This window comes from Microbacterium sp. X-17, from assembly GCF_039615055.1.
On record NZ_JBDHNI010000003.1, the window covers coordinates 927,242 to 982,000 of the forward strand.

The 54,759-nt window shown below is 72.8% G+C and carries 55 protein-coding genes (2 of these 55 only partly in view); 20 read left to right on the forward strand and 35 right to left on the reverse strand.

The genetic code is table 11. The annotated features are described in order from the left end of the window. A protein-coding gene (locus ABCS02_RS18630; protein WP_345837154.1) for a catalase crosses the window boundary here: on the forward strand, positions 1–574 show its 3' end. 920 nt of this gene lie to the left of the window's left edge; only the last 574 of its 1,494 coding nucleotides appear in the window; the start codon falls outside the window, past its left edge; the stop codon is at positions 572–574. A 226-nt stretch (positions 575–800) separates the two neighbouring features. Here ABCS02_RS18630 and ABCS02_RS18635 read toward each other — a convergent pair whose 3' ends face one another. Both ABCS02_RS18635 and ABCS02_RS18640 read right to left on the reverse strand, forming a co-directional pair. Further along, positions 801–1,673, reverse strand: a complete 873-nt coding sequence (locus ABCS02_RS18635) for a virginiamycin B lyase (protein WP_345837155.1) — start codon at positions 1,671–1,673, stop codon at positions 801–803. Further along, the gene (locus ABCS02_RS18640) at positions 1,670–2,365 is read right to left on the reverse strand and encodes a PhzF family phenazine biosynthesis protein (protein WP_345837156.1); all 696 of its coding nucleotides are present in this window, start codon (positions 2,363–2,365) and stop codon (positions 1,670–1,672) included. Before ABCS02_RS18640 ends, ABCS02_RS18635 begins: the two co-directional genes overlap by 4 nt. Positions 2,366–2,400: 35 nt before the next feature. Here ABCS02_RS18640 and ABCS02_RS18645 point away from each other — a divergent pair, with 35 nt between their 5' ends. Further along, positions 2,401–2,634, forward strand: a complete 234-nt coding sequence (locus ABCS02_RS18645) for a hypothetical protein (protein ID WP_345837157.1) — start codon at positions 2,401–2,403, stop codon at positions 2,632–2,634. A gap of 8 nt (positions 2,635–2,642) precedes the next feature. On the opposite strand, the gene ABCS02_RS18650 is transcribed toward ABCS02_RS18645, so the two are convergent. Both ABCS02_RS18650 and ABCS02_RS18655 read right to left on the reverse strand, forming a co-directional pair. Next, the gene (locus tag ABCS02_RS18650) at positions 2,643–3,104 is read right to left on the reverse strand and encodes a phage tail protein (RefSeq protein WP_345837158.1); all 462 of its coding nucleotides are present in this window, start codon (positions 3,102–3,104) and stop codon (positions 2,643–2,645) included. A gap of 44 nt (positions 3,105–3,148) precedes the next feature. After that, positions 3,149–4,057, reverse strand: coding sequence for a ZIP family metal transporter (locus ABCS02_RS18655; RefSeq protein WP_345837159.1), 909 nt, complete (start codon positions 4,055–4,057; stop codon positions 3,149–3,151). A gap of 225 nt (positions 4,058–4,282) precedes the next feature. Here ABCS02_RS18655 and ABCS02_RS18660 point away from each other — a divergent pair, with 225 nt between their 5' ends. From ABCS02_RS18660 to ABCS02_RS18675, 4 genes are all read left to right on the forward strand, one after another. Then, positions 4,283–4,552, forward strand: coding sequence for a hypothetical protein (locus ABCS02_RS18660; RefSeq protein ID WP_345837160.1), 270 nt, complete (start codon positions 4,283–4,285; stop codon positions 4,550–4,552). Then, a complete protein-coding gene (locus ABCS02_RS18665) occupies positions 4,534–4,905 on the forward strand; it encodes a hypothetical protein (RefSeq protein WP_345837161.1) in 372 nt (123 codons plus the stop codon). The genes ABCS02_RS18660 and ABCS02_RS18665 overlap by 19 nt, the downstream gene beginning before the upstream one ends. A gap of 29 nt (positions 4,906–4,934) precedes the next feature. After that, positions 4,935–6,191, forward strand: coding sequence for a hypothetical protein (locus ABCS02_RS18670; protein ID WP_345837162.1), 1,257 nt, complete (start codon positions 4,935–4,937; stop codon positions 6,189–6,191). 133 nt (positions 6,192–6,324) lie between these two features. Then, a complete protein-coding gene (locus tag ABCS02_RS18675; RefSeq protein WP_345837163.1) occupies positions 6,325–6,714 on the forward strand; it encodes a hypothetical protein in 390 nt (129 codons plus the stop codon). Positions 6,715–6,722: 8 nt separating this feature from the next. Here the strand turns inward: ABCS02_RS18675 and ABCS02_RS18680 are convergent, their stop codons facing one another. From ABCS02_RS18680 to gabT, 3 genes are all read right to left on the reverse strand, one after another. After that, positions 6,723–7,580, reverse strand: a complete 858-nt coding sequence (locus tag ABCS02_RS18680) for a universal stress protein (protein ID WP_345837164.1) — start codon at positions 7,578–7,580, stop codon at positions 6,723–6,725. Between the two features lie 93 nt (positions 7,581–7,673). Next, positions 7,674–9,161: an NAD-dependent succinate-semialdehyde dehydrogenase gene (locus tag ABCS02_RS18685; protein ID WP_345837165.1), complete on the reverse strand. Its 1,488-nt coding sequence runs from the start codon at positions 9,159–9,161 to the stop codon at positions 7,674–7,676. Then, positions 9,158–10,519, reverse strand: a complete 1,362-nt coding sequence (gene gabT, locus ABCS02_RS18690; RefSeq protein WP_345837166.1) for a 4-aminobutyrate--2-oxoglutarate transaminase — start codon at positions 10,517–10,519, stop codon at positions 9,158–9,160. The genes ABCS02_RS18685 and gabT overlap by 4 nt, the downstream gene beginning before the upstream one ends. Before the next feature lie 94 nt (positions 10,520–10,613). On the opposite strand from gabT, the gene ABCS02_RS18695 reads away from it, so the two are divergent. Then, complete coding sequence (locus tag ABCS02_RS18695) at positions 10,614–12,065, forward strand: PucR family transcriptional regulator (RefSeq protein WP_345837167.1); 1,452 nt, start codon at positions 10,614–10,616, stop codon at positions 12,063–12,065. A gap of 8 nt (positions 12,066–12,073) precedes the next feature. On the opposite strand, the gene ABCS02_RS18700 is transcribed toward ABCS02_RS18695, so the two are convergent. The 5 genes from ABCS02_RS18700 to ABCS02_RS18720 all read right to left on the reverse strand — a co-directional run bounded on the left by ABCS02_RS18700 (position 12,074) and on the right by ABCS02_RS18720 (position 17,011). Further along, positions 12,074–12,361: a hypothetical protein gene (locus ABCS02_RS18700; protein WP_345837168.1), complete on the reverse strand. Its 288-nt coding sequence runs from the start codon at positions 12,359–12,361 to the stop codon at positions 12,074–12,076. A 139-nt stretch (positions 12,362–12,500) separates the two neighbouring features. Then, on the reverse strand, positions 12,501–13,493 hold the full coding sequence (locus ABCS02_RS18705; RefSeq protein WP_345837169.1) for a D-alanine--D-alanine ligase: 993 nt from the start codon (positions 13,491–13,493) through the stop codon (positions 12,501–12,503). 34 nt (positions 13,494–13,527) lie between these two features. After that, entirely contained in the window at positions 13,528–14,370 is an 843-nt protein-coding gene (locus ABCS02_RS18710; RefSeq protein WP_345837170.1) for a transglutaminase family protein, read from the reverse strand. Continuing rightward, on the reverse strand, positions 14,367–15,293 hold the full coding sequence (locus ABCS02_RS18715) for an alpha-E domain-containing protein (RefSeq protein ID WP_345837171.1): 927 nt from the start codon (positions 15,291–15,293) through the stop codon (positions 14,367–14,369). Before ABCS02_RS18715 ends, ABCS02_RS18710 begins: the two co-directional genes overlap by 4 nt. Continuing rightward, entirely contained in the window at positions 15,293–17,011 is a 1,719-nt protein-coding gene (locus tag ABCS02_RS18720; protein WP_345837172.1) for a circularly permuted type 2 ATP-grasp protein, read from the reverse strand. Before ABCS02_RS18720 ends, ABCS02_RS18715 begins: the two co-directional genes overlap by 1 nt. A 105-nt stretch (positions 17,012–17,116) precedes the next feature. Here ABCS02_RS18720 and ABCS02_RS18725 point away from each other — a divergent pair, with 105 nt between their 5' ends. Beyond that, entirely contained in the window at positions 17,117–18,031 is a 915-nt protein-coding gene (locus tag ABCS02_RS18725) for an aldose 1-epimerase family protein (RefSeq protein WP_345837173.1), read from the forward strand. A 471-nt stretch (positions 18,032–18,502) separates the two neighbouring features. Here ABCS02_RS18725 and ABCS02_RS18730 read toward each other — a convergent pair whose 3' ends face one another. From ABCS02_RS18730 to ABCS02_RS18745, 4 genes are all read right to left on the reverse strand, one after another. Then, a complete protein-coding gene (locus tag ABCS02_RS18730) occupies positions 18,503–19,870 on the reverse strand; it encodes an NAD(P)/FAD-dependent oxidoreductase (RefSeq protein WP_345837174.1) in 1,368 nt (455 codons plus the stop codon). 84 nt (positions 19,871–19,954) lie between these two features. After that, positions 19,955–21,070 (reverse strand): hypothetical protein, encoded by a 1,116-nt coding sequence (locus tag ABCS02_RS18735; RefSeq protein WP_345837175.1) that lies wholly within the window; start codon positions 21,068–21,070, stop codon positions 19,955–19,957. A gap of 90 nt (positions 21,071–21,160) precedes the next feature. After that, positions 21,161–21,781 (reverse strand): response regulator transcription factor, encoded by a 621-nt coding sequence (locus ABCS02_RS18740; RefSeq protein WP_345837176.1) that lies wholly within the window; start codon positions 21,779–21,781, stop codon positions 21,161–21,163. Then, complete coding sequence (locus tag ABCS02_RS18745; RefSeq protein ID WP_345837177.1) at positions 21,778–22,965, reverse strand: sensor histidine kinase; 1,188 nt, start codon at positions 22,963–22,965, stop codon at positions 21,778–21,780. Before ABCS02_RS18745 ends, ABCS02_RS18740 begins: the two co-directional genes overlap by 4 nt. 152 nt (positions 22,966–23,117) lie before the next feature. Between ABCS02_RS18745 and ABCS02_RS18750 the strand changes: the two genes are divergently transcribed. The 3 genes from ABCS02_RS18750 to ABCS02_RS18760 are packed head-to-tail and all read left to right on the forward strand — an operon-like array spanning position 23,118 to position 25,396. Continuing rightward, positions 23,118–24,203, forward strand: a complete 1,086-nt coding sequence (locus ABCS02_RS18750) for an ABC transporter permease (RefSeq protein WP_345837178.1) — start codon at positions 23,118–23,120, stop codon at positions 24,201–24,203. Next, complete coding sequence (locus ABCS02_RS18755; RefSeq protein WP_345837179.1) at positions 24,200–24,892, forward strand: ABC transporter ATP-binding protein; 693 nt, start codon at positions 24,200–24,202, stop codon at positions 24,890–24,892. Before ABCS02_RS18750 ends, ABCS02_RS18755 begins: the two co-directional genes overlap by 4 nt. A 39-nt stretch (positions 24,893–24,931) precedes the next feature. Continuing rightward, positions 24,932–25,396, forward strand: a complete 465-nt coding sequence (locus ABCS02_RS18760) for a hypothetical protein (RefSeq protein ID WP_345837180.1) — start codon at positions 24,932–24,934, stop codon at positions 25,394–25,396. Here the strand turns inward: ABCS02_RS18760 and ABCS02_RS18765 are convergent. The 3 genes from ABCS02_RS18765 to ABCS02_RS18775 all read right to left on the reverse strand — a co-directional run bounded on the left by ABCS02_RS18765 (position 25,382) and on the right by ABCS02_RS18775 (position 29,101). Beyond that, positions 25,382–27,685, reverse strand: a complete 2,304-nt coding sequence (locus tag ABCS02_RS18765) for an FUSC family protein (protein WP_345837181.1) — start codon at positions 27,683–27,685, stop codon at positions 25,382–25,384. The two genes, ABCS02_RS18760 and ABCS02_RS18765, sit on opposite strands and share 15 nt — an antisense overlap. A gap of 64 nt (positions 27,686–27,749) precedes the next feature. Then, the gene (locus ABCS02_RS18770) at positions 27,750–28,535 is read right to left on the reverse strand and encodes a hypothetical protein (protein ID WP_345837182.1); all 786 of its coding nucleotides are present in this window, start codon (positions 28,533–28,535) and stop codon (positions 27,750–27,752) included. After that, positions 28,532–29,101, reverse strand: coding sequence for a sigma-70 family RNA polymerase sigma factor (locus tag ABCS02_RS18775; RefSeq protein ID WP_345837183.1), 570 nt, complete (start codon positions 29,099–29,101; stop codon positions 28,532–28,534). The genes ABCS02_RS18770 and ABCS02_RS18775 overlap by 4 nt, the downstream gene beginning before the upstream one ends. Before the next feature lie 550 nt (positions 29,102–29,651). Between ABCS02_RS18775 and ABCS02_RS18780 the strand changes: the two genes are divergently transcribed. The 5 genes from ABCS02_RS18780 to ABCS02_RS18800 all read left to right on the forward strand — a co-directional run bounded on the left by ABCS02_RS18780 (position 29,652) and on the right by ABCS02_RS18800 (position 33,539). Beyond that, positions 29,652–30,086 (forward strand): SRPBCC family protein, encoded by a 435-nt coding sequence (locus ABCS02_RS18780; RefSeq protein WP_345837184.1) that lies wholly within the window; start codon positions 29,652–29,654, stop codon positions 30,084–30,086. A 16-nt stretch (positions 30,087–30,102) separates the two neighbouring features. Next, positions 30,103–31,185 (forward strand): PrsW family glutamic-type intramembrane protease, encoded by a 1,083-nt coding sequence (locus tag ABCS02_RS18785; protein ID WP_345837185.1) that lies wholly within the window; start codon positions 30,103–30,105, stop codon positions 31,183–31,185. Between the two features lie 34 nt (positions 31,186–31,219). Then, entirely contained in the window at positions 31,220–32,158 is a 939-nt protein-coding gene (locus ABCS02_RS18790; protein WP_345837186.1) for an RNA polymerase subunit sigma-70, read from the forward strand. Positions 32,159–32,222: 64 nt separating this feature from the next. Next, positions 32,223–32,774, forward strand: a complete 552-nt coding sequence (locus ABCS02_RS18795; RefSeq protein ID WP_345837187.1) for a dihydrofolate reductase family protein — start codon at positions 32,223–32,225, stop codon at positions 32,772–32,774. 51 nt (positions 32,775–32,825) lie between these two features. Beyond that, entirely contained in the window at positions 32,826–33,539 is a 714-nt protein-coding gene (locus tag ABCS02_RS18800; RefSeq protein WP_345837188.1) for a hemerythrin domain-containing protein, read from the forward strand. Here ABCS02_RS18800 and ABCS02_RS18805 read toward each other — a convergent pair. From ABCS02_RS18805 to ABCS02_RS18835, 7 genes are all read right to left on the reverse strand, one after another. Further along, the gene (locus ABCS02_RS18805) at positions 33,491–34,321 is read right to left on the reverse strand and encodes an isocitrate lyase/phosphoenolpyruvate mutase family protein (protein WP_345837189.1); all 831 of its coding nucleotides are present in this window, start codon (positions 34,319–34,321) and stop codon (positions 33,491–33,493) included. The two genes, ABCS02_RS18800 and ABCS02_RS18805, sit on opposite strands and share 49 nt — an antisense overlap. A gap of 39 nt (positions 34,322–34,360) precedes the next feature. Further along, entirely contained in the window at positions 34,361–35,287 is a 927-nt protein-coding gene (locus tag ABCS02_RS18810) for an NAD-dependent epimerase/dehydratase family protein (protein WP_345837190.1), read from the reverse strand. Between the two features lie 59 nt (positions 35,288–35,346). After that, on the reverse strand, positions 35,347–35,895 hold the full coding sequence (locus tag ABCS02_RS18815) for a VanZ family protein (RefSeq protein ID WP_345837191.1): 549 nt from the start codon (positions 35,893–35,895) through the stop codon (positions 35,347–35,349). Positions 35,896–35,941: 46 nt separating this feature from the next. Beyond that, a complete protein-coding gene (locus ABCS02_RS18820; RefSeq protein ID WP_345837192.1) occupies positions 35,942–38,218 on the reverse strand; it encodes a hypothetical protein in 2,277 nt (758 codons plus the stop codon). A gap of 9 nt (positions 38,219–38,227) precedes the next feature. Continuing rightward, complete coding sequence (locus tag ABCS02_RS18825; protein WP_345837193.1) at positions 38,228–38,869, reverse strand: peptidoglycan-binding protein; 642 nt, start codon at positions 38,867–38,869, stop codon at positions 38,228–38,230. Positions 38,870–39,008: 139 nt separating this feature from the next. Continuing rightward, on the reverse strand, positions 39,009–39,875 hold the full coding sequence (locus ABCS02_RS18830; protein WP_345837194.1) for an SMP-30/gluconolactonase/LRE family protein: 867 nt from the start codon (positions 39,873–39,875) through the stop codon (positions 39,009–39,011). Continuing rightward, the gene (locus ABCS02_RS18835) at positions 39,872–40,636 is read right to left on the reverse strand and encodes an SDR family NAD(P)-dependent oxidoreductase (RefSeq protein ID WP_345837195.1); all 765 of its coding nucleotides are present in this window, start codon (positions 40,634–40,636) and stop codon (positions 39,872–39,874) included. Before ABCS02_RS18835 ends, ABCS02_RS18830 begins: the two co-directional genes overlap by 4 nt. Positions 40,637–40,694: 58 nt before the next feature. Here ABCS02_RS18835 and ABCS02_RS18840 point away from each other — a divergent pair, with 58 nt between their 5' ends. Next, entirely contained in the window at positions 40,695–41,426 is a 732-nt protein-coding gene (locus ABCS02_RS18840; protein ID WP_345837196.1) for an SDR family oxidoreductase, read from the forward strand. Next, a complete protein-coding gene (locus tag ABCS02_RS18845) occupies positions 41,423–42,106 on the forward strand; it encodes an FCD domain-containing protein (RefSeq protein WP_345837197.1) in 684 nt (227 codons plus the stop codon). The genes ABCS02_RS18840 and ABCS02_RS18845 overlap by 4 nt, the downstream gene beginning before the upstream one ends. A 56-nt stretch (positions 42,107–42,162) precedes the next feature. On the opposite strand, the gene ABCS02_RS18850 is transcribed toward ABCS02_RS18845, so the two are convergent. Continuing rightward, positions 42,163–43,464, reverse strand: a complete 1,302-nt coding sequence (locus tag ABCS02_RS18850; protein ID WP_345837198.1) for a S53 family peptidase — start codon at positions 43,462–43,464, stop codon at positions 42,163–42,165. 185 nt (positions 43,465–43,649) lie between these two features. Continuing rightward, positions 43,650–44,834, reverse strand: coding sequence for a metallophosphoesterase (locus tag ABCS02_RS18855; protein WP_345837199.1), 1,185 nt, complete (start codon positions 44,832–44,834; stop codon positions 43,650–43,652). Positions 44,835–45,034: 200 nt separating this feature from the next. Here ABCS02_RS18855 and ABCS02_RS18860 point away from each other — a divergent pair, with 200 nt between their 5' ends. After that, positions 45,035–47,029 carry a potassium transporter Kup gene (locus tag ABCS02_RS18860; protein ID WP_345837200.1) on the forward strand — a complete coding sequence of 665 codons (1,995 nt, stop codon included), beginning with the start codon at positions 45,035–45,037 and terminating at the stop codon, positions 47,027–47,029. Positions 47,030–47,035: 6 nt separating this feature from the next. On the opposite strand, the gene ABCS02_RS18865 is transcribed toward ABCS02_RS18860, so the two are convergent. The 4 genes from ABCS02_RS18865 to ABCS02_RS18880 all read right to left on the reverse strand — a co-directional run bounded on the left by ABCS02_RS18865 (position 47,036) and on the right by ABCS02_RS18880 (position 51,160). After that, the gene (locus ABCS02_RS18865) at positions 47,036–47,746 is read right to left on the reverse strand and encodes an alpha/beta hydrolase (protein WP_345837201.1); all 711 of its coding nucleotides are present in this window, start codon (positions 47,744–47,746) and stop codon (positions 47,036–47,038) included. An 83-nt stretch (positions 47,747–47,829) separates the two neighbouring features. Continuing rightward, a complete protein-coding gene (locus tag ABCS02_RS18870; RefSeq protein WP_345837202.1) occupies positions 47,830–48,072 on the reverse strand; it encodes a hypothetical protein in 243 nt (80 codons plus the stop codon). Between the two features lie 41 nt (positions 48,073–48,113). Beyond that, on the reverse strand, positions 48,114–49,733 hold the full coding sequence (locus ABCS02_RS18875) for an amidohydrolase (RefSeq protein ID WP_345837203.1): 1,620 nt from the start codon (positions 49,731–49,733) through the stop codon (positions 48,114–48,116). After that, a complete protein-coding gene (locus ABCS02_RS18880) occupies positions 49,730–51,160 on the reverse strand; it encodes a cytosine permease (RefSeq protein ID WP_345837204.1) in 1,431 nt (476 codons plus the stop codon). The genes ABCS02_RS18875 and ABCS02_RS18880 overlap by 4 nt, the downstream gene beginning before the upstream one ends. A gap of 84 nt (positions 51,161–51,244) precedes the next feature. Here ABCS02_RS18880 and ABCS02_RS18885 point away from each other — a divergent pair, with 84 nt between their 5' ends. After that, a complete protein-coding gene (locus ABCS02_RS18885; RefSeq protein WP_345837205.1) occupies positions 51,245–51,892 on the forward strand; it encodes a TetR/AcrR family transcriptional regulator in 648 nt (215 codons plus the stop codon). A gap of 73 nt (positions 51,893–51,965) precedes the next feature. On the opposite strand, the gene manD is transcribed toward ABCS02_RS18885, so the two are convergent. The 3 genes in view from manD to uxaC are tightly spaced (at most 2 nt apart) and all read right to left on the reverse strand, a layout consistent with a single transcriptional unit that may run on beyond the window. Beyond that, positions 51,966–53,213: a D-mannonate dehydratase ManD gene (gene manD, locus ABCS02_RS18890; protein WP_345837206.1), complete on the reverse strand. Its 1,248-nt coding sequence runs from the start codon at positions 53,211–53,213 to the stop codon at positions 51,966–51,968. Continuing rightward, entirely contained in the window at positions 53,210–54,643 is a 1,434-nt protein-coding gene (locus tag ABCS02_RS18895; protein ID WP_345837207.1) for a mannitol dehydrogenase family protein, read from the reverse strand. Before ABCS02_RS18895 ends, manD begins: the two co-directional genes overlap by 4 nt. Before the next feature lie 2 nt (positions 54,644–54,645). Further along, a protein-coding gene (uxaC, locus tag ABCS02_RS18900; protein ID WP_345837208.1) for a glucuronate isomerase crosses the window boundary here: on the reverse strand, positions 54,646–54,759 show its 3' end. It continues 1,296 nt past the right edge of the window; only the last 114 of its 1,410 coding nucleotides appear in the window; the start codon falls outside the window, past its right edge — the gene reads right to left on this strand; its stop codon occupies positions 54,646–54,648.

Genomic DNA, 54,759 nt, shown 5'->3' on the forward strand with positions numbered 1-54,759 from the left:
CGAGCAGGCGGCGTTCTCCCCGGCGAACACGGTCCCGGGCATCGACATCAGCCCGGACAAGATGCTGATGGCGCGCGTGTTCTCCTACCCGGACGCCCAGCGCTACCGGGTCGGCACCAACTACAACGAGCTGCCGGTGAACGCTCCGGTCGCGCCGGTGCACAACTACTCGCAGGACGGCGCGGGGCGCCACGGGTTCAAGGCGGCGTCGGCTCCGGTGTACGCGCCGAACTCGTTCGGCGGGCCGTCGGCCTCCGCCGCTGCCGCGGGTGAGGGCTCGTGGGAGTCGGACGGTGCGCTGACGCGCGCGGCGGCGACGCTGCATTCCGAGGACGACGACTTCGGGCAGGCGGGGACGCTGTACCGCGAGGTGTACGACGAGGCGGCGCGTGAGCGGTTCCTCGACACGATCGCGGGCGCGGTCGGCGGCGTGACGCGGGAAGACATCCGCGAGCGCGCGATCCAGTACTGGACGAACGTGGACGCGGGGCTCGGCGCGGCGCTGCGGGCGCGGCTGGAGTCCGGGGATCTGGACGCGGACCAGGCGGCGGAGTACGTGGGGGTCGCTGAGTAAACACAGCCTCCCGCGCTGACGCGAACGGAGGAGATCCGGCCGATACCGGCCCGGGTCTCCTCCGTTCGCTGCTTTTCGGCGGTTGTCGGCGGCCGATCTCCTCCGTTGGCTGCGTGGTCGGTAGCGGAGGAGATCAGGTGTTGGGAGGGGCCGGATGGCAGGTAGCGGAGGAGATCAGGGGGCGTATCGGCCGGATGTCCTCCGTTGCCGACGGTGGGGGTCGGGGTCAGGGGTGGTGGGCCAGGGCGCCGGACTCCAGGGCGGACCAGACGGTGCCGTCGGAGGCGACGGCGATGCCGTGCGGTTCGGAGGCGGGCGGGAGGGGCACGCGGGCGACCTCGCCGGCGGCGGTGACGTGGGCCAGGGCGTCGGCTCCCCAGAGGGAGGCCCACACGCCTCCCGTCGCGTCGGGCGCGACCGCGTGCGGCTTGGCGGCGGCGCCGAGCGGGTGGAGGGTGAGCGTGCCGTCGCGGCCGAGGCGGGCCAAGGCGTCCGCTCCGATCAGGGCGGCCCAGACCGCGCCGTCCTCGGCGATCGTGATCCCGACCGGGGCGGAGCCGGCCGGGAGTTCGGTGACGGCCACGGCGGCGTCGCCGCCGCGCACGTGGCCGAGGGCGTCGATCGCGTTCATGGTGAACCAGAGCGAGTCGCCGGAGGCCGCGATCATCGAGGGCATGACGTCCTCGCGGCCGACCGGGAACTCGTCCACCCGGCCGAGCACCCCGACCCGTCCGAGCGCGTCGGCGGCGAGCTCCGTGAACCAGGTGGTTCCGTCGTAGACGGCGGCGACGCCGAACGGCTGCGCGCCGGGGGTCGGCACGGCGACCTCGGCCAGGATGCGCGGGCCCGGCCCGAGCAGCAGCAGCCGCCCTCCCGTCGTGTCGGTCACCCACACGTCCGAGGCGTTCGCTGCGGCGACGACGGACGGCTGCGCGCCCGCGCCCAGGTCGAGCCGGGTGAGCGTGCCGTCCGGGTCGCGGCGGCCGACCGCGGCGCCGTGGACGAGCGTGAACCACACAGCGCCGTCGTCGGTGGCGGCGATGCCGTAGGGTCCTTCGCCCGGCTCCCCGACCGGGATCAGCTCGACCTCCGCGCTCACAGCGTCGCGTCGATGGTGCGGTCGTACACCACGGTCCCGCCCACGCGGACGAGGCCGTCGGCGAGCGGCTCGGTGGCCAGCTCGGAGCCCTCCCCCTGCAGGATGCGCAGGCCGCGGCCGAGCTTCGCGGTGAGGGCGACGGCCGCGGCGCCGGTGGCCTCGTCCTCCACGATGCCCATCGCGGGGGCGAACATGCGGGCGCGCAGCGATCCGGCCTCCTCGTCGATCCACGCATACGCGTAGTGCTGACCCTCGGTGAACGCGAACGGGTCGAGCGCCTCCACCGCCTCCGGGGAGTCCAACGGCAGCCAGGTGAAGTCGGGGGTCCAGGCGGCGCGGGCGTCGATCGCGGCCCAGTCGCCGTCGAGGTCGACGGAGACCGCGACGTCCCCGGCCTTCTCGGCGAGGGCGCCGACCGGCGTGCGCTCGTGGGCGAGCCACCAGGCGGTCCCGACGCTCGGGTGGCCGGCGAACGGGAGCTCCGACGCGGGCGTGAAGATGCGGATCGTCGCGATGCCGCCCGCGGAGTCCAGCGCGTCGACGAAGACCGTCTCGCTGAACCCGAGCGCCGCCGCGATGTCCTGCTCCCGCCCGGCCGTCGCCGGCGAGCTGGTGACGATGCCCAGCTCGTTTCCGTTCGCGCCGCGCTCGTCGGTGAAGACGCGAAGGACCACTACCTCGATTTCATCCATAGCCTCCACCCTGGCATGCGGTGCATAATCGCGCCATGAGTGACGAGGCCGCCATCCCCGCCGCCCCCAACGACGAAGAGGTCGCCATCGGCCACGCCGTCGACCGGCTCGCGGAGCGTTTCCCGAAGGTCCCCAGGGACCGCATCGTCGACCTCGTGCACCAGCACCACCTCGACTACACCGGCGCGCCCGTGCGCGACTTCATCCCGGTGCTCATCGAGCATGACGTCAAACGGGAGCTGGCGGCGGAGGTCACCCCGCTGGCGTGAGCGCTCGGCTAGTACGTGCCCTTGATGACGAAGTACGAGCCCCGGATCGTCCCGGCGAGGCGGGACTTCTGCCGCGCGAACTTGAAGTTCGCCAGCTCCTCCGGCACCTCCATGCCGTCGGACAGCTTGAATCCGACCGCGCGCTTGCCCGCGTCGTCGATCGTGTACATGACGTTGATCGACAGGCCGGACTCGTAGAAGACGTAGGCCATCCGGATGCCGTCGACCTCGAACGACGTGACATCCAGGGCGGGCGAGGCGATCACGATGCCGCGCTCGTCGGCGAGGATGCGGCTCACCCAGCCGAGGGCCTCCTGCTCCTCGGCGGCGGGGGCCGTCGCGAAGTCGAGGTCGTACTTGTTCTTGAAGTAGCGGGACTCGTTGGCGCGCAGTCCGGCGAGCGCGGGTGCGACGGGGCTCGACTCCAGTCCCTCTGTCGAGACGGTGACGAAATCCACGACCTGGCGCATGCGGCCCTCCCTGCTCGGCTCTCCCACCACCCTACTGGCGGGTGTCAGGCCCCGGCGAAGGTGACGATCGCGTCGGTCGCGAAGCCGGCGACGATCCCGGCGAAGATGCACCACGCGACCAGGGTCTTCATCCCGGTGCGGCGGGCAACGGCCAGCAGCTCGATGACGACGTAGAGGATGGAGCCGGCGGCGAGCCCCAGGAACGCGATGGAGACGATGTCGCTGCTGAACGCCTGGCCGATGACCGTGCCGAGGAAGGTCGGGCCGCCGCCGATCAGGCCGAGCAGGGCCAGGTAGCCCCAGGACGGGCGGGTGCCGCTGAGCGGGGCGACGATCCCGAAGCCCTCGGTGGCGTTGTGGAGGCCGAAGCCGACAATGAGCAGTACGGCGAACGCGAGCTCGCCCTGCGCGGCGGCGGTGCCGATCGCGAGTCCCTCGGCGAAGTTGTGCAGGCCGATGCCGATCGCGATGGTGAGCGCCAGGCGGCGGGCGCCCGCGCGGGACTCCACCTCGGTGGCGGCGACGATGGCGACGCCGGTCGCGGTGCCGACGGCCGGGCCCGTGCCTGCGCCGTGCGGGTGGTGCGAGCCGGCCTGGGGTCCGTGGCCGTCCGGGGCCGCCGGGGGCCGGATCGGCGACGCCAGCGCCAGCGCGCGCCGCTTCATGTAGCGGTCCATGTAGGTGAGGCTGAGCAGCCCGACGCCGATGCACGCGGCCATCAGGAGCCCCTGCCCGACCGCGGGCCCGAGCTGGTGCGACGAGAGCGCCTTGTCGACCGGCTCCCACGCCTGCGAGAGGACGTCCCAGAGCAGGAAGATCAGGATGCCGGTCGCGAGGGCGTTGAGCGCGGCCTTCAGGCCGACCGCGTTCGAGCGCAGACGACCGATCGGGAGGCCGAGGAAGATCGTGAGACCGGCGACGGCGCCGAGAGCGGCGACACCCATGGGAGGCATGAAGATCCTTTGAGGAGGCTGTTGACATCGAACCGGCGGGCTCCGGCCGCATTCGATTGTAAGGTAAGCCTCCCCTTACACAGAATCAACTGTGAGGAGTCGCAGGATCACTCCGTCCGCGGCACCACGTCCGCGACGTGACTCTTCAAAAATCTGGCATCACAGTCGTAACGATGTATGTAGGCTAGTCATCGTCTCCGGGCGTTGTGGCAGTGAGGTGAGTCAGTGAGGGTTTCTTCGAGTGCGGATGCCGCGCAGGATGCGGTTTCGCGATTTTCCGTCGTGCAGGTCGATCCGCCTGGCCGGCTCGCGAGCGCTGGAGCGAGCAACGTCGGAAGCATGGCGGCCGGTGCCGCCGTTGCGAATCAGGTCTTGATCCGTCTTTCCGACCTGGTGTCTTCACTGCAGGATCAGTCGGGCAGAGTGACGGGGCTGGCGTCGGTGATCGAGGAGCGCGACGCTCACGACGCGGGAACGTGGACGTGGGAGCAATGACTGACCGGAATGCGAGCGCCCGAGCGGAGTGCGATCGGCGGATCGCAGCTCACGAGAATCAGGTCGACGAGGACCTGAACGCGCTTCGTCAGCTCGACGAGAGGTGGGCGACGTTCCGGCAGGTGATGCGGGAGAACGTCGACCGTTTCGAAGAATCCGGGCATGCGGTCGGGACGGAGAACTATGGCGTGCAGCACGACCTCGCGGCGCTGCGTGAACTCGGCGCCTACGCCGAGAGGCTCGCCCGCGAGCAGTCCGAGCTGTCCGGTGAGGCGTCGCGCACGATCCGCGTCGACGGTGAGGCTGAGATCGAGCGCCTGAGAGACGAGCGGAGCCGACTGCCGTGGGATTGATCTACCGTCCGGATGACTCCAGCAGGGTGATGACCGCCCTCACGAAGAACCTCGCGCACGGTCAGACCGTGCTGACGGAGATCGACAGCGCGAACGCCCATGCGATCGGATCCCTGGACGGCGGAGACCTCTCGGGCAAGGGATACGCCGCAGCCCGGGTGCTGTTCGAGGAGCAGGTCGGATCGGCCATCGCGGAGCATCGGGACCTCCTCGATTCGCTCCAGCGAGACCTGGACGTGTATCAGCGGGAGGATGCGAAGGTCAACCCGTTCGGGGCGCTGCACGAAGACGAGCTGAACGTGCAGTTGCAGGCGAGCCGGGCGATGAAAGCTGCGACGGAGGACCTGATCGAGGTCAACTCCGCCGCCGCCGGTGCGATGTCCGCGGTGCCGCTCGTGAGCGAATCGCTGCAGCTGCTGAATCGCCAGCTGGAGCTGGTCCTGGACCAGCTCGATCGAACCGTTCGCGGCCTGGAAGACCGGCTCTCCGCACTGTTCCAGTTCGATGCGGCGACCAGCGGGCTCTTCCAGCAGGCTTCGGCGGCGTCGGATACCGCGACGGTTCCGTCGATGACGAAGGCGGGCATGAAGAGCCAGGCCGCTGCGGACCAGCACGGCTTCTCGCTCGGTCCGCCCAAGCGACCCCGCATCCAGTGGGATGAGGACTTCGTCTACAACTCGGATGCTCCGACGCTCGGGGATCACGCGAGCTCGATGAAGTGGAAAGCCATGATGAGAGGTGGGCGGTTGTTGAGGGGTCGGGAGCTCGCCGATGCGCTCGCGACGTACGAGCATTACTGGTCGAACACCGGCGATCCCTTCGTCATCGACTTCGAGAAGGCCTACCGCGACGATCCGGCGATCGCCGGCAACATCGACGACGCGATCACTGTCGCCCGACTCTCCGCCGACGCTTTCGCCGCTGACGGGCGCACGTCCTTCTCGATCACTGGGAATGCCGGGCCCGCCGGCGCGTACCCGGACACCGAGAATTGGCAGAAAGCGATCGGTGGCTACCATCAGTGGACGAGTGCGGACGTCGCGGTGACCGGAGATCGAGCCACGATGACCGTGACGGTTCATGCCGAGGACTACTACAACTTCAACCGCGGGCAGGCGGACATCGCATCGGGAGAGTCAGACGACGAGAACGGCAGATTCACGGAGGTGGGCTGGGCACGACCTTTTGAGACCACCGGTGAGGTCGTCCGAACCGTGACGTGGACAGTGGGCGATCCGAAATCCGTGAAGGTGACTTTTCCAGCCACGCCGGAAGGCGATCGCTGATGGCGAGGGCGCAGTGAGACGACGCGTCTCCGCCCATGGGCTTCTGGCAGCACCCGCTCTCGGCGTCGCGCTCGTCCTGAGCGCCTGCACTCCCCAGCCGCCGGGCGATGGGAATTCACGAGGAGGAACCACTATGCAATCGGCCACGAAAGACGGCACAGGCGAGGTGCGGCACGAGCTCGAACCACTGACATCGAGGTTTCCGCAGCTCAGCGATGCGGAGGCTGCGACGTGGATGTCCGGCACGATGGGCGACCCTCGCGTGCCGGGGCCGAGCACATACTGGATCGACGCGATCGTGGAACTCCCGGAAGCGACGCACGCCGGACTGCTGAAGGCGGCGTCGGCGTCTGAGCTTCCTCTGCCCGAGGACTTCTCATCCCAGTTGCGCGGGGCGATCCCGGCCGGACAGGTGCTCAACTCACGCGAGCTGGACGAGCGCTTCTCGCAGGGACGTTTTGTGAGCAACGTCTACGTCGCGACCGATGGTCGAACCGTGATCCTCAGCACCCTCTTTCAGTAGGGGACGCCTCACTCCGTCCGCGGCACCACGACCATCGGCACCGGCAGCTCACGCAGCATGGCGGCCGCGGTCGAGCCGAGGAACAGGCGGCTGGGCTGCGCGAGGCGGCTGGAGCCGACGACGACGAGCTCGCCGGGCTCCCAGTCGAGGCGGGCCACGGCGTTCTGGATGTTGTCGCCCTTCGCCACGACCGCGGTCGCGACGACGCCGGTCGCCGCGCTGGCCTCCTCCAGCACCGCGGCGGCGTGGTGCTCTCCGACGCTTTGCTTGGGGGCGGCCGTGTCGCCGGGGAGGTCGAGGGCGAGCAGCGAGACCAGCCGCAGCGGGACGCCGGCGGCGGCAGAGAGGCGTTCGCCGGTCGTCAGCACGTCCGCCGCTCCCGCGCGGGTGCCGACCATGCTGGTGACGCGCGTGAGCTGCGGCGCGTGCTCGCGCCAGCCCTCGGGCGCCAGCAGCACCGGGACCGGCGAGGCGTGCAGCAGCGCGCCCGCGACCGAACCGACGGTGAAGCGGCCGAGGAGGCCGCCGCGCGCGGCGCCGACCACGATCAGGGTCGCGCCGAGCTCCTCCGCGGCGGTGAGCAGGCCCTCGGCGAGCGAGTCGCCGAAGACGACCCGCCCGCTGAAGGCGACCGACGACGGGACGCGAGTGCGCGCGTCCGCCAGCCAGCCCTCCGCGGTGTCGCGCAGGAGGGCGTCGTAGGCCGGGTCGTTCGGCACGTTTCCGCGCCGGGAGGTGTCCGGCAGGACCAGGACCACGTCGAGGTCCGCCCCGAAGGAGGCGGCCAGCGCGGCGCCGGCGGCGAGGGCGTCGTCTCCGGACGGGGTGGCCTCGTATCCGACGAGGATGCGCTGGGTGGTGGTCATGGTCTGCTTCTTCCGGCTCGGGTGGTGCGGAGGTTGGGGTGGTGCTGGGTCGGGCGGCCCGCCGGGGTGGGGCGGGCCGCCCGTGCCGCCGGGTCAGGCGGGGATGAGCGTGTACTTCGTGCTCAGGTACTCGTGGATGCCTTCGAGCCCGCCCTCGCGGCCGAGGCCCGACTGCTTGACGCCGCCGAAGGGCGCCGCGGCGTTGGAGACGAGTCCGGTGTTGAGGCCCATCATCCCGGTGTCGACGCGGTCGATCATGCGCTGGCCGCGCGCGAGGTCCTGCGTGAACACGTAGCCGACCAGGCCGTACTCGGTCTCGTTCGCGCGCGCCACGGCCTCCTCCTCGGTGGAGAACGTCGTGATCGCGAGGATCGGGCCGAAGATCTCCTCGCGGAGGATCTCGCTGCCGGGCTGCACGTCCACGAGCACGGTCGGCTCGAAGAAGAAGCCGTCGCCCTCGGGGGCCTTGCCGCCGCTCAGGACGCGCGCGCCGCGGGAGACGGCGTCGTCCACCAGCGACTTCATCGAGGCGACCGCGCGGTCGTCGATGAGCGGGCCGATGGTGACGCCGGGCTCGGTGCCTGGGCCGATCTTCATGGCGTCGACCTTCTCCGTGACGCGGCGGGCGAACTCCTCCGCGACGTCCTCGTGCACGATGAAGCGGTTCGCGGCGGTGCAGGCTTGGCCGATGTTGCGGAACTTCGCGAGCATTGCGCCCTCGACGGCCTTGTCCAGGTCGGCGTCCTCGAAGACGACGAACGGGGCGTTGCCGCCGAGCTCCATCGACGTGCGCAGGACGTTCTGGCCGGCCTGCGCGAGCAGGGCGCGACCGACCGGCGTGGAGCCCGTGAACGACAGCTTGCGCAGCCGCGGGTCGGCGATGATCGGGGCGGAGACGGCGCCGGAGGTGTTCGTCTGGACGACGTTCACCACACCGGCGGGAACGCCCGCGTCGGCGAGCAGCTGCGCGAAGAACAGCGTGGTCAGCGGGGTCAGCTCGGCCGGCTTCACCACTACGGTGCAGCCCGCCGCGAGCGCGGGGGCGATCTTGCGCGTCGCCATCGCGAGCGGGAAGTTCCACGGCGTAATGAAGAAGCTCGGCCCCACCGGTCGCTGCGAGACGACCATCGTGCCGGTGCCCTCCGGGTTCTGCCCGTAGCGCCCGGCGATACGCACGGCCTCCTCGGAGAACCAGCGCAGGAACTCGCCGCCGTAGGTGACCTCGCCGTTGGCCTCGGCCAGCGGCTTGCCCATCTCCAGCGTCATCAGCAGCGCGAAGTCCTCGCGACGCTCCTGCAGCAGGTCGAACGCGCGGCGCAGGATCTCGGCGCGGGTGCGCGGTGGCGTCGCGGCCCACGCGTCCTGAGCGGCCACGGCGGCGTCGAGGGCGCGGATGCCGTCCTCCGGCGTCGCATTGGCGATGCGCTTGATGACGCGGCCGGTCGCCGGGTCCTGCACCTGGATCTGCGGGCGGGTTCCCTGCTCCCAGACGCCCCCGATGAAGAAGCCGTCGGGGACGCGGGCCAGGAGGTCGGCCTCGGCCGCGGTGAACTCGGTGGTCACGGTGTCGACGGCGCTCATGCGTTGGCCACCGCCTCCGCGACGACGTCCAGCCCCTCGATGAGGAGGTGGTCCGGGATGCTGAGCGGCGGGAGGAAGCGGATCACGTTGCCGTAGGTGCCGCAGGTGAGCAGCACGACGCCGGCCGCGTGCGCGGCGGCGGCGACCTTGGCGGTCAGCGCGGCGTCGGGCTCGCCGGTCTCCGGGTCGACCAGCTCGATGGCGACCATGGCCCCGCGACCGCGCACCTCGGCGACGCGCGGATCGGCGGCGCGGAGGGCGCCGAGCTTCTCGAAGAGGATCTCGCCGATGGCGCGGGCGCGCGCGGCCAGGTCCTCCTGCTCGTAGGTCTCGATCGCGGCGAGCGCGGCCACGCAGGCGAGCGGGTTGCCGCCGTAGGTGCCGCCGAGGCCGCCGACCTGCGGGGCGTCCATGATCTCGGCGCGGCCGGTGACAGCGGACAGCGGGAGGCCGCCGGCGATGCCCTTGGCGGTGACGATCAGGTCGGGCTCGATGCCGAACTGCTCGGAGGCGAACATGGTGCCGGTGCGGGCGAAGCCGGTCTGCACCTCGTCGGCGATGAAGACGACGCCGTTCGCGTTCGCCCACTCCTGGAGGGCCGGGAGGAAGCCGTCGGCCGGGACGATGAAGCCGCCCTCGCCCTGGATGGGCTCGATGATGATCGCGGCGAGGTTGGAGGCGCCGATCTGCTTCTCGATCAGGGTGATCGCGCGCTTCGCCGCCTCGGCGCCGGAGAGGCCGCCGTCGCGCAGCGGGTAGCTGAGCGGTGCGCGGTAGATCTCGGGCGCGAACGGCCCGAAGCCGTTCTTGTACGGCTGGTTCTTGGCGGTGAGGCCCATCGTGAGGTTCGTGCGGCCGTGGTAGGCGTGGTCGAACGCGACGACGGCCTGCTTGCCCGTGTAGTGGCGGGCGATCTTGACCGCGTTCTCCACGGCCTCCGCACCGGAGTTGAACAGGGCGCTGCGCTTGGCGAAGTCGCCGGGGGTGAGCCGGTTGAGCGCCTCCGCGACCTCCACGTAGGAGTCGTACGGCGCGACGGTGAAGCAGGTGTGCGTGAAGGCGGCGACCTGCGCGGTCACGGCCTCGACGACGCGCGGGGCGGCGTTGCCCACGCCGGTGACGGCGATGCCGGAGCCGAAGTCGATGAGGGAGTTGCCGTCGACGTCGACGAGCACACCCCCGCCGGCTGCGACGGTGAACACGGGGATGGTGGCGCCCACGCCGGCGGCGACGGCCTGCGCCTTGCGCTCGGCGCGCTTGCGCGACTCGGGGCCGGGGATGGGGGTGACGAGCCGGCGCTCCTGCGGGAGCGAGGGTCCGCCGACGAGTGTTGCGGAGGCGGGAGTAACGATGGTCATGGCGGCATCGTAGGGAGCGGGGCGTGTCCCGCGCCTGGACGGGCCGTACAATTCGAACGTCAGGAATCGACACCCTGGCGGATGGAGTGCTCCGATGCCCGCGACCCTCGCCCAGCTGCTCGCCCGGCCCGAGCTCGGCCTCCACCTGCTCACCGCGGGCGATGTCGGCGAACTGGACGTGCCGCTGTCGTGGGCGCACAGCTCCGACCTCCCCGACCCGACGCCGTTCCTGTCGCCCGGGCAGGTGCTGCTCGTGACGGGGACGCCGGACGACGTCGACCCGTACGTGTCCCGGCTGGTCGAGCACGGGATCGCCGGGCTGGGGTTCGGCACGGAGGTGGTGCGCGACACCCCTGAGGCGCTGCTGGCGGCGTGCGCGCGGCACGGCCTCCCGCTGTTCGAGGTGCCGTACCGGACGCCGTTCATCGCGGTGGCGCGGTTCGTGGCCGACCGGCTGGCCGCCGACGCGTACGCGCGCAACACCTGGGCACTGCGGGCCTCCCGGGCGATCTCGCTCGCGGCGCTGCGGCCGGACGCGCTCGGCGCGGTGCTCGCGGAGCTGGCGCGCCAGATCGACCGGCCGGTGGCGCTGATCGGGGCGGACGGGACACTGGACCGGCTCGCGCCGGCGGGAGCGCTGGACGCGGCGGCGCGGGCGGTGCTGATCGACGCGGCCGAGCCGTTGCTGCGCAGCCGGCGCCGGGCGGCGGGGACGGCGGAGACGGAGGCCGGGCCGTTCTCCCTGCAGACGCTCGGCGCGGCGGGACGGCTGCGCGGCGTTCTCGCGATCGGGTCGGAGGGGCTCGACCAGGCGGCGCAGCAGGTGGTGACGGGCGTCGTCGCGCTCGCCGGGCTCGCGCTGGAGCAGAGCCGGGCCACCGACGCGGCGCGGGCGCGCCTCCGCACGGCGGTGTGGCGGGCGCTGCTGGCCGGCGACGCCGCGCTGGCGGAGGCGGTCGCCGAGCCGGTGCTCGGCGCGCTGCCGGAGCAGCCCGCGCGCGTGACCGTCTTGCACGGGGCAGCGGTCGCCGCCGCGGCGGACTGGCTGGAGGCCGGCGGTGACGGGTTCTTCGCCCGCGACGGGCAGGACCTGGTGGTGCTCGGGTCCTCGCCCGAGGCGATCGCCGAGCTGGCCGAGCGGTTCGAGCTGCGCGGCGGGTCGTCGGCGCCCGTGACGTTCGGGGCGCTGACCTCGGGCGTGACGCAGGCCGGCGTCGCCGCCCGCCGGTCGACCAGGGACGACCGGGTGCCGTCGTTCGACGACGTGGCGGCGGCCGGGATGCTCGCCCTGCTCCAGACGCCGGACGCGCGCGCGGTCGCAGCGACCGCCCTCGCGCCGCTCGCGGAGGCCGACCCGGCGCTGCCCGGCATCCTCCGCACCTGGCTCGACGCGGACGGGGTCTACGACGTGGCCGCGCGGCGGCTCGGGATGCACCGGCACACGCTGCGGGCGCGCGTCGCGGACGCCGAGCGGCTGCTCGGTCGCGACCTCGGCGGCTTCGCGGCGCGCGCGGACCTCTACGCCGCGCTGCGTGCGGCGGAGTAGGGACGACGCTAGCGGTCGACCGGCACCAGCGCGTCGGGGGCGAGCACCGCGTCCGTCGTTATGTGCTTGGCGGCGCGGATCCGCGTGACGACCAGCGCTCCCGCCGCCGCCGCTGCGGCGATGAAGAACAGCGCGGCGATCGCGAGGTCCACCCACTGACGGCGGGTGAAGCCCATGTGGTGCCCGACGGCGACCGTCGCGAGGCCGTGGTCGACAGCCGGCGTGGTCAGGGCGCCCAGAGCGACCGCCGCCACGACGAACGCGAACCCGAACAACGACCAACCGACACTGCGCATGGTCCCATTCAAACCCACGGGATGCGCCGGGCAACCCCGCCGGGCCGATCGTTATCGGTCGTTCAGGTAACGAACGAACTGACAGGACACGCCGTGTCACGGGCGGCGCAGGCGGCGTGTCCCGTCAGTTGGATGGCGGTCAGCGGACGGCGAGGTCGACGATCCGGCGGCAGAGGTCGGCGTAGCCGATGCCGACGGCCGCGGCGGACTGCGGGAGCAGGCTGGTCGCGGTCAGGCCGGGCAGCGAGTTGACCTCGATCGTCCAGAGCACCCCCTCGCGGTCGAGCCGGAAGTCGGTGCGGCTGTAGCCGGAGAGCCGCAACGCCCGGTGTGCGGTCAGCGCCGCCGCCCTGGCCTCGGCGGCGACCTCGGCCGGCACGTCGGCCGGGAACGTCTCCGCCACCGCGCCCGGCTGGTACTTGTCGCCGTAGGTGAACGCGGCATCGGGGTCGACGTCGATCTCCCCCACCGCGAGCGCCTCGTCGCCGAGGACGCCGACCGTCAGCTCGCGCCCCGGCACGAAGCGCTCGAAGAGCACGGAGCCGAAGACGGCCGCGCGCGCGACCGCGGCGTCCAGGTCGTCCGGGTCGCGCACGATGCTCAGCCCGACGGTCGAGCCCTGCGCGTTCGGCTTCACGACGACGGGGAGGCCGAGCTCCGCCGCCGCAGCGCCGGGCTCCAGCGGGTCGAGGGCCCAGTCGGGCGTGCGCACGCCGGCCTGGAGGAGCACGCGCTTGGTGAGCTCCTTGTCCATTGCGAGCCCGCTGCCGAGCGGACCCGACCCGGTGTACGGGACGCCGGCGAGCTGCAGGAGGGCCTGAAGCTCGCCGTTCTCGCCGGAGCCGCCGTGCAGCGCGAGGAACACCAGGTCGACGCCGGCGACCTCAGCGGGCAGCCGCAGCGCGCTCCCGGGGCCGGCCAGGCGCGCGAGGGCGGTGGACTCGGGAGGAGCGACGCCGACCGCGCCGGTCAGGACGCGCGCCTCCGCGGCCGCGTCGAGGGCGCCGGAGGCCGTGTCGACGGCCAGCACCTCGTGCCCGAGGCCGCGCAGCGCGCGCACCACCGGCGCCGCACTCGCGATGGACACGTCGCGCTCTTCGCTCGACCCTCCGAACAGCACTGCGATCCGCATCCCGCCACCGTACCCCGGCGCGCCCGCGCCCGCCTCAGGCCTCGCGGGTGATGGAGACGGAGACGAACAGCTCGGAGCCGGCGGCTCCGGAGTAGACGCCGCGCAGCGGGGCGACGTCGGCGTAGTCGCGGCCGTGCCCGACCCGGACGTGCCGGTCGCCGATCGGGATGCCGTTGGTCGGGTCGTAGCCGTGCCAGCCGCCGCAGAACCACTCGACCCAGGCGTGCGACTCGCCGACCACCGTCTCCCCCACCGCCGCGTCGGCCTTCGGGTGCAGGTAGCCGGACACGTACCGGGCCGGGATGCCGGCCGAACGCAACGCCCCGATCGCGACGTGCGCGATGTCCTGGCAGACGCCGCTGCGCGACTCCCAGGCCTCGCGTGCCGTGGTCCGCACGCCCGTGACCCCGCTCTCGTAGGTCATCGCCTCCCCGACCGCGGCGGCGATGCCCTGCGCGACGGAGCACGGATCGCCCGCGGCGCCGGCCTCCGCCGCCAGCGCGACCAGCGACGCGGGCGGCTCGGTCAGCGGCGTCTGCCTGAGCTGCTGCACGCACTCCCCCGACCGCGCGACCGCCTCGGCCAGCTCCGGCCAGCCGAGCGGGTCCGGCGCGTGCTGCGCGTCCAGGACCTCCACCAGGCTCGTGGCCGTGATCGTCAGCTCGCGATGCGGGTTCAGCACGTCGAAGGCGAGCACGCGCGTGCCCCAGTAGTCGGTGTACTGGTGGTGCGACGAGACCGGTCGCACGTCGAGCGCGCTGTGCAGGACGAGCTGCCCGTCGCCGGAGGCCGGCATCATCCGCGCCTCGTTGTAGGAGGCCGACACCTCCGCCCCGTACCGGTAACCGGTCGAGTGGGTCACCCGCAGCCGCTTCATGCCCGCTCCCCCGTCCAGCTCGGCGCCGTGCTCTCCGGGAAGTAGCGCCGGGTGATCGCGGACGTCGCCGCGCTGGTCGCCTCCTGGACGACGGCCATGTGCGCGGGGAGGTCGTCCAGCACCTCCGCGACCGGCCGGAACTCCAGCTCGCTCTGCACCTGGCCGAGCAGCCGCACGGCCCGGTCGGACACGCCCGCGCGCTCGTGCCGGGGCTCGATGTCGCGCAGGCTCTCCACGGCACGGGTGATCGCGTAGAGGATCGAGCGCGGGAACAGCCGGTCGTGCAGCAGGAACTCGGCGGCGTTCCGGGTGGAGGGCACCCCGCGATACGTGCGCAGGTACGCCTCGTAGGCGCCGCAGGAGCGCAGGATGGTCGTCCAGCTCGGGCCGCTGGCCTCCGTCAGCGAGCGGGTCGCGAGCAGCCGGGCGGTCATGTCCGCACGCTCCAGGCTGCGGCCGAGCGTGAAGAAGTGCCAGGCCTCGTCGCGGCTGGCGCCGGAGTCCATGATCCCCACGGCGAGCGCCGTGCGGTCGCGCACCCAGGTGAAGAACTCGTGGACCTTGTCGCTGGCCACCCGGCGCGGCACCCGCGCGGCGGTCGTGTTGAGGCACTCCCACAGCTCGGTCGAGACGATCTCCCTGGCGCGCCGGGCGTTCTCGCGCGCCGCGCCAAGCGAGTAGGCGATGGAGGCCGGCGTCGTGCGGTCGACGGCGAGGAGGCGCAGGACGTCCTCCCGCCCGATCGGACCGGGCACGGTCGCGGAGCCCATCACGCCGAGCAGCGAGCGGCAGGCGGTGTCCTCGTCGATCCACGGGTCCTCCAGGAGCAGCTGGAGGTGCACGTCGAGGATGCGCGCGGTGCCGTCGCTGCGCTCGACGTAGCGGCCGATCCAGAACAGGGAGGACGCGATCCGACTCAGCATCACCCCACCTCCCGTCGCCCGGGCGTGCGAGGGGCACGTTGTTGTCGCTTTCGGGGCTCGTAAATGACAACAACGTGCCCTTCGGCGAGCTGCTGCTGCTGTTGTTGCTGTTGCTGGTCGGTGCGGGGGGCGTCCTCCAGGGAGTGATCGGGCGCGGGCAGCGGAGGCGCGGCGGCCTGGTCGGCGACGAGGCCGGGCACGTTCCGGGGCTCCGGCCTCTCCTCGGCGCGCGGCTCGCCGGACGCCGCCATCCCGACCACCCAGGTGTCCTTCGACCCGCCGCCCTGGCTGCTGTTGACGACGAGCTGCCCCTCGGCGAGCGCCACGCGCGTCAGCCCGCCCGGCAGCACCCAGACCTCCCGCCCGTCGTTGACCGCGAACGGGCGCAGGTCGACGTGCCGCGGCCGCATCCCGTCGTCCACGAGCGTGGGGATAGTGGAGAGCTGCACGACCGGCTGCGCGATCCAGCCGCGCGGGTCGGCGAGCAGCTGCGCCCGCAGCCGAGCCAGCTCTTTGCGGTCGGCGTCCGGCCCGATCACCAGCCCCTTGCCGCCGGAGCCGTCGACTGGTTTGACGACCAGCTCGTCCAGGCGGTCGAGCACCTCCGCCAGGGCGTCCGGCTCCTCCAGCCGCCAGGTGTCGACGTTCGGGAGGACCGGCTCCTCTGCCAGGTAGTACCGGATCAGGTCGGGCAGGTAGGTGTAGACGAGCTTGTCGTCGGCGACGCCGTTGCCGATCGCGTTGGCGATGGTCACCGTGCCGAGCCGCGCGGCGAGCATCAGCCCCGGCGTCCCGAGCACCGAGTCGACCCGGAACTGCAGCGGGTCGATGAAGTCGTCGTCGATGCGGCGGTAGATCACGTCGACGCGCTGCGGGCCGGAGGTGGTGCGCATCCACACCGTGCCGCCGGAGCAGAACAGGTCGCGGCCCTCCACCAGCTCCACCCCCATCAGCCGGGCGAGCAGGGTGTGCTCGAAGTACGCGGAGTTGTAGACGCCGGGGGTGAGGACGACGACGTTCGGGTTCTCCATGCCGCCGGGCGCGCTCGCCTTCAGCGCCTGCAGCAGCCGGTACGGGTAGTCGCCGACCGGCCGCACGCGCATCGACGTGAACAGCTCGGGGAGGGTCTGCGCCATGACGCGCCGGTTGGAGATCACGTACGAGACGCCGCTCGGCACCCGCACGTTGTCCTCCAGCACGCGCCAGCCGCCCTGCTCGTCGCGGATCAGGTCGATGCCCGACACGTGGATGCGCACCCCGTTGGCGCTCTCCACCCCGGCGGCCGCACGGTGGAAGTGCGCGGAGGAGGTGATCAGGCCGGCCGGGATGACCCCGTCGCGGACCGCGTTCTGCGCGCCGTAGACGTCGCTGAGGAACGCCTCCAGCGCCCGGACGCGCTGCTTCACGCCGGACTCGATCCGCGACCACTCGGCCTGCTCGATCACCCGGGGGACGGCGTCGAGCGGGAACGGCCGCTCCTCCCCCGCGAAGTCGAACGTGACGCCCTGCGCGAGGTACGAGCTGGCGAGCGCGTCGGTGCGGCCGCGGAGCTCCTCCTGCGTCAGCGCCGCCAGCGCCGCGAACAGCTCGCGGTAGGCGGGCCGGGTGCGCTCGGCGACGGCGCCACGGACGTCGGCGAACATCTCGTCGAACGGCGTGGTCCGGCCGCGCTTGCGCCGAGCGGTCTGCGTGCCGTACCCGCCGAACAGATCACCCATGGCAGGACGCTACCGAGCGCCGGTTACCCGCAGATTTCGCCAGGTTTCGCGGACGTCACAACCTCCCGGTTCGGGTCGGTGACGGATTGCCACCAGAATGGGCGGATGAGCATCCCCATCTCCGGCACCCACTTCGGTCTCACCGCCGGCGACTACCACGCGACCATCGCGTCGGTCGGCGCCTCCCTGCGCACGCTGGAGTTCGACGGGAGGCCCCTTGTCGTCCCGTTCTCCGCCGACGAGGTGCGGCCGGCGTTCCGCGGCGCGACGCTGGCGCCGTGGCCGAACCGGGTCGTCGACGGCCGGTACACCTTCGACGGGACGGAGCGGCAGCTCGCGCTCACCGAGCCCGGCCGCGGCCACGCCCTGCACGGCCTCGCGACGTGGCTCGACTTCACCGCCATCGACCGCTCCCCCAGCAGCGTCACCCTGTCCGCGACGATCGAGGCGCAGGACGGCTACCCGCACCGCGTGGAGGTCGCGGTCGCATTCGAGCTGGACGAGGACGGCCTCCACACCACGGTCACCGGCACCAACACCGGCACGACGCCCGCGCCGTGGGGCACCGGCCCGCACCCGTACCTGGTGGCGGGCGAGGGCCGCGTGGACGACTGGACGCTCGACCTCCCGGCCGACAAGGTGCTCACGGTGACCGAGGACCGGCTGATCCCGGCCGGCCTCGCCGACGTCATGGGCGGCCCGTTCGACTTCCGGGCCGCGCGCCCGATCGCCGACACGTTCGTCGACCACGCCTTCACCGGGCTGCGCCGCGACGCCGACGGCACCGCGACGGTCTCGCTGCTCGCCCCCGAGGGCACCGGCGTCGCGATGACCTGGGACGCGGCGTGCCCGTGGGTGCAGGTGCACACGGCGGACCGCGACGTGCCGGAACTGAACCGGCTGGGACTGGCGGTGGAGCCGATGACGTGCCCGCCGGACGCGTACAACTCGGGGACGGATCTCATCGTGCTGGAGCCCGGGGAGTCGGCGGCGGCGGGGTGGACGATCCGGGCGCTGTGAGCGCGCCCGTCGACACACAGCGTGGCCTTCTGGGCGCGCAGCGCCCGTAGAGGGGTCGCGACACGCCGTTATGAGCCCCGCGTAACGGCGAGTTCCGACCCCTGTTCGTGAGCACTGTAGGGACGCCGCGTGGCGTGTTAACGGGTGATGCCCCCAGCGGAACCCGACCCGGCTGGGGGCATCGATGGCTGCACTAGGAGCAGCGTGGCGTCACGACAGAGGCAAGTACCCGTTCAAGCCTTCCGTCTACCACTGAGCCTCCGGATGCTTCACGGTGCTCGTGATTAGACGATACATGCTCGATGAGAGATTTCACAGACTTCCGCGATGCTATGCATGCATTAGCGGTGTCACGGCGGCCGGGGCGCGCATCCCACGACGGTGCGCGGCCCGGCCGGCCGGATTGGTGCGCGCGGCCATCCACGACTGGCCGCGCGCGGTCTGGAGGGGCTGCGAGCAGCCCGTCGCCGGCTAGCTGCCGGCGGGCTGCAGCGCCGCCACGATCGCCGCGGCGGTCTCGCGGCCGACGCGGATCGCGCCGTCCACGTGCTGGTAGCCCTTGCCCGCCAGGTCGCTGCAGGAGAAGTGGATCGGGCCGACCGGCGTGCGCAGGTCCGCGCCGTAGCGCGCCAGGCCGCCCATGTCGAAGCTCGCCGCGTAGGCGCCGCGGGTCCACTCCTCGCTGCCCCAGTCGCTCTCGTAGTACACGACGGGGCTCAGCGCCTGCACGCCGTAGTAGTGCGACAGCGACTCCAGGATGCGCGCCTTGCGCTCCTCCGGGCTCAGGCGGAAGGCGTCGTCGGCCGACTCGTCGGAGACGAAGCCGACAAGCGTGCCGCGCGGGTCGCCGTCGTAGCTGTTGTCGTACGCCTCGTGCACCAGCTCGTACGGGCTGAAGGCGGTGCCGCTGTAGCCGAGGTCGCGCCAGAACGGCGTCTCGTAGACGGCGTGCACCTTGATGACGAAGCCCATCGAGAGGTGCTGGTGGAGCTGCTGCTGGCGGCGCGGCAGCGGCGGCTCGTAGGAGATCCGGCTGATCAGCACCGGGGGCACGGCCAGGATCGCGAAGCGGGCCTTCACCTGCAGGTCGTCGGTGATCGCGGTCACACCGGAGTCGTCCCAGCGGAGGGTGCGCACCGGGGAGTCCAGGTGGACGTCGTCGCCCAGGCGCTCGGCGAGCAGCAGCGGCACCTGCTGGAGGCCGCCCTTCACGCGCTTGTCGAGGATGAAGTCGGCGTCGACCAGGTGGCTGAAGCTGCCGGCGCTGGCGGCCATGAGCAGGGCCTGCAGCGCGGAGAAGGCGTGCGCCGGCTTGGTGAGCATGGCGCCCGCGATGAACATGCCGATGTTGAGGCGGGCCTCCTCGTCGTCGGTCTGGGTCTCCAGCCAGCGGCGGAACGAGATCTCGTCCAGCTCCTTCGCCTGCGGGTGCTCCCACGGCCGGTCGGGGTCGATCTCGGCGACGAGCGCGTCCAGCCGCTCGATCAGGCCGACGATCTCCTGCTCGGTCGCCGGGGCGACGGGGAAGATCTCGCCCTCGAAGGTGCGGCGCACGCCGCCCTCGCCGAGGTAGATGTTGATGCCCTCGCGGTAGCGGGAGTAGGTCTCCAGCCCCAGCTCGGCGAGGGTGTCGATCAGCGCGTCCTGGTCGGGCGAGACCCACTGGCCGCCGATCTCCAGGGTTGCGCCGTCGATGTCGTTCGTCCAGAGCCGGCCGCCCACGCGGTCGCGGGCCTCCAGCACGGCGACGCTCAGGCCGGCCTTCGTCAGTTCCGTCGCGGCCGTGAGACCGGAGGCTCCAGCGCCGACGATGACGACGTCACGTTCGATGCTGTTCATGGCTATCACTCCTCCATCGGGGTTCACGAGGATGCTAGGCGCGCGCGCAACGCCTCATCATGTACACGCTGTCGAGAAGGTGAGTCAACCCTCGACGACGTGTATGTTCTGCTCGCTGCGCGCCTCGGCGGTCGCGGCGCCGGTCATCCGCAGGTAGACGATGAGCCAGCTGAAGACCAGGACGCCCGCCACCAGCTCCGCGGCGGTGAGGACGTAGTAGCCGACCGCGAACAGCACCAGGACGGCCACGATCGTGGCGAAGAAGACGTAGCCGAGGACGAAGAACGCCTGCGGCGCGGTCGGCAGCGCGCCGCGCACCCAGAACACGACGAGCGCGAAGACGAGGACCATCCCGACCGCCGACACGTTGTGCAGGAGGATCGAGATGTTCAGCGTGAAGATGCCGACGCAGGCCAGCAGCACGCCGATCAGGATGAGCCCGACGCGCACCCGCAGCACGGCCGACCGCCGCTTGGGGTCGAGGATGCCGCGGGCGTCCGTGGCGTACCGGGCGATCGCGGTCACGATGACGCCCGTCACGATGAGCGTGAGGTTGAACGTCAGCGAGGAGACGCTCTGCGACATCCCGAGGGCGCTGAGGTGCTTCTGCCACCAGTGCGGGTCGGGCGCGCTCAGCATGGAGGCGAGGATGCCGACCACGGCGAACGCCGCCAGCACGGTGGAGAGCCGCATCAGGTCCATCCCCGCGGCCGAGAGGAACACGGCGTACGCGGTCACGCCGGTGGCCGCGCCCGCGAGCACGGTCGCGGAGAGGAAGTAGACGGTCGCGTCCTGGAACCCGTTCGCGAGCACGGCGCCCAGCACCAGCCAGCCGAGCAGGGCCAGGATGCCGTGGGCCAGCGCGATCGCGACGGTGTCGAAGATGTCGACGCCCGTCGCGCGGTGCGGTGGGGCGCCGGGTGCGGACGCGGTCTGGAACGGGGTGAGCCCCTCCCGCCGCCACAGCCGCCCGGCGATGTAGGCGAGGAAGGCGAGGACCCCGGCCGCGATCGCGACGAACTGGCCGACGGAGTTCGGTCCGGCGATGGGGAGGCTGCTCCCCCAGAACACGAGCAGGGCGACGACGCCGGCGAGCACGAACGTGACGGCGCCGACCACGATCCCCGCGCCCTCGACCGTCAGCCGCGCCGGGGCGCTGAGGCCGCCGAACGTCGGCCGGACCCGATCCCTGGTGCTCATCGCGACCACCTCCCGCACTCCCGCGCGACCGGGCGCGGTCGACGTCGGGCACAATGTAACGCCGAGGGGCGGGGCCCGGCTATATGCGAGTCACCGCAGCAACCCCAGCGACCGCGCCGCGCTCACCGCGGCCGTGCGCGACCCCACGTCGAGCTTCGTGAAGATGTGGACCAGGTGCGACTTCACGGTGGCCTCGGTGATGTGGAGGCGGGCGGCGATGTCGGTGTTGGAGGCGCCCTCTGCCACGAGCTCCAGTACCTCCAGCTCGCGCGTGGAGAGGCTGGTCAGCGGGGCGCGCAGGCGGGCCATCAGGCGGGCGGCGATCACGGGCGCCAGGGCGCTCTCGCCTGCCGCCGCCGCGCGCACGGCGGCGACCAGCTCGTCCGGCGGGGCGTCCTTCAGCAGGTAGCCGCTCGCTCCCGCCTCGATCGCGGTGAGGATGTCGGCGTCGGTGTCGTAGTTCGTCAGCACGAGCACGTGCGGCGGGGCGTCGAGCGCGCGGATGCGGCGGGTGGCCTCGGCGCCGCGCGGGCCGTCGGCGAACTGGAGGTCCATGAGCACCAGGTCGGGCGCGAGCTGCTCGGCGAAAAGCACGGCGTCGTCGGCGGTGGCGGCCTCCCGGATCACCTCCAGGTCGTCCTCGGCATCGAGCAGCGCGCGGATGCCGGCGCGCACGACCGGGTGGTCGTCGGCGATGACGATGCGGATCATGCGTCGCCTCCCGTCACCCTCGTGGGCACGGTCACGGTCAGGCGCGTGCCCCGCCCGGGTGCGCTGTCGACGTCGAGGGTGCCGTCGAGCTGGGCGACGCGCTCGGCGATGGCGCGGAGGCCGAACGAGTCGGCGCCGCCCGGGCCGGCCGCGACCGTCGGGTCGAAGCCCACGCCGTCGTCGGCGACGACCAGCACGGTCTCGTCGCCGTCCGCTCGCACGGTCACCGACGCGCGGCTCGCGCGGGCGTGCTGCCGGACGTTCGCGAGCGCGCCCTGGGCGATGCGCAGCAGGGCGGTCTGGAGGTCCATCGGGAGGTCGAGCGACGGCGGCGTCTCGACCTCCACGCGGAGGCCGCCCGGGGTGGACTGGGCCTCGGCCAGCCGCCGCAGGGCCTCCCCCAGCCCGGCGTCGAGCGCGGGCGGGGTCAGCTCGCGGATGAAGGCGCGGGTCTCGGCCAGGCTGTCGGCGGCGGTCTCCCGCGCCAGGCGGACGTGCTCGATGCCGGGGCGGTCGGGGTCGGCGCGCTCGGCCGCGTGCAGGAGGAGCTGGATGCTGGAGAGGCCCTGCGCGACGGTGTCGTGGATCTCCCTGGCCAGCCGGGCACGCTCGGCGAGCGCGCCCTGCTCGCGCTCGGTCTCGGCCAGCCGGTCGCGGGTGGAGAGCAGCTCGGCGAGCAAAGCCTCCCGCTCGGCGGCTTCCTGGGCGAGAGCGCGATAGCCGAGGCCGAGCAGGATGGCGACGCCGGCGCCGATCAGCGGGCCGATGACCGCGGCCACCGAGAAGCCCTGGTGGAGGCCGAGCGCCAGGATCGCGATCGCGGTCGTGACCACGACGGCGACGGGGCCGAGCCGGCGCGGCAGCAGGTGGAGGAAGAGGAAGAACAGCGGGAACGACAGGTACGCGGCCTCCGGCACGAGGATCACCAGACCGACCCAGATCAGCGCCAGCGCCGTCACCCAGGCGGTCGCGGCCGCACGGCGCCGCGCCTCCGGCACCCGGCGGACGAACGCGCTCGACACATAGACGGCGGCGAAGAGGAGCACGAGCACGAGCCCGGCGACGGCGGCGGGAGGCGGCAGCGCCGGCAGCCGCACGAGCACCAGGACGAGCAGTCCCGCGATGAGCACGTGCAGCCCGACGCGCAGCCCGACGAAGACCGGGGTGAGGGCGCTGTGGGACATGACACGCCCAGCCTACGAAGCGCGCGCCGGGTTCGGCATCAATGGAAAGTCGGAGAGGAGGTTCGACCGGAACGACGATGTGACGCGCGAGCGGAGGGCGAAGGCTGAAGGGACACGGGCGGAACCGCTCCGCCCCGCAGAAAGGACTCCTCGTGTTCGTCGCCTGGCGCGACCTCCGGCACGCCCGCGGCCGGTTCATCCTCATCGGCGGCGTCGTCGCCCTCATCACCGTGCTGGTCGGCTTCCTCGCCGGCCTCACCGGCGGCCTCGCGGCCCAGAACGTCTCCGCGGTCCTCGGCCTCCCGGGCGACCGGCTCGTGCTGGAGAAGCCGGCGGGAGGCGCGGCGAGCTTCGGCGAGTCGGCGCTGTCCGCGTCGGCCGTCGACACGTGGCGGCAGGCCGGCGGCGTGACGGCCGCCGTGCCGGTCGGCATCGCGCAGTCGCGTGCGACGCAGGACGGCGCCTCGGCCGGCGTCGCGCTCTTCGGCCTCAGCGCCGACGCCGGCGACACCGGTGCGACCGCGCTCACCCGCCTCGCCCCCACCGCGGACACCGAGGTCGGCCTCTCCGCCGGTGCGGCGAAGGACCTCCACGCGGCCGTCGGCGACACCGTCTCGATCCTCGGCGCCGGCTACCGCGTCGCGACCGTCGGCGGCGACGCCTGGTACAGCCACACCCCGGTGATCGCGCTGACCCCGGACGCCTGGGCCGCCGCCGACAAGCGGATGGGCGGCGACGGCGAACCGACCGTCCTGGCCGTGTCGGGCAGCCCTCAGTGGGACGCTGTCGCGAGCCGCACCGGCACGTCCGCCCAGCCGGCCCTCCTGAGCCTGACCGCGCTCGAGACGTTCAAGAGCGAGATCGGCTCGCTCGGCCTCATGGTCGCGATGCTGTTCGGCATCTCCGCGCTCGTCGTCGGCGCCTTCTTCACGGTCTGGACGATGCAGCGCTCCGGCGACATCGCCGTGCTCAAGGCGCTCGGCGCCACGCAGCGGTCTCTCGTGGCCGACGCGCTCGGGCAGGCGCTCGTCGTGCTGGTAGCCGGGATCGGCGCGGGGATGCTGGTCGTCCTCGGACTCGGGGCACTGGCCTCCGGCGCGCTCCCCTTCCTCGTCGCGCCGCTCACCACGGTGGTCCCCGCCGTCGCGATGACCCTGCTGGGGCTCGCGGGCGCGGCCTTCGCCCTCCGCACCGTCACCTCCGCCGACCCACTCACCGCACTCGGGAGCAACCGATGATCACCCTCGACGACGTCACCCTCACCTTCCCCGACGGAGCCGCCCGCGTCACCGCGGTCGACCACGTCACCCTGCACGGCCGCCGCGGGGTGGTCACCGGGATCACCGGGCCGTCCGGCTCCGGCAAGTCCAGCATCCTCGCGCTGGCCGCCACGCTCATCCGCCCGGACTCGGGCAGCGTGCTGATCGGCGGGGAGGACGCGGCGGCGCTGACGGCGGAGCAGGCCACGAGCCTGCGCCGCGAGCGGATCGGGATCGTGTTCCAGCAGTCCAACCTGCTGGCCTCCCTCACCGCGCGCGAGCAGCTCCGGGTGATGGGCGAGCTCGGCGGTTCGCGGCGCCGGGCCGCCAGGGCGCAGGTGCGCGAGCGGGTGGACGAGCTGCTCGACGCGGTCGGGCTGGGCGCGCACGCGGACAAGCGGCCCGCCCAGCTCTCGGGAGGCCAGCGGCAGCGCGTCGCCATCGCCCGCGCCCTCGTCCGCAGCCCGCAGGTGCTGCTGGTGGACGAGCCGACGAGCGCGCTCGACCAGGAGAGCGGCGCCGCGGTGATGGATCTGATCGCCCGGCTCACGCACGAACGCGGCACCGCGACGCTGCTGGTCACGCACGACCTCGTCCAGTCGCCCGCACTGGACGAGCTGGTCACGGTGGTGGACGGGCGGGTCACGGGGGTCCCAGAGCCTGTTTAGGGGCGTCGTCTAAACTGCGTGACCGTGCAGGTGAGAGGCGTGAGCGAGACGAGGGGACGGCATTCGGCCGACCCGGTGATCGCGGCGCCCGTCCGCCGCACGCGCCGCCGGAAGTCCCGGGCGAACGGCGGACTCGTGGTCGTCGCGCTCACCCTGAGCGTCGGACTCGGGCTCACGCTGTTCGCGACCGGGCCGCACATCGACGTGCTCGCCCTGCTGAGCACGCCGCAGGAGAGCGCCGGGCACGGCCCGAGTGCGCCTCCGGCGCAGAGCGGCACGTCGTCGCGGCCGACCCCGCACGCTGTCCCGACGCCGGCGACGGCTGTCCCGCAGGACCCCGCGGTCGTGGCGCCGCCGGCGGCCGCCGTCACGCCCTCGCCCGTTGCTCCGCCGCCCGCCGCGGTCGTTCAGGCGCCGGCTCCAGCCCCGGCCCCCGCTCCCGCTGCGCCCGCGGCGGGCAAGAGCGGGTCGGCTCCCGGGCACACGAAGTCACCGCATCCGTGAGCCGGGGCCCCGCCTCCCGGCCACCAGGTCGTCGCCCAGCGCGTCCACCGGTCCGACGATCACCGACTCCAGGCGGCGCACGACGTCGAGGTAGTCGCCCGTCCAGATGATCCGGACGGCCCGCGCGACGATGTGGCCTGAGCCGTCGCCGAGGTCGTCCGCGACGACGTCGGCCAGCCGGTGGCGGTCCTCCGGGTCGGACGGCGAGGGCGCGGGGAGCGGCTCGCGCGCGACCAGGCTCGACGCGAGCTGGTCGTACCAGCCGTCGAGCCGCATGAGGGAGTCCTCCAACGACCGGCGGGCGCCCTCGCGCTCGTCGCCCGCGACCTCCTGCCGGCGCCAGAGGTCGAGGATGGCGTCGCTCGCCAGTCGGACCCCGGCGACGCCGCCGACCGACGCCGACACCTCCGCCAGTGGACGCTGCTTGCTGCCGCGCTCGCCCAGGTAGGTGCGGAAGGCGTCGTCCAGCCGACGAGCGGCGGCGGCCGCCCGGAGCGCCTGCTGCCGGGGCTCCGGATGCCCGGCCGCGTTCGTCTCGCACCGTGCCAGCCCGTAAGCGACGGTCGCGCCGAGGTAGCGCACGCTCTCCCGGTACGCCTCCGCCAGCGCCTGCCGGAGCGACGCGGCCGCTCCCCGCGGCCAGAACAGCAGCCCGACGATCAGGCTCACGGCGCAGCCGAGCGCGATGTCCTCGATGCGGATCAGGCCGACCGTCCACCCGGACGGCGCGATGAGGTTGAACAGCAGCACCAGCAGGATGGTGAACGCGGCCTGCCCCGCGGCGAACGAGATGGCGGCGGGCGCGATGCCCGCCACCAGGACGGCGACCGGGAGCAGCACCCAGATCACGACCCGGTTGTCGCCGATGGCGAGCATCGCGAGCGCGCCGACCAGCACGCCGACCGCGGTGCCGACCACACCGCGCAGCACGGTCTGGCCGGTGCTCAGCGCGTTCGAGCGGAGCACGGAGAGCGTGCCGAGCACGACCCAGAACGAGTGCTGCACGCCGGTGAGGTTCGCCAGCGCCACAGCCAGCCCGAGGGCGATGGCGCCGCGGATGCTGTTGCGGAGCCACACCGAGTTCCAGCCGATGAAGCCGCTCGCGCGCTCGGCGGCGGCGGCGACGGGGCCGGCCAGGTCGCCGGGCTGCCGCCCCACGAGGCGCTGCCACCAGGTGCGGCGCTCCGCGCGCGCCGTGAGCGCGATGTTCCCGGCGACCGTCTCGACCGCCTGGGCGAGCTCCTGCGCGCGGAAGCCCGGGTCGAGCGCGGTCACGACCTCGTCGGCGGCCCGGCGGCCGCCGTCCGGACCGGGGCCGACCGGGAGCGCCATCGTGGCGGCCTCCACGCCGGTGCGCGCCTCCACCAGGAGGGTGAGCGCGGCGTCCAGGGCGGCGGGGTCGCCGCCGTGCTGCGCGAGGAGGGTCGCGCCCTCCTCCAGCACCGCGGCCGACGTGCTCTTCACCTCGAACGCGGCGACGTGGACGGGACCGTGGATCGCCGCCGTGATCTTGACGTGGTCGAACTGGGCGATCACGGAGTTCAGCCAGTTCAGCTCATCCACCAGCCGGACGATCGTCCGCGCCGACGTGCTGAGGCCGGTCGGCCGGTACGGCGTGCGCAGGAACGCGGTGTGCAGGGCGTCGACCGCGGCGTCGGCCGCCGCGACGGCGCGGTCGCGCTCGGCCGCGAGGTCGGGGCTGCCGGCGCGGAGCATCGCCGCGGCCTCGGCCCGCAGCCGCGCTGCGAGCGCCCGGCAGGCGTCGACGGCGGGCGCGCGCAGCGGCTCCCGCGCGGGCGCCGGCCAGAGCGCGACGATCGCGACCACCGCCACGACCGCGGCGATCCCCCAGCCGAGCAGGCGCGGGCCGATCGCGGCGACGGTCCCGGGAAGCGTGACCGGCAGGATGAACGCCAGCAGCAGGGCCGTGCTCGCCGAGGCCGTGACCGAGCTCACCGAGCCCGCGAAGAGCACGAGGAACGCCACGACGGCCATCCCGACGGCGGACAGCCAGACCGGCCGTGACGCGAGCGTGCCGAGGCAGACGAGCACCGCGCCCGCCACGGCGAGCGCGAGCTGGGCCTGCACCCGGTCCACGAGCGGCCCGCTGAAGTCGACGAGGAGCAGCATCGCGAACGATCCGAAGGACGCGAACGTGGCGACCTGCCCGTCGTGGAGGACGACGATCCCGAACGCGAACAGCACGGGCATGACGATCGCGGCACGGCCGGCGCGGCGCAGGGCGGCGAAGTCGGGGTCGTGTCGCCTCAGCCAATCCGCCGCACGCATCCACCCTCCTCGCTCGTCACCGCACACCCTAGCCCGGTGCGCGCCGCCCGCGGAGTGGTGGAGGTCAGCGGTCGGAGCCCGCTGCCGAGCCGCCCCCGCCGGGCTGACTGGTCTGCGAGCCGGCCGCCGGGGGCTGGGGGGACGGCGTGGGAGCAGGCTCGTGGTGCGCGGGGGCCTGCTTCTGTGTGGACGACGCGCCGGAGGCTCCCTGGTCGTCGCCCTGACCTCCACCGCCGCCCTGGCCCTGGCCCGAGCCGCTGCTCGTGCCTCCGCTCCGGCCGGGGTCGTCGCCTGCCGCGCCCGCTCCGCCCGCGCCCGCCTGCGACCCCGCGCCGAGCGGGGCTCCCGGCGCGGACTGCTCCTGCGCCGCCGTCGAGGGCGGCGCAGCCTGGCTCCCGTGGGCGTCGCCGGCCCCGGCCGACGTCGAGCCGCGGTGGTCTCCCCGGTTCCGCGGCGACGGGGTCGCCTCGTTCGCCTCGTCATGCCCCGGCGCTGGCGCGGCGGGCGTCGGATGCGCGGGAGGCCCGACGAGCTTCGCCAGGCTGGAGATCGCGTCGCCGACGACCGCGTGGAACGCGGGGCTCGCCGCCGCGGCCGCGGACGCTCCCCCGGCCAGCGCCGCGGCCAGGAGCACCACCGTGGTCGTCCGCGCCCCGCGCCGGGCGAACCACGACGAGCGTGCCGGGCGACGGCCGGACATCAGCCGCGCGACGTCGCGCGACGGCGCGGGCGGCTCCGCGGCGGCGGTCGCCTTCAGCTCGTCGAGGAGGGCGGCGAGCGCCGCGTCGTCCTCCAGGCCGGCCTCCTGAAGGAGGCGCAGCACCGGGTCGTCGGCAGGGTTCGCGGTCATCGCACCTCCTCCGGTTCCCGGCCGGCGTCCACCAGCGCGGCCGCCTCGTCATCGCTCGCGACCTCGCGGCGCAGCGCGAGCAGGGCCCGGCGCTGGAGCTGCTTGACCGCCCCGGGAGTGCGGCCCATGATCCCGGCGACCTCCTCGACGCTGAGGTCGGCCAGGACGCGCAGCGCGACCACGTCGCGGTACTCGGGGGTCAGCCGGGCGAGCAGCTCGGCGACGCCGGTGTCGCCGTGCACGACGTCGTCCTCGGCGGACGGCGTGCTGCGGGTGTCGGTGAGCGGGTCGTAGGCGACGGCGACCGGCACGCGGGAGCGCCGCCGGTGGTGGTCGACCACCCGGGCGTGCGCGATGGTGAAGAGGAGGGCGCGGAGGCCGTCCCGCCCTCCGGAGAGCGACTCCAGCCGCGGGTAGAGCGCGACGAAGACGTCCTGCGTCACGGCCTCCGGATCGTCCACGCCCTGCGAGCGGAGGTAGGCCAGCAGCGACGCCGCGTGGGTGCGGTAGGCGTCGGTGAACAGCACGGCGGTACCGCCGGTGTCGCGGTGCGCGCGCTCCTTCACGGGCCGGGCCTCACGCGGCCACTCTAGTGGGATCAGCCACTCCGACGGGAGGAGGCCGACCGCTGAGCGCAGCGCGGTGCCACCATCACCACCACCCGCCGCGAGAACCCGAGCCCGCGGCAGGCAGTGGTCCATCGTCTACGCCTTCCGCGCGCCGTACGACGCCCCGGCCGGGCCGGTCGGGATCCGCGCGCCCCGGGGGGTTGGCGCAGCGGTTCCCTCCAGCCCGACCGGGACTTCCGCGAAGCGGACGCCGACCGGAGCGGTGACACGGGGACGATGGGCGGCGGACTTCACGGGGACGACCGAAGTCGCACAGCACGCCGCGATGGCACCCGCCCCCGGCGCCGGCTCCGCGGGGGCGGCGGAGACGGAGGTGGGGGCGGGGGTCGTGGGGGGCATCCGGGTCCTTCCTGATATCCGGGGAAGGCCGACGCCCTCGGTGACTTAATCGCCGGGAGGCGCGAAAGGTTACGCGGGAGCGGAAGATTTCCGCAGGGGCCATAATCGGGGCAGCGCGCCGACGGACGGCGCCGCAGAAGGAGCAGGCATGGCGCACGCAGACGGCACCATCACCATCGACCGGTCCCCGGCGGAGGTGTACGCGTTCCTGGCCGACGGCCTGAACAACCCGCGCTGGCGGGCCGGGGTGAAGGAGGTCTCGCTGCGCAGCGGGACGGCGGGCGAGCTCGGCGCCGTGTACGCGCAGACGCTCACCGGGCCGGGAGGACGGCCTATCGCGGGCGACTACCGGATCACGTCCGCCGTCCCCGGCCAGGAGCTGCGGTTCGAGGTCATCACCGGGCCGGCGCGTCCCGAGGGCGTCTACACGCTCACCGCGGACGGGACGGGCACGCGCGTGCTGTTCGCGCTCGACTACACCCCGACCGGGCTGAAGAAGCTGATGAATGGGATGATCGAGAAGACGATGACGGCCGAGGTCGGACAGCTCCCGAAGCTCAAAGCGGCGATCGAGGGGAACTGATCCCTATCCTGACAGGATGAGCGTCCTGCCGCCTCCGCCGCCGCCCGGCTGGTATCCCGACCCGACTCCCGCGCCGTCGTACCGCTGGTGGAGCGGCGGGTCGTGGACGGGGTACACCTGGCCGGCTGCGGGGCAGGCCTCGACGGCGGCGCAGTCGGGCGCCGTGCAGACGGTCTCCACCGCGTCCTCCGGCTCCCCGCGCCGCACCAAGTGGCTGGGCCGCTGGGGAGGCTGGCTGATCGTCGCGGGCAGCGCCGCGGTGTGGCTGTGGCTGTTCGGCCTCAGCCTCCTGTTCTCCGTGCTCGCCCCGCACGCGCACGATGGCGCGCCGCCGGTCCTCTCGCCGTACCTGCTGGTGACCGGCAGCGGCACTGCGGCCGCCGCCATCTTCTACACGATGGCCTACAAGCTGCGGCCGGAGGACCGGCTCAGCGTTCCGCGCCTCGTCACGGTCGCGTTGCTCGGCGGCACGGTCGCGACCCTCCTGGTGCTGCCGGTCGAGGGCCTCATCGACATCGCGGCCGGAGGGTCCTCGCTGCGTCCCAGCCTCGCCGTGCTGGCCTGCGCCGGTCTGGTGGAGGAGCTGGCCAAGATGCTCTGCGCCGTGCTGCTCTGCCTGCGACTGCCGGTCAAGAACGCCCGGATCGGACTGTTCGTCGGCGGGGCGGTGGGCCTCGGCTTCAGCGTCATCGAGAACCTCGGCTACCTCCAGCAGTCGTTCGCACTCGGGCAGGCCGACGGCGCGGGGCTCGGGCTGTTCCTCACCACGACGGCGGCCCGCCAGCTCAGCGGACCGTTCCTCCATCCGGTGTTCTCCGCGCTGCTCGGTGCGGCGGTGTTCGGCGCGGCGCGGGACGGCCGGTTCCGGATCACGTTCGGTGTGGTGGCGGCGTACCTCGGCGTCGCCGCCGCGCACGGCCTGTTCGACGCGCTGCAGTGGACGGCGAGCGTGCGCGCCCTCGGCCCGGCGACCGGGCTCCTCGTGATTCTGCTCTCGCTGGCGTTCGCGGCGGGGAGCGGGCTCACCTGGCTGTACGTGGTGCGGCGCGTGCGGAGGAGGGAGGCCGCGGCCGCGGCTGCGACCTCCGCCTGGGGCTGAACGCGCGGCGACTCCCCCGCCCTAGGATCGGCGCATGACGGCATTCGACGAGGCGGCGCTCGGCGGCCTCCGGCGTGGGTTGACGGCCTTCTGCTACCAGCTCCTCGGCTCGCCGTTCGAGGCGGAGGACGCGGCGCAGGACGCCCTGGAGCGCAGCTGGCGCGCCCGCGACACCTTCGACCCGGCCAAGGGGTCGCTCTCGACCTGGTGCTACCGGATCGCCCGCAACGTCTGCCTCGACCGGCTGCGGGAGGCGCCGCGGCGACCCCTGCCGCGCGACCTCCGGGATCCCAGGCTGGAGGCCGGCGCCCCGCTGGTGCCCGCGCTCGACGTGCCGTGGCTGCTGCCGGCGCCGACCGGCTGGGCGGCCGCCTCGGAGGTCGAGGGCCGCGCCGAGCGCCGCGAGGAGGTGCGGTTCGCGGTGACCGCGATGCTGCAGTACCTGTCGCCCGTGCAGCGCGGAGCCTTCGTCCTCCGCGACGTGATCGAGCTCAGCGCCGCCGAGACGGCCGCGGTGCTGGAGGTGTCGGTGGCGTCGGCGAACTCCGCGCTCCAGCGGGCGCGCGCCGCGATCGCCGCCGGGGTCGAACGCGCGCATCCGCCCGCGCCCGGGGCCGTCGAAGGCTACGCCCGCGCGATCGAGCGGGCCGACGTGGACGCGCTGGCCTCCCTGGTCGCCGACGACCTGGTGTTCGAGATGCCGCCCGTGCCGGACTGGTCGATCGGCGTCGCGCCGTACCTGGCGTTCATGGCGCACCTGTTCTCCTGGCGCGGCGTCGAGTGGTCGACCACCCCGATCTCGGCGGGCGGGCAGCCGGGCTTCCTGCTCTACCGGGGTGTCGGGGAGGCGCGCGAGCCGCACACGCTCCAGCTCTTCGACGGGGACGCCGGCGGCGCGATCGGGCATGTGCTCGTGTACCAGCATCCCCGGCTGTTCGCCCTGTTCGAGGAGGACGCTGCAGCCGTGCGATGATTTCCGGCCCTCCCGCACGTATCCACTGATGACACCGAGAGGCGGTGTCGTCAGGAGGACCATCATGGGAGAGCTGATCGTCGTGCAGTTCATCACGCTCGACGGGGTCGTGGAGGACCCGGACGGCAGCGGCGGCGCGCCGTTCGGCGGCTGGGCGATGCGCTTCGGGCCGCAGGGCGTCGCGGGGGACAAGTTCCGACTCGGCGCGATCCTGGAGACCGGGACGCTGCTGTTCGGGCGCCGCACCTGGGAGCAGTTCAGCAGGCTGTGGCCGGCGCGCGACGACGACTTCTCGCGGTCGATGAACCGCGCGGCGAAGGCGGTCGTGAGCGGCACCTCGGTGGATGTCGCGCGCTGGTCGAACAGCGAGCAGGTCGCGGGGCCGCTGGAGGACTGGCTAAACGCGACGCTGCCGCAGCGCGACGTGGTCGTCATCGGCAGCGGCACCCTGGTCGGCCCGCTGGCCGCGGCCGACCGCGTCGACGAGTACCGGCTGCTGACCTTCCCGACCGCGGTCGGCGCGGGGCGGCGGCTGTTCCCGGACGGGGCGCTCCTCACGCTGACCTCGTCGGAGCAGGTGGGGCCCGCGAGCCTGACGCGGTACCGGAGGGCGTAGCGTCCGGTTCGGGGGTGCCCGCGGGACCCGCCTGCGCCGTAGATTCTGCACATGGCCGCGACCCCCCTCCCCTCGGCCGGCGAGCCCCCGCTCGACGGCCCGAAGACCTGCGACGCCGGCGGGATGATCGACATCCTCCGGCTCTACCGGCACGCGTTCGGCGAGGCGGGCGGCCTGGTGGACGGCGTGGCCGACGGCGACAGTGCCCACGCCGACGTCGTCGCGTCCCAGCTCGACCTCATCTCGGTCTCGCTGCACGCCCACCACGAGGGCGAGGACGCGAGGCTGTGGCCGGCGATCGACGAGCGCGCTCCGTCGTGCGCCCTCCACGTCGAGCGGATGAAGCGGCAGCACGCGGCGATGCTCGTGCACCTGACCGCGCTCGACGCCGCGCTGCCCGGCTGGCGCGCTGCTCCGGGGGCCGCGACCGTCGAGCCGGTGCGGTCGGCGCTCGCGGGGATCAACGCCGCGCTCGCCGAGCACCTCCCCGACGAGGAGGCGAACATCGTCCCGGTCATGGAGCACGTGGTCACGAAGGACGAGGAGAAATGGTTCGCCGACCACGGCCGCCGCAGCACGCCGAAGGGCCAGCAGTGGAACATGCTGGGCGCGATCCTCGCGGCCCAGCCGGACGGCGGCGACGTCTGGATGAAGAAGAACCTGCCCGCGCCGGTGGTCCTGATCTGGCGGTGGGTGGGTCGCCCGCGCTACCGGCGCTACCGTGCGGCGCTGGAAGGCCGGTCGCCGTCCGCGTCCGCCCGCTGAGCGAACGCGATCAGCCGCTGCTGCGACTCCGCATAGGAGGTCGCGACCGGCACGTCCCGCCCGTCGCGCACCGCCTCGGCCACATCCACCGCCGCGTCGATCGCCACCCGGTACGGCAGCGAGCCGGTGCTGACCCGCCGGACGCCGAGCACCTGGAGGTCGTCCAGGCCGAGCCCGGGGACGACCAGCACGTTCAGCGGCAGCGCGATGGCGGCGGCGAGCCGCTCGATGGTGGCGGGGTCGGTGACGCCGGGCACGAAGATCCCGTCCGCCCCCGCGTCGGCATAGGTCGCGGCCCGCGCCGCGACCGCCTCCACCGTGTCGTCCTCGTGGAACCAGTAGGAGTCGACGCGCGCGTTGACGAAGACGCCGGGGGCCTCCCGCTTGACGGCCGCGATCTTCGCCGCGGGGATGGAAGGGTCGACGAGGTGCCCGTCCGCGGAGTCCTCCAGGTTCACGCCGACCACGCCGTCCGCGGCGAGCGCGGCCACGAAGGCGGCGACCGCTGACGGATCGTCGCTGTAGCCGTCCTCGATGTCGGCGGTCAGGAAGACGTCGAGCGTAGCGATCCGGCGGACGAGCGCGACGGTGGCGTCCCGGCTGGCGCTGCCGGCATCGGGACGCCCGGCGGACGCGTTGACGCCGAAACTCGTCGTGCCGACGGCGGGGAAGCCGGCGGCGGCGAAGGCGATGGCGCTGCCCGCGTCCCACGCGTTCGGGAGCAGGAGCGGCTGGTCCCCGTGGTGCAGGTCGCGGAACGCGGCGAGGTCGCGGACGGTCATGGGTGGGGACTCCCCTCGTTGGGTGGGAGGGTACTCCGTTCAGCGCGCCGTCGCCCTCAGCGCCCGCAGCGTCGCCGCGATCCCCTCCTCGACCGGCGTCGCCGTCACGCCGAAGGCGCTCTCGAACGCGGTCGAGTCGAAGAGGTACGGCGCCTCGTACTGGTAGGCCATCTCCAGCGTCTCGCGGGCCGGTGTGCTGAAGAGGGCGCCGATCCGGAGGGTGCCGCGGCCGATGACCTTCACGCGCGCGGAGGGGCCGGCGGCGAGGCGGAGGTACTCGCGGCCGGTCAGCGCCGGCGCGGTCGGCAGGTGCCAGGTGCGGCCACCCGCGGCGGGCTCCGTGCCGAGCACGGCGAGCGCCGCACCGACGTCGGGCGTGTAGGTGAGCGAGTGCGGCCGGTCGGCGTCCACGAGCCAGGAGCCCGCCTTGCCGCGGGCGATCGGGGCGAGGCCGAACATGTCGAAGGCGCTCGTGTCGGCTCCCGGGCCGTAGAAGTCGGCGCTGCGGCCGATCGTCACATCGAGCCCGCGCGCGGCGGCGGCGTCCAGCGCGCGCACCACGTCGGCGCGGATCGCACCCTTGCGGCTGTTCGGGCGGAGCTCGGTCTGCTCGGTCATCGGGCCGCGCAGCTCGCCGTACGCGTACACGTTGTCGAGGTACACCAGCCGCACCCCGTACTGGAGCGCGGCGTCCACCACGTTCCGCGTGATGACGGGCCACTGCTGCGCCCACACCCGCGCCGAGTACGCCGGGGCCACGACCAGGTAGGCGACCTCCGCGCCGTCCAGCACCCGCGCCACGTCGGCGGCGTCGAGGAGGTCGGCGGTGGCGGACGTCGCGCCGTCGACCGCCGCGGGGCGGCGTCCGACCGAGACCGGGGACCGCCCGGCCCGGACGAGCGCACGCACGGTCTCCCGCCCGGCCACGCCGTTGCCGCCCAGGACGACGTGACGGTCGGCGCTCATCAGGGGTCCTCTCGTTGGGGTCAGGACCAACCTAGGGCCGCGCGCGCCTCCGTGTCAGGTCACAGCCGCAGCCGCACCACGAACCCGAGGAACCCCAGCACCGGCACGGCGAGCACCGACGCGACCGCGATCACCGTGCGCACGACCTCGAACCGAAGCGCACGCCGCAGCCCGACGACGGCGAGCACCCCGATCAAGCCGCCGACGCAGTTCAGGATGACGTCGTCGATGTCGGACGCCCCGACGGCGAGCACCCACTGGAGGACCTCCACGGCCACGCTCACGGCCGCGACGATCAGCAGGTTCGACCACAACCGCGCCCTGCGCCGCAGGAACGTCAGATATGCGCCGAGCGGCACGAAAGCGAGGATGTTCCCGGCGATGTTGGCGAACGCGAAGCGCCGCACGCTCGCGGGACCGCCGAGGTAGTCGGCGATGCTCGCGAACGGGACCAGGTTGAGTGACCGCTCGGAGCCCGGCACCCGGGAGAACAGCAGCAGCTTCGCCAGGAACAGCAGGGAGAGCGCGAACGCCACCCAGATGACGGCGGACTCCACCTTCGCCCGGGTCGTGGAGGGCGGGGTCTCGGTGAGCGGCTGGCTGGGCACGAGAGGACGCTAGCGGGTTGACCTTTCCACCGGCTGCACGGCAGCCTCACGGCGTGGCGGTCGGGACCGGCGTCGCCGTGGGCACTGGGGTGGCGGTCGGCTGCGGCGCCGGCGTCCCCGTCGGAGCAGGCGCGGGCGCGGGAACGGGCCCGGGATTCGCGGTCGGCCCGGGGGTGCTTCCCGTCGCTCCCGAGCCGGTGGGCGCTGGCGAGGGAGCAGGCGCCGGTACCGAGGTCGCTCCACCGCCCGGGACCTGAACGGCAGCCGGATCGTGAGCGATGATGTCCTTCAGCTCCTGCTCGAAGACGAGCAGCTGCGATTGCACCGCCGACAGCCCGAGGCCCTGGAGGTCGTGCGAGTAGGCCATGATCTTCGCCCAGAGCGCGGCGATCCGGCTCATCGTCGCGGCGTCGGGCCGGCTAGTCACCGTCAGCACCAGCTGGTTCGCCAGGGCGGCGGTCACGCAGTCGACGCAGCCGTAGTTGGCCGCCACCGCCAGGTTCTGCGGCACGACGACGTGCGTCTCTCCGACGATGATCACCACCTGGAACGCCACGGCGACGGTCGTGCAGCCGGAGCAGTGCGCGAACGCGTACGCGGAGTTGGTGTTCAGGGCCGATTGGCCGCCGGTCACCCACACCAGCGCGAAGGCGACGTCGTACAGCGTGGACCCGTTCGTGGTGTTCACCGCGAGCGCCTGGTTGTCGCCGGGGCGCGGAGCGGCGGGCTTGGTGAACGGGAAGACCCAGGACGGCGACCGGCCGTCGCGCGGGACCAGGACCATCGCGAGCTGCGGATGCTCGGCGGTCGGCCGGGCGCCGCCGCCGGGCCAGATCGTCTGCACGGCCCCCGTCGTGCCGGCCGTGAGCCGTCCCGACTGGAGCGTCGCCGGCGCGAGGATGTCGGTGAGCGTGCCGCGCTCGTAGGGCTGGATGGGGCGATACGTCTGCGGCGCCGGCCACCAGGCGAAGGCGAGGCCGCCGATGATCGCCAGCACGAGCGCGGCCGCGACGCCGCGGCGCACCGGCCTCCCGCGCGTGCCCGTCCAGAGCCGCACGAGACCGGTCCGGGCGAGCCGGAACAGGATGTAGAGGGTGCCCAGGATCGGCAGGGCCGTCGCGAGCATGAGGACGAGCTGCGCCGCCCCCGCGGCCAGGTCGCCGCGGCTGGACACCACGGCGAGCACGTGGGCCCGCTCCGCCAGCGCGGCCCAGGCCGTGGCGAGCACGCGGGGCAGCGTCAGCACCATCGCCACCAGCGAGAACAGCAGCATCGGGACGACGACGAGCACCCAGACGCTGACGACGGCACGCGCCCACGGCCGGAGGGTCCGGGACTCCGGGCGACGCCAGCGCCACGGCAGGAGGCCGAGGAGGGTCGGCCCGATGCGCTGGAAGAGGTCCGGCACACCGGTCAGGTCCGCCAGCACGTGATACCCGTCGAACCGCACGGTCGGCAGCAGCTGGTGGACCATCTGCAGGAGCTGCGTGAGCACGACGAGCAGCAGCGCATCCCAGCGGGTGGCGAACCAGACGCCGACGATGGCGACGGCGACGATCGCGTTGAAGTAGAGGCCGCCGAGGTCGGTGCGGACGCGGCCGGCGCGGCCGAGCCGGTACGAGTCGGTGACATCGGTGAAGAACGCCGGCCAGAACAGGTAGAGGCCCATCCCCATCCGGCCGGGGGTCGCGCCGCCGTACCGCGCCGCCGCCGCGTGGCCGAACTCGTGGAAGCCCGCCGACAGGACGGTCACGGCGACGATGAGCAGCAGGACGCCCGGGTCCTGGAACGCGTGATACGTCGCCGACGCCAGGCCCTGCACCAGCAGCAGCCACCAGCACGCCGCCACGAACAGGCAGATCACCGGCACGACGACGAGCGGATGGAACAGCCGGGCGAACGGCCCGGTGAGCCGCCGGGTGCGGTCGGGATCGGTGATCTCCTTGCGCAGCCGCAGCCCGAGCAGCGGGGAGGATCGCTTGACCTCCGGCTCGCTGCCGTCCGCGCGGGTGAGGAGGCCCAGCGGGCGCAGCGAGGAGTCGACCAGGTGCGCGACGTCGCCGGGGCCGACGGCACGGCCGACCCGCTCGCTGACGCGTTGCGCGATCTGGCCGATGTCCTGCGTCCCGTCGACCTCGTCGAGGATCGCGAACAGCAGCGGCGTGAGCTGGAGGACCTGACCGTCGCTGCGACGGGCCAGCGACGGCGGCTCGCGGTACCCGGAGCCGCGCATCGCGCCGATCAGCTGGACGCTCCCGGCGCGCGCGGGCACCTCCGTGGAGCGGTCGACGCTCTCCCCCGGCGGCTTCGATGCGATCGTCACGGCGGTGCGTTACGGCTGCGCGGGCGGCTGTCCGATGGTCGACTGCTGGCCCGCGGTCGCGTCCGCCGAGCCGGTGATGGTCTGGTCGATCGCGGCGTCCTGGTGCGAGACGGCGGCGGCCTGGCTGTCGATCGAGCCGATGTTGGCGGCGACACTCGCGTCGATCGGCGCCGCGACGTTCGCGTTCGCGGCGACCGCGCCGTTGATCGGGGCCGCGATGTGCGCGTCGGCGGCGGCGTTGATGTTCACGTTGAGGAGGTTGCCGTCCGTGATCGAGCCGGGGGTGGCGGTCGGCTGCGGGGGCGCCGGGGTCGTGTCCGCCGTGGGAGCCATGTCGCTCACCTGGTGGGAGTTGGCGACCGCGTCGGCCGCGATGCCCTGCTGGATGCCCGCGCTCTGGTCGGCGCCCGCGACGGCCGTCGAGCCTGCCGAGAGCACGTTCGCGCCGGCGGAGGCCTCGATGGGCGCGGCGACGTTGGCGTTGGCCGCGACACCGAGGTCGACCGGGGCGACCAGGCCGAGCCCGAGGTTCAGGTCGGCGTTGAGGTCGAGGATGGAGGCCACCTCCTTGTCGGGAAGCGGCGTTGCGGCCTCCGCCGCGAGCTCCTCGGCGGAGAGCGGCTGCGGGTCGGGCGTGCTGTCGTCGTTCATGGGAGCTGTCCTCTCGCGGCGCGCGGCGCGCCGATCGCTGCGGACGGTACGTGCGGCTGCCGTTCCCGGGAAGACCGTTTTCCTCCGCCGAAGGCCGTGGTATGCGCTGGCCCACGCGCGACCGCGGGTGCCCCGACGGTCAGGCGACCCGGACCGCGAAGATCCTCCCCGCATCCGGATCCCCCCGCAGCGCCGCCTCGTCGTACCCCTCTGCGGAGGTCGTGATGTATAGCGTCGCGTGGTCCGCCCCGCCGAAGCAGCAGCTCGACACCTGCGCGGCCGCGACCTCCACGCGGGCGAGCAGCCGGCCTCCGGTGTCGTAGCGCTGCACGGCGCCGCCGCCCCAGAGCGCGACCCAGAGGCAGCCCTCCGCGTCCACGCACATCCCGTCGGGGGCGCCCTGCTCCGCCGGGATGCGGATGACGACCTCGCCGCCGCCCAGCCCGTCGTCGGCCACGGTGAAGCGGCGGACCGTCCTGGTGGGGGTGTCGATGTAGAAGAGGGTGCCGCCGTCCGGCGTCCAGGCCAGGCCGTTGGAGATGGTCGCGCCGTCGAGCATCAGCCGCGGGCGGTCGCCGTCGAGGCGGTAGAGCGCGCCGGCGCCGGGGGTCTTGTCGTACGCCATGGTGCCCGCCCAGAACCGGCCGAGCGGGTCGAGCTTTCCGTCGTTCATCCGGCGGCGGACGCCGTCGTCGGGCAGGACGTCGGCGATCGGGGTGAGGATGCCGGACCGGTCGAGCCGGTGGAAGCCGGCGCCGGCCGCGACCAGCCAGCCGCCGTCCGGGTCGGCGCGGTCGGGGACGATGGCGCCGACGGCCATCCCGAGCTCGAAGGGCGGCTCCTCGACGAGCGCGCCGGTCGTTGTGGGGCGAGCGCGGCGGACGACGCCGCGGTACTGGTCGACCCAGAGCAGCGTGCCGTCGCGGTCGTCCCAGAGCGGTCCCTCCGCGTGCTCGGCTGCGGCCTCCACCGCGACCTGCGCGTGCAGGACCTGCGGCCCCGTCACCGGGCCGCCCGCTCGTGCGCGAGGCTCGGGATCTGCGTGGCGAACTTGCCGCCGGAGACATCGATGAGCGCGCCGGTGAGGTAACCGGCATAGTCGCTCGCGAGGAAGCAGACCAGGTCGGCGACGTCCTCCGGGCGCTCCCAGCGGCGCAACGACAGGGTGTCGAGCAGGCGGCTCTGGCGGGCCGCCGGGAGGTCGGCGAAGCCGTTCATGGCGGTGGGGATCATCCCGGGCGCGTAGGCGTTGACGGTGATGTTCCACGGCCCGAGCTCGGAGGCGAGCACGCGCGTGAACTGCACGACCGCGGCCTTGGACGCGCCGTAGGCCGCCGCGCCGACGCTCGGGATGATCGCCGCGAAGGAGGCGGCGTTGACGATCCGGCCGCGCCCGGCCCGCTTCATCGCCGGGATCACGGCCTGCGACAGCGCGAACACCCCGAACACGTTCACGTCGAAGCACGCCCGCCAGCGTTCGGGGTCGAGCGTCTCGACCTCGCCCTCCACGTTGACGCCGGCGTTGTTCACCAGCACGTCGATGCGGCCGAACTCGCGCTCGACCGTGTCGATCGCGGCGCGGACGGACGCGGTGTCGGTGACGTCGCAGCGGATCGTGCGCGCGAGCTCCTCCACGGCGTCGTCGAAGGCGAGGTCGAGGGCGACGACGGTGGCGTTCTCGGCGGCGAAGCGCTCCACGAGCCCGCGCCCGATGCCGCGGCCTCCCCCGCTGACGATGACGACCTGCCCGGCGAAGTCGATGAGCATGTGACCTCCAATAGTCATACTATTGAGGACATCGTAGCGAGGTGAGAGGAGGTCCGCGATGGGTTCTCCCGCGGACGGGCGCGTGGTGTGGATCACCGGCGCGGGCAGCGGCATCGGCCGGGCCACGGCGATCGAGGCGGCGCAGGCCGGGTGGCGGGTGGCGCTCACCGGGCGCCGTGCCTCGGCGCTGGAGGAGACCGCGGCGGCGGTGCGGGAGGCGGGCGGCTCGGCGCTGATCGTGCCGGGCGACGCGACCTCCGACGACGTCATCCGTGACGCCCTCGACCGGATCACCGCCGCCTGGGGCCGGCTCGACGCGCTCGTTCTCGCCGCCGGGCTGAACGCGCCGCAACGCCGGTGGGCCGACCACGACCTCCCCACCTTCGATGAGATCGTGCGCGTCAACCTCACCGGCCCGGCGCACGTCGTCACGGCCGCGCTGCCGCTGCTGCGCGCGTCGCACGGCGTCGTCGTGTTCGTGTCGTCGTACTCGGCGTGGGCGTTCAGCCCGATCGCGGGTGTCGCCTACAGCGCGTCCAAGTCCGGGCTGTCGGCGCTGAACCGCACCCTCAACGCGCAGGAGGCCGCGTCCGGCGTCCGGTCCTGCCACCTCTGCCCCGGCGACGTGAACACCGACTTCCTCGGCCACCGCCCGCAGGTGCCCTCGGACGACGCCCGCGCGGTGATGCTGCAGCCGGCGGACGTGGCGCGCAGCATCCGCTTCGTGCTGGAGGCGCCGGCGCACGTGCGGTTCGACGAGCTGGTGGTGTCGCCGGTGTCGCAGACGTGAGCGAGGCCCCGGTGGACGGCGGGCGGGCCTACCGCCGCGTCCTCGACCGGCTCGGCCGCGCGATCATCGCGGGCGACCTCCCGGCCGGACGCGTGGTGAACGTCGAATGGGCGATGGAGCAGACCGGCGCCTCCCGCAGCGTCGTGCGGGAGGCGACGCGCGTGCTGGTCTCCCTCGGCCTCCTCGTCGCCCGCCAGCGGGTCGGCCTGACGGTGACCGCGAGCGAGGCCTGGGACGCCCTCGACGGGGACGTGGTCCGCTGGCGCCTCGACTCGCCGGACCACGACGCGCAGATCGCGGAGCTCCTCGACCTCCGCCTCGCCGTGGAGCCGGCGGCGGCCCGGGCCGCGGCGACACGGCGCACTCCCGAGCAGGCGGCGACGCTGGCCGCCGCCGCGCGCGATCTGGAGGACGCGGCCGCGCGCCGGGACGCCGCGGCGTTCTTCGAGGCGGACGCGGCGTTCCACAGCGGCGTGATCGCGGCGAGCGGCAACCGGATGTTCGTGCGCCTGCAGGCGGTGCTGCGGGAGGCGCTGCGCGAGCGGACGCCGCACGCGCCGGTGCGCTGGCGGGACGCTCCGGCGGATGCGCGGCTGCACGCGGAGGTCGCGGCGGCCATCCAGGGCCGGGAGGCCGCGGTGGCGGAGGAGGTCATGGGGCGGATCGTGCGCGGGGATTGACGCGCGCGCGTGCGACGGCCCCGGCATCCGCTGGACACCGGGGCCGTCGTCACGCGCTACTTCAGCGCGGCAATGATGGCGTTGACGTCCGGCGTCCCCCACCCGGTCGGGCGGTCCCAGCCCGCCGTCGCCGAGTAGCCGCCGCTGTACGTCGGGGTCGTGTTGCTACCGACCGTCACGTCGTAGAGCAGGCCCTTCGACGCCCAGCTCTGCGCCTGCTCGCCGACGTTGCCGACCGTGTGCCCGACCGCCTGGATGGTGTCGGCCGTCAGGGCCGCCCACTGCGGCGAGCCCGCCGACGTGCCTCCGAAGAAGTAGAGGCCGTTGTTGTCGCCGCCGAGGAACCCGAGGTACGTGAGCACTCCGGTGTAGACGCTGGCGTTGTACGCGACGTCCGATCCGCCCTTCGCCGTGAACAGGCTCGGCGCGCCGCCGGTCTCGCCGACCACGCCGAAGGCGCAGGTCAGCGGGCAGGTGGCGAAGTCGCCCCACACGGTCTCGCGCGGCTGGTTCAGCCCGCTGCCGGCCCAGAGGTTGGTGCCGCCGACCGAGGTCACGTTCGGGTCGGAGGCCGGGAACGCGAAGTTCGCGAAGCCGGCGCCGTTGTCGGAGCCGCTGTCCCCGGAGGACGCGAACAGCGACATCCCCTGCGACGCGGCCTTCACGAACGCCTTCTCGCCCTGGCTGGTCTGCCCGTTGTTGGCGTTCGGCGACGAGATCAGGTTGTCCGCCTCGCCGAAGCTCATCGACAGCACGTTGCCGAGCTTGTTGTCCACCGCGTACTTGATGGCGTTGTCGATCGTCGCCCCGTGGTCGTTCGCCGCCACGACGAGCGCGATGTTCGCGCCCGGCGCCACCGCGTGCGCCCACTGGACGTCGAGGGAGGTCTCCTCCGCCCAGCCGAGCTGCGTGCCCTTGCCGGTCCAGGTCGGCTTGCCGCCCGGGTAGTAGACCGTCAGGTTCGGCGTCGGGAGCCCGAACGCCCCGGAGAACGCCGCGAGGTCCGACTGCACGGTCGGGCTGCCGAACGCGTCCACGATGACCACGGTCTGCCCGGTGCCCGCGGGGACGCCGTTGATGGTGGCCGGGATGTCGTACGCGGCGCGGATGCTGTCCGGGGTCTGGCACGCCACCCGACCGGCGGTCTGCGCGAGGCACTGGGCCGGCGTGAGCGACGGCGTGACGGCGCTGGTGGAGAGCCCGGCCTTCTCGACGATCGGGTGGACGCTGTAGACGCCGCTGGTGTCGGGGGTCGCGGCGCTGGGTGTGACCGCGGACGCAGGCGCTGTGACCGCAACCGCGAGCGCGGCGGCTCCGGCGATGGCGAGGCCGAGTGAGACGAACGACGAACGTTTCATGCTGCTCCCTTATCCCGCCGCCGCTCCAGCGCGACGGCCCGAGATGCACCCTAACTCGGGGTGGACCGATCGGTATAGAAACCGCGCGCGATCCCATTCTGAGAAAGCTCTCAGGCTCTCCGAGACGGCGGATTCTCCGCCGTGTGGGGCCGAGGCGGCGGAGAATCCGCCGCCTCGGCGAAGCATCAGTTGCAGTTGCCGGAGCCGGAGTCGGAGTAGTTCAGCACCGAAGCCGGCTGGCCCGCGCCGGCGAGCGCCGGGGTGTACGAGTAGTCGTAGCTGTGCTGCTTCAGGGTGAGCTTCATCGTGCCGTAGCCCTGGTCGAAGCCCGTGAGCACGTTGGCGTTCGCGTAGCTGCCGTCCGCGTTCTTCGCCAGGGTGTCGAGCGCCTCGCCTCCGGTGCCGACGATGAACTCGGGGATGCCGTTCTTCGGGTCGTACTGGCCCGCGGGGTTCATCGGCTTGAGGTGCGCGTAGGCGTGCTCGTGGCCGTTCAGCACCAGGGTGGCGTGGTTGGCGTAGAGCAGCTTCCACCAGGCGTCCGCCACCTGGCCCTCCTGGCCGCCCGCGCCCGGGTCCCCGGCGCCGACCGTGGCGGTGGAGGCCGTGGTCGCGCTGAACGTCGGCTGGTGCCAGTAGGCGATCGTGCACTGCTGCTGGTTGCTCTTCAGGTCGCTCGCGAGCCAGGTCGTCTCCTGCGCGAGGAGGCCGCCGTCCGTGGTGGAGCAGTCGTTTCCGAAGGCCGCCGAGTTGCACTCGACGTTCAGCGAGATGATGTGCCAGTTGCCGAGGTTGTACGAGTACCAGCCCTGGTTCGCCGTCGTGTCGTCGCCGGCCTGTCCCGAGGTGTTCGGGGCGCCGGCCTGGTCGTGGCCGTTGAAGTAGGCGAAGTAGCCGTTGCCGTTCTGGCCGGCCTCGTTGTCGCCCTTCTTCGTGTACGAGTAGTACTCGTGGTTGCCCGGCGCCGGCTTCTCCAGGAACTTCAGGCCGCCCCAGGCCTGCTCGAAGGAGCCCTCGAAGTCGCTGAGCTTGCCGACCTGGTACTGCTCGTCGCCGAGCAGCGCGACGGCGTCCGGCTTCATCGCGTCCGCCTGCTTCGCGGTCGCGAACTCGGCGTCGTAGCCGCCGAGGCTCGGGCTGCCGCACTTGAGGCCGGCCGGGTTGGCGGCGTTGTCGCTGTCGTTCGGCTCGCACGCGATGTCGCCGACCGCGGCGAGCGTGTAGGTCTTGGCATCCTGCGCCTTGACGGCCGAGTCGTAGGGCCAGCCGTTGTCGATCGCGGGCGCGGCGACAGCGGCTGCCGTGCCGAGGAGCGTCGCGGCGACGACGCCCGCGGCGATCATGGAGAGCTTGCGGGTTCTGGAACGCATCGAGATCCTCCTGAGACTGGTGAGACGACCCCCCGGGAGAGGTGCGAGCCTCGAAGCAGCGGGCGTCACACCGGTGAACCGCCGCCGACCATCCGGTGAACGCTTTCTGCGGACTCTCACAGACTCCGCCTGAACGGCAACCCGAACCCCCAGCGAGTCGGCGAGTCACGGGCCGCGACAAGTGGCGTAGCGTGACCGGCGTGCACCAGAACCAACAGCATTCGACGCAGAAGGTGGCCGAGCGGAGCTCCTCGCCGCAGGGCCGTCCACCGAAGGGACAGGGCCGTCCACCCCGGGGGACGGACCACCGGCAGCGACTGCTGTTCGGGGCGGCGCTGGCCGCGCTCGGCGTCGTCTTCGGCGACATCGGCACCAGCCCGCTCTACGCCCTGAAGACCGTCTTCCTGCTCGACGGCGGTGCAGTGCGCCCGAACCAGGACGACGTCTTCGGCGTGATCTCGCTGATCTTCTGGAGCGTGACGATCATCGTCTCGATCAAGTACATCGGCATCCTGATGCGGGCCGACAACGACGGCGAGGGCGGCGTCATGGCCCTGGCCGCGCTCGCGCAGCGGCTGTACGCCAAGAACGTCGGCAAGGCCGGAACGCTCCTCGTGATCGGCATCGTCGGCGTCGCCCTCTTCTACGGGGACTCGATCATCACGCCCGCGATCTCCGTGCTGTCCGCGGTCGAGGGCCTCCACGTCACCGTGCCGGCCATCTCCCACCTGGTCATCCCCATCGCCGCGGTCATCCTGGTCGCCCTGTTCGTGGTGCAGAAGTTCGGCACGGGCAGGGTCGGCGTGCTGTTCGGGCCGGTCATGGTGCTGTGGTTCGTCGTCATCGGCGTGGCCGGGCTCGCGATGGTCGTCCAGTTCCCGGCGGTGCTGCTCGGCCTGTCCCCGACCTACGCCATCGCGTTCCTCGTCAGCAAGCCGCTCATCGCGTTCGTCGCGCTCGGCGCGGTGGTCCTGGTCATCACGGGAGCGGAGGCGCTCTACGCCGACATGGGCCACTTCGGCCGGGCGCCGATCAGCCGGGCCTGGTTCTTCCTGGTCTTCCCCGCCCTCGTGCTCAACTACCTCGGCCAGGCGGCGCTCGTGCTGCACGACCCGGCGACGCGCGTGGATCCGTTCTTCCTGCTCATCCCGGAGTGGGGCCGGCTGCCTGTCGTGATCCTGGCGACCGCCGCCACGGTGATCGCGAGCCAGGCGGTGATCTCCGGCGCGTACTCGCTCTCCCGCCAGGCGGTGCAGCTCGGCCTGCTGCCGCCGCTGACCGTCAAGCAGACCTCCAAGCACGAGGGCGGGCAGATCTACCTGCCTGCCGTCAACCTCCTGCTGTTCATCGGCGTCATGGCGGTCATGCTCTCGTTCGGCTCGTCCGACCGGCTGTCGACGGCGTACGGCATCTCGGTGACCGGAGCGCTCGTCGTGGACACCGTCCTGCTGCTGCTCGTCGCACGGCCGCTCTGGCACTGGGCGACGTGGAAGATCGTGCTCGCGGCCGTCGCCTTCGGCGGCCTGGAGCTCAGCTTCCTGGCCGGCAACCTCTCCAAGATCGTCAACGGCGGCTGGGTGCCGCTGCTGATCGCCGGGATCGTCATCCTCGTCATGACCACCTGGCGGCGCGGACGTCAGCTGGTGCAGGCCGACCGGCTGAAGAAGGAGGGCTCGATGGAGGAGTTCATCGAGGAGATCCGCAAGAAGAGGCTGCCGCGGGTGCCGGGCATCGCCATCTTCCCGCACCCGAACAAGGCCACCACCCCGCTGGCACTGCGGGCCAACGTCAAGCACAACCACGTCCTCCACGAGCACGTCATCATCGTGGGGGTGAGCACCGCGCAGGTGCCGCACGTGCCCTCCGCGGAGGCCTTCGAGTACGACCCGCTCGGCTACGCGGACGACGGCGTCGAGTTCCTGCACATCACGTTCGGCTTCTCGGACGATCCGGACATCCCGCGCGCCCTCCGCGCCGCGGTGCGGGAGGGTGTGCTGCCGCTCGACTCGGCGAACTTCAAGCAGGCGTCGTACTTCATCTCCCGCGGCGCGATCCGCATCACGCGGAAGGACAGCATGGTGCCGTGGCGCCGGTCGCTGTTCGTCGCGCTCGCCCACAACGCCGCGAACCCGGCAGCCCGGTTCGGGCTGCCGGCGTTGCGGACGGTCACGATGGGGAGCGACGTCGAGATCTGAGCGGGCTCAGGCCTCCGCCGCCGCGCGGATCACCTCCGCGATCTGGGCGTGCTTCGGGATGAACGCCGTGTGCGACCCGTCGATGTGCGAGGTGGTCGCCTTCATCCGCTCGGCGTAGAACTCCTCCGCCTTCGGTGAGATGGCGTTGTCGTGATCCGACACGACGAACCAGCTCGGGATGTCCTTCCAGCCGGCGGCGGTCGCGTTCTGGGTGAGGGAGGCCACCGCGAGCGGGCGCTGCGTGGCGTACATCACGGCAGCGGCCTCCTCGGAGGAGTCGCCGCAGAAGACCTCGCGGAAGCGCTCCTTCTTCACGTAGACCTCCGGGCCGCCGGGCGACCCGACCGCGTCGTACGTGGTCGGCTGGTTCTCGGTCGCCAGCAGCGGGGCCGGGAACGGCTCCTGCGCGCTCACGCAGCTCTCGCCGACGTCGAGGCCGAAGGCGGCCAGGTAGACGAGGGCCTTCACGTTGCCCATCCCGGCGGAGGCCTGTGTGATCACCGCGCCGCCGTACGAGTGGCCGACGAGCACGACCGGCCCGTCGATGGCGCCGACGACCCGAGCGACGGAGTCCGCGTCGGTGAGCAGGCTCCTGAGCGGATTCGGCGGTGCGACCACCGGGTAGCCGGATGCCTCCAGGTCGCCGATCAGACCGGCGAAGCCGGAGGCGTCGGCGAAGGCGCCGTGGACGAGCACGATCGTGGGCTGGTCAGCCATGAGTCTTCCTTCGTGTCAGTGAGTGAGGTGAACGTCGCCATCCTGAGACTCCCTCACCGCACGCGGCAAGACCCGACCGCCCGCTATTCGGCGGAGCCGGTCTCCTCGTCCAGCTCCGCACGCACCTCGTGCTCGACCAGCACCGGCACGAAGTCGCGCACGGGCGCGTCCTCGTACTGCTCGTAGTGCTCCTCGACCAGCTGGTCGATCTCCTCCTTCGGCACCTCCGGGAAACGGTCGCTGAGCCGCTCGGCCACGTGCTCGAGTGCCACGGCTTCGTCCTGCAGACCGGCACCCGGGGTGCGCTTGTCGTGTTCGCTCGTCATGCCGCGATTCTCCGCCCGGAGGACGGAAAGGCAAGTCCCTGCTACCCGGCGTACACCGTCCTCCCGGCCACGATCGTCTCCACGACGCGGGCCCGCAGCAGGGAGGCCGCCCCCTCTGCGAAGACATCCGCGTCCAGCACCGCGAGGTCGGCGGCGAACCCCGGCGCGATCCGCCCGCGCCAGTCGCCGTCGCCCACCGAGGCCGCGGCGTCCCGGGTCGCGTGGGCTACCGCGCGCTCCAGCGGCAGCGCGTACTGCGGGTGCACCGCCGGGACCGACGGGTCGAGCGCGGACGCCCGGGTGGAGGCCACGTACAGGTTCGCGAGCGCCTGGTGCGGCGCGGTCGGCGAGTCGGTCGAGAAGGCGAGGAGCGCGCCGGCGTCCTCGTACTCCGGCCACGGGAAGGCCCGGTCGACCCGCTCGTCGCCCAGCATCTCGGCCCAGTTCTCGAAGATCGCCGGGTCGGAGTGCACCGGCTGCATCGACGCGGTCACGCCGAGGCGCGCCATCCGCTCCGCCGTGCCGGGCGCCGCATACTCCAGGTGCTCGATGCGGTGGCGCCGCGGGAGGTCGCCGTTGACGGCGACGGCCTGCTCCAGCGCGTCGAGTGCGAGCTGGCTCGCGTAGTCGCCGATCGCGTGCTGCGCGATCTGGAGGCCGGCCGCGTCCGCCGCCGCGACGACCGGCACGAGCCGCTCCAGCGGCCAGATCGGGTCGGCGTTGCTGCCGTCCGCGTACGGCTGCCGCATCGCAGCCGTGCAGGCGTCGATGACGCCGTCCAGGATGAGCTTGATGCCGACGACACGCAGCCACGGGGTGGCGGGCTCCGCGGCGAGCTGCGCGGCCCGCTCGACCTGCGCGAGGTTCGCCGCGTCGTCGCCGGTGTTCGTGATGAGCCAGTGCGCCGCGACCCGGATCGGCAGCTCTCCCCCGCGCCGCTCCTGCGCCCGCTTGAGCGCGGCCAGGCCGAACTCGTCGAACGCCATGTCGACGACGCCGGAGACGCCGGTCGCGAGGTAGGCGTCGATCGTGCGCTCGACGTGCTCGTCCCGGTCGGCGTCGGTGGTGGCCTCGTCGCGCTGCGCCCAGGCGTACTGCGTCGCCGCGGTCTCCAGCAGGAGGCCGGTCGCTTCGCCGTCCGCGTCGCGCACGATCTCCCCGCCGATCGGGTCGGGGGTGTCGCGCGTGATGCCGAGCTCGGCCAGCGCCGCGGTGTTGACCCAGCAGGAGTGGTAGTCGTTGGCGTCGAGGTAGACGGGGATGTCCGGGAGGACCGCGTCGATCATCGCCGCGGTCGGCGCCCCGTCCGGGACGGCGTCGAACAGCCAGCCGCGCCCGCGCAGCACGGTCGCATCGGGCTGGGCCTCGCGCGCCTCCACCAGCAGCCGGAGGATGCCGTCGAGGTCGCGCGCGTCGGTCAGGTACACCTGGCCGAGCGCGGCGCCCATCATCAGCAGGTGTGTGTGCGCGTCGGTGATCCCGGGGAGGACGACGCGGCCCTGGAGGTCGACGGTCCGGTCCGCGGCCGGCGCGGCAGCGTCCTCACCGACCCAGCCGATCGTCTCGCCGGTCACGGCGAACGCGGTCGCCCAGGCGGCATCCGGGTCCGCGGTGAAGACGCGGCCGTTGCGGTAGAGCGTGGTCAGGGTCCGGTCGGTCACAGCCGGCCCTCCTTCCCGAGCCGGGTCCGGCTCAACAGTGCGTACAGGAGTGCGCTCACGGTCATCCCGACCGGAACGGACAAGTCGATATGGCCGATCGCGCCCGAGACGGCACCCGTCCACACGTCGGTCGACAGGCACAGCGCCGTCGCGACCCCGCCGACCACCAGTGCGGTGATGCCGGGGATGCTCCAGCCGCCGGTGTACCAGAACCGGCCGCCGCGCCGGTCGTCGAACAGGTCGAGGCCGTCGTAGACGTTGCGGCGCCGGATCACGTCGACCACGAAGATCGCCATCGCCGGCCCCGAGACCACGACCAGGAACTGCAGCAGCAGGTTGGCGGCCTCCAGCAGGCTGGACGACAGCACGAGGTAGATCGTGAGCGCCGTCCCGACGACGCCGACGATGATCGCGGCCGGGATGCGCTTGAGCTTGAAGCCGATCGCCTGCAGCGACATGCTCGACGAGTAGGCGGTCATCGCGTTGAGCGCGATCGTGTTCACGATGACGCCGATGACCAGCAGCGGGCCCATCCAGCCCGGGAGCAGGTCGAACAGCGCGACGTCGATCCCCGCGTCGAACGCGCCGGACTTCAGCCCGGTCGCCAGCAGCACGCCCACGATCGTGAACACGACGAACGGGAGGGCGCCGCCGAGCGCCGTCGCCGCGGCGATGTGCGACGGCTTGGTGGAGCGCGGCAGGTAGCGCGCGAGGTCCGGGCTGTTGATGAACGACAGCGGGGAGGAGGCCAGGATGGTGAACCCGACCGTGATCGCCGACCAGAGCGCGACCCCGCTCAGCGGGTGCGCGGCGGTGTAGCCCCAGTCCACGGTCGGCAGGATGAACAGCGAGACGCCGACGAAGATCACGAACAGCAGCACCGCCATGACCGGGTAGATGCGCAGGATGAGAGCGTGCCCGAAGATCGCGACCGCGATCGTCACCGCGGAGACCACGATCGTGACGCCGATGGGCACCCAGACCGGGTCGCTCAGCCCGACCCTCCGCAGCAGGTCGGCGCCCATGAAGGACGAGGCCAGCCAGGTCAGCGCGAGGAAGACCGCGCCGATGAACCAGCCGACGAACGCGACGAACAGCTTGTTGCCGATGATCCCGTACATGGCGCGGGTCACCACCGAGCCCGAGGTGCCGGAGGCCGGTCCGCTGGCCGCGATGATCCCCGGGAACACCCAGAGCAGCGCGGCGACCAGGATGACCGCGACGGCCTGCCAGATCTCCAGTCCCAGCAGGATGAGCGTCGCGCCGATCGTGAAGTTGAGGATGCTCACCCCCGGCGCCGCCCAGACGAAGAACAGGTCGCGGGCGCGGCCGTGCCGGTCGGCATCGCCGATGACCTCGATCCCGCGGGTCTCGGGTTGGGTGGACACATCCACGAATTCTTCGGCGCCGATCCGTTCTCGGGTCATGGCGGTTCCTCTCTGACTCAGCTCCATTGCTATTGGTCATGTGCCCAATTGGCTATTGGTCAGTCATTCAATAGCATGGGAGGCATGGAGTCAAGAGCGACGTCCGAGAGCACCGCGGAGCGGGCGCCGGCCACGAGCCAGCCCCGCTCGCGCAAACCCGCCGAGGAGCGGCGCGAGGAGATCCTCGCCGCGGCCGCCGAGATCGCGATCGAGGAGGGCCTGGAGCGGATCACGCTGCGCGCGGTCGCCGCCCGGCTGGGCGTGCGGCCCGGCCTGATCTCGCACTACTTCCCCGCGGCGGAGGACCTCGTGGACGAGGCCTTCGCGCGCGCCGCGACCATCGAGCGCGAGCGCTTCTTCCCGACGGAGGGTCCGCCGCTGGAGCGGCTCGCGCACTTCGTGCACCACATCGACTCCGGGGCCTCCTGGCCGCTGGCCCGCCTGTGGCTGAACGCGCGCCACCTCTCCCGCTTCACGCCGTCGCTGGAGGAGACGCTGCGCGAGCAGGACGCCCTCGACCGTTCCCGGCTGCGGGAGATCGTCCAGGAAGGGGCCGACACCGGCGTGTTCGCCGCGGTCGACCCCGAGTGGGCGAGCATCCGCATCCTCATCGCCGTCGACGGAAGCGGCTCCTACGTTAACAGCGCCGGCGACCTCAGCAACCCCGCGCAGGCGCGCTTCGTCGCCGACGTCGTCGAGTGGACGCTGGCCCTCCCCGCCGGCACCCTCTGACCATCCGTTCCGGAGTTGTGTACGCGACACGCCGGTGCTCAGCGTGCACAACTCCGGAATTGATGGCTGCTGGCTACCAGTCGTGCATGGAGCCGTCGAGGAGGCGGTTGACGGGGAGGTAGGCCGGCTGGTACGGGAAGGAGTCGGCGACGAGGTCGTCGTAGTCGACGCCGAGGCCGGGGGTCTCGCCGGGGATGAGCATGCCATCCTCGAACGTGTAGGTCGGACGGAACACCTCGTGCGTGTCGGCGCTGTGCTTCATGTACTCCTGGATGCCGAAGTTCGGGATGGCGATCCCCAGGTGGACGGCGGCGGCGAGGCCCACCGGGGACACGTCCGTCGGGCCATGCACACCGGACTTGATCTGGTACACCGACGCGTAGTCGAAGATCCGGCGCAGCCCGGTGATGCCGCCGGCGTGGGTGACTGGGCTGCGCACGTAGTCGATCAGCTGCTCCTCGAACAGCTCCCGGTAGTCGTGGATCGTGTTGAACACCTCGCCGATCGCCAGCGGCGTCGTGGTGTGCTCACGGACCCGGCGCAGCACGGCCTGGTTCTCGGCCGGGGTGACGTCCTCCAGCCAGAACAGGTCGTACGGCTCCAGCGACTTGCCGAGCTTGGCCGCCTGGATCGGCGTCAGCCGGTGGTGCGCGTCGTGCAGCAGCGGCAGCTCCGGGCCGAACTCGTTGCGCACCGCCTCGAACACGCCGGGGATGTGGCGCAGGTAGGCGCGGGTGTCCCACTGCTCTTCGACCGGCACGGCGCTGCGCCGCGCGGGCTCGTGGTCGTAGCGGGAGGTCGTCCCGCCCGCCCCGGCGCCGGCGTTCGCCGAGGACGCCACCCCGTAGACCGAGGACAACCCGGGGATGCCGGTCTGGATGCGGATGGCGCGGTAGCCCTGGTCCAGGTGGGCGCGGATGGAGTCGAACAGCTCGGGCAGCTCGGCGCCGGACGCGTGTCCGTAGCAGAGCGTCCCGACCCGGCTCCTGCCGCCGAGCAGCTGGTACAACGGCAGCCCGGCGACCTTGGCCTTGATGTCCCACAGCGCCGTATCCACCGCGGCGATGGAGGCCATCGTCACCGGCCCGCGCCGCCAGTACGCGCCGCGGTACAGGTACTGCCAGGTGTCCTCGATCGCGTGCGCGTCCCGCCCGATCAGCAACGGAACCACGTGCTCGCTCAGATACGCGGCGACCGCGAGCTCGCGCCCGTTCAGGGTCGCGTCGCCCAGACCCGTATAGCCGTCCTCCGTCGTGATCCGCAACGTCACGAAGTTGCGGCCCGGGCTGGAGACCAGCACGTCGGCAGCGGTGATTCTCATAGGTGTGCTCCTCGGTGGAAAGATGCGGCTCTGACGGCGTCCACCGCGGCCACGATGTCGGGATCGGCCGCCAGGCGCGGGTCGATCAGGGCGAGCAGTCGGGAGGTCGCGTCGGCGGACGCGCGGGCCTCGGCGATCGCGGCGGACTCCGCGTCCACCAGCGCCCGACCGGCCCTGACGAGCGCCACCCAGGCGGCGAGCGGGTACACGCACGCGGAGCCGTCGCGGCCGGCCGCGCGCTCGGCGAGCAGGGTGTCCACGATGCGCACCCGCAGCTTCGCCACCGCCTCCGCGGCGATCTGCTCCAGGTTGTGCTCGATGCGGGCGTTTGCGAACCGCTCGATCAGCGCATCGCGGTAGCGGCGAAGGTCGAGGCCCTCGGCGGGCAGCTGCCGCACCGACTCGTTCCAGTACGCCTCGACCCGCGCGCGCAACGCCGGGTCGGCGACGGCCTGGGCCACCGTGCGGTAGCCGCGGGACAGGCCCGCGTACGCGAGCAGGCTGTGCGCGCCGTTCAGCAGGCGCAGCTTGCGCTGCTCGAACGGCTCGATGTCGTCCACGAACCGCGCGCCTGCCGCCTCCCAGGCGGGCCGTCCGGCCGGGAAGTCGCCGCACAGCACCCAGTCGGTGAACGGTTCGGTGACGACGACGGCGCGGTCGTCCCAGCCGGTGAGGCCGGAGGCGCCCACGATGTCGTCCTCGGTGGTCCGCGGCGTGATCCGGTCGACCGAGGTCGACACGAAGGAGACCGTGGCGGCGATCCAGTCCGCGGTCTCGTCGCTCACCTGCCGGGCGAGCGCGTCCAGTCCGCGCGCGACGAACGGGCCGTTGCCGGGGATGTTGTCGCAGGGGACGACGGCGAGCGGGCCCGATCCCGCACGCCGCCGGGCTTCGAGGCCGAGCAGGAGCCGGCCGAGCGCCGTGACCGGTCCGTCGGACGTGCGGGCGAGGTCGTCGGAGGCCGCGAAGGCCTGGCGCAGCCGCTCGATGTCGGCCACCACCGCTCCGTCGTCCAGGCGCGGACGCCCATCTGGTGTCAGCCGGTAGCCGGGCTCGGTGACGGTGAGCGTGACGATCGCGGTGCGCGGGGCGCGCAGCCGGGCGACGAGCCGGGGGAGGTCCGCGCCGTCCGAGGCCTCGGCGATGCTCCGCACGATCGAGGCCTCGTCCCCGGTGGGCGAGCGCACCACCAGCGTGAAGAGCCCGTCCTGCGGCGCCAGTTCGAGCGCCGCCTCCGGGCTCCGGCCGGTGAACGCGGAGATCCCCCACTCGCCGGACGGGTCGGCCGCCGCGGTGTACCAGGCCTGGTGCGCGCGGTGGAAGGCGCCGAGCCCGAGGTGGACGATGCGCACCTCCGGCTTCGGGCGCACCATGCCGGCCGCCCCGTCGAGCACGGCACGCGAGAGGCGGGTCAGCGTCCCGGAGTACATGCTCACAGCTTGAACACCCGTCGCGGGATCGTCGTCACGAGGTCCACGATGATGCGCTCGGCCGCCGCGCGCCCGACGCGGCCCTCGCGCACCAGCCGGCTCAGGAAGGCGGCGTC

What these genes read in the sequence shown, in the direction of transcription:
- ABCS02_RS18640 (WP_345837156.1), bottom strand. Translation starts at nt 2,365, where the DNA reads ATGGATGAAATCGAGGTAGTGGTCCTTCGCGTCTTCACCGACGAGCGC.
- ABCS02_RS18645 (WP_345837157.1), top strand. Translation starts at nt 2,401, where the DNA reads ATGAGTGACGAGGCCGCCATCCCCGCCGCCCCCAACGACGAAGAGGTC.
- ABCS02_RS18650 (WP_345837158.1), bottom strand. Translation starts at nt 3,104, where the DNA reads ATGCGCCAGGTCGTGGATTTCGTCACCGTCTCGACAGAGGGACTGGAG.
- ABCS02_RS18655 (WP_345837159.1), bottom strand. Translation starts at nt 4,057, where the DNA reads ATGCCTCCCATGGGTGTCGCCGCTCTCGGCGCCGTCGCCGGTCTCACG.
- ABCS02_RS18670 (WP_345837162.1), top strand. Translation starts at nt 4,935, where the DNA reads ATGACCGCCCTCACGAAGAACCTCGCGCACGGTCAGACCGTGCTGACG.
- ABCS02_RS18675 (WP_345837163.1), top strand. Translation starts at nt 6,325, where the DNA reads ATGCAATCGGCCACGAAAGACGGCACAGGCGAGGTGCGGCACGAGCTC.
- ABCS02_RS18680 (WP_345837164.1), bottom strand. Translation starts at nt 7,580, where the DNA reads ATGACCACCACCCAGCGCATCCTCGTCGGATACGAGGCCACCCCGTCC.
- ABCS02_RS18685 (WP_345837165.1), bottom strand. Translation starts at nt 9,161, where the DNA reads ATGAGCGCCGTCGACACCGTGACCACCGAGTTCACCGCGGCCGAGGCC.
- gabT (WP_345837166.1), bottom strand. Translation starts at nt 10,519, where the DNA reads ATGACCATCGTTACTCCCGCCTCCGCAACACTCGTCGGCGGACCCTCG.
- ABCS02_RS18695 (WP_345837167.1), top strand. Translation starts at nt 10,614, where the DNA reads ATGCCCGCGACCCTCGCCCAGCTGCTCGCCCGGCCCGAGCTCGGCCTC.
- ABCS02_RS18700 (WP_345837168.1), bottom strand. Translation starts at nt 12,361, where the DNA reads ATGCGCAGTGTCGGTTGGTCGTTGTTCGGGTTCGCGTTCGTCGTGGCG.
- ABCS02_RS18705 (WP_345837169.1), bottom strand. Translation starts at nt 13,493, where the DNA reads ATGCGGATCGCAGTGCTGTTCGGAGGGTCGAGCGAAGAGCGCGACGTG.
- ABCS02_RS18710 (WP_345837170.1), bottom strand. Translation starts at nt 14,370, where the DNA reads ATGAAGCGGCTGCGGGTGACCCACTCGACCGGTTACCGGTACGGGGCG.
- ABCS02_RS18715 (WP_345837171.1), bottom strand. Translation starts at nt 15,293, where the DNA reads ATGCTGAGTCGGATCGCGTCCTCCCTGTTCTGGATCGGCCGCTACGTC.
- ABCS02_RS18720 (WP_345837172.1), bottom strand. Translation starts at nt 17,011, where the DNA reads ATGGGTGATCTGTTCGGCGGGTACGGCACGCAGACCGCTCGGCGCAAG.
- ABCS02_RS18725 (WP_345837173.1), top strand. Translation starts at nt 17,117, where the DNA reads ATGAGCATCCCCATCTCCGGCACCCACTTCGGTCTCACCGCCGGCGAC.
- ABCS02_RS18730 (WP_345837174.1), bottom strand. Translation starts at nt 19,870, where the DNA reads ATGAACAGCATCGAACGTGACGTCGTCATCGTCGGCGCTGGAGCCTCC.
- ABCS02_RS18735 (WP_345837175.1), bottom strand. Translation starts at nt 21,070, where the DNA reads ATGAGCACCAGGGATCGGGTCCGGCCGACGTTCGGCGGCCTCAGCGCC.
- ABCS02_RS18740 (WP_345837176.1), bottom strand. Translation starts at nt 21,781, where the DNA reads ATGATCCGCATCGTCATCGCCGACGACCACCCGGTCGTGCGCGCCGGC.
- ABCS02_RS18745 (WP_345837177.1), bottom strand. Translation starts at nt 22,965, where the DNA reads ATGTCCCACAGCGCCCTCACCCCGGTCTTCGTCGGGCTGCGCGTCGGG.
- ABCS02_RS18755 (WP_345837179.1), top strand. Translation starts at nt 24,200, where the DNA reads ATGATCACCCTCGACGACGTCACCCTCACCTTCCCCGACGGAGCCGCC.
- ABCS02_RS18765 (WP_345837181.1), bottom strand. Translation starts at nt 27,685, where the DNA reads ATGCGTGCGGCGGATTGGCTGAGGCGACACGACCCCGACTTCGCCGCC.
- ABCS02_RS18770 (WP_345837182.1), bottom strand. Translation starts at nt 28,535, where the DNA reads ATGACCGCGAACCCTGCCGACGACCCGGTGCTGCGCCTCCTTCAGGAG.
- ABCS02_RS18780 (WP_345837184.1), top strand. Translation starts at nt 29,652, where the DNA reads ATGGCGCACGCAGACGGCACCATCACCATCGACCGGTCCCCGGCGGAG.
- ABCS02_RS18785 (WP_345837185.1), top strand. Translation starts at nt 30,103, where the DNA reads ATGAGCGTCCTGCCGCCTCCGCCGCCGCCCGGCTGGTATCCCGACCCG.
- ABCS02_RS18790 (WP_345837186.1), top strand. Translation starts at nt 31,220, where the DNA reads ATGACGGCATTCGACGAGGCGGCGCTCGGCGGCCTCCGGCGTGGGTTG.
- ABCS02_RS18795 (WP_345837187.1), top strand. Translation starts at nt 32,223, where the DNA reads ATGGGAGAGCTGATCGTCGTGCAGTTCATCACGCTCGACGGGGTCGTG.
- ABCS02_RS18800 (WP_345837188.1), top strand. Translation starts at nt 32,826, where the DNA reads ATGGCCGCGACCCCCCTCCCCTCGGCCGGCGAGCCCCCGCTCGACGGC.
- ABCS02_RS18805 (WP_345837189.1), bottom strand. Translation starts at nt 34,321, where the DNA reads ATGACCGTCCGCGACCTCGCCGCGTTCCGCGACCTGCACCACGGGGAC.
- ABCS02_RS18810 (WP_345837190.1), bottom strand. Translation starts at nt 35,287, where the DNA reads ATGAGCGCCGACCGTCACGTCGTCCTGGGCGGCAACGGCGTGGCCGGG.
- ABCS02_RS18825 (WP_345837193.1), bottom strand. Translation starts at nt 38,869, where the DNA reads ATGAACGACGACAGCACGCCCGACCCGCAGCCGCTCTCCGCCGAGGAG.
- ABCS02_RS18835 (WP_345837195.1), bottom strand. Translation starts at nt 40,636, where the DNA reads ATGCTCATCGACTTCGCCGGGCAGGTCGTCATCGTCAGCGGGGGAGGC.
- ABCS02_RS18840 (WP_345837196.1), top strand. Translation starts at nt 40,695, where the DNA reads ATGGGTTCTCCCGCGGACGGGCGCGTGGTGTGGATCACCGGCGCGGGC.
- ABCS02_RS18850 (WP_345837198.1), bottom strand. Translation starts at nt 43,464, where the DNA reads ATGAAACGTTCGTCGTTCGTCTCACTCGGCCTCGCCATCGCCGGAGCC.
- ABCS02_RS18855 (WP_345837199.1), bottom strand. Translation starts at nt 44,834, where the DNA reads ATGCGTTCCAGAACCCGCAAGCTCTCCATGATCGCCGCGGGCGTCGTC.
- ABCS02_RS18865 (WP_345837201.1), bottom strand. Translation starts at nt 47,746, where the DNA reads ATGGCTGACCAGCCCACGATCGTGCTCGTCCACGGCGCCTTCGCCGAC.
- ABCS02_RS18870 (WP_345837202.1), bottom strand. Translation starts at nt 48,072, where the DNA reads ATGACGAGCGAACACGACAAGCGCACCCCGGGTGCCGGTCTGCAGGAC.
- ABCS02_RS18880 (WP_345837204.1), bottom strand. Translation starts at nt 51,160, where the DNA reads ATGACCCGAGAACGGATCGGCGCCGAAGAATTCGTGGATGTGTCCACC.
- ABCS02_RS18885 (WP_345837205.1), top strand. Translation starts at nt 51,245, where the DNA reads ATGGAGTCAAGAGCGACGTCCGAGAGCACCGCGGAGCGGGCGCCGGCC.
- manD (WP_345837206.1), bottom strand. Translation starts at nt 53,213, where the DNA reads ATGAGAATCACCGCTGCCGACGTGCTGGTCTCCAGCCCGGGCCGCAAC.
- ABCS02_RS18895 (WP_345837207.1), bottom strand. Translation starts at nt 54,643, where the DNA reads ATGTACTCCGGGACGCTGACCCGCCTCTCGCGTGCCGTGCTCGACGGG.